The organism is Limimaricola hongkongensis DSM 17492 (genome assembly GCF_000600975.2).
GTDB lineage: Bacteria > Pseudomonadota > Alphaproteobacteria > Rhodobacterales > Rhodobacteraceae > Limimaricola > Limimaricola hongkongensis.
In genome coordinates this window covers 135286-189126 of record NZ_KK088649.1, presented here as the reverse complement: position 1 = coordinate 189126, position 53841 = coordinate 135286, and the positions used below count along the sequence as shown (strand labels likewise).

The window sequence follows — 53841 nt, the reverse complement described above, 5'->3', positions numbered from 1 at the left end:
GTCGCGACAGCACCTCGGGGCCGTTCGGCCCGGTTTCGGACCGCACCCGCGCGCGCGCCTCGAACGAGATCCAGCGCCGCCCGTCGGCGCCGATCGCGAGCCCTTCGCTGTCGGCCAGATGCCCGGTCATGATCCCCTCGCGCCCCGAACGCAGCGGCTCGGAGCGCAGGATCTCGACCCCGGTGATCCGGCCTTGGGCGTCGCGGCTGAAGCGCCCGTCGACGATCCGGGCCCGGTCGCTGATCGCGACAAAGCCGGTGCCGTCGGTCTCGATCGCGGAAAATCCGCCGGAGCCATGCGCGCTTTCGGACCAGACATGGCTGCCGATATAGGCGGCAGGCTGCTGGGACGGCGCCCCGCCAAGAAGCAGGGCCGCCAGGACCATCGCTTTCATCAGTTCACTCGCTGGTCAGGACGGAGGCGCATTGGCCGGGCAGGTCGGCCATGGTGATCTCGCGCTTGGGCGCGGGCTTGGGCGCGTCCGGGTCGGGGGCCGGCGGGTTGAGGATGTTGCGCTGCCATTCGCGCGCCTGATCGCAGCCATCGCCCGGCGGCGGCGGGTCCTGCGGCGTGCAGTTGGTATCGCCCCGCAGACAGTTCAGCCGCACGTGGAAATGCGTGTTGTGCCCGTACCAGGGCCGGATCTTGCCAAGCCAGGACCGATCGCCCGTGGCGCTGTCGCACATCGCGACCTTGGCGCCGGGGAAGATGAAGATCCGCGCCGTGCGCGGGTCCGAGGCCGCGGCCTTGAGCAGCGCCTCATGCGCCGGTGTCCAGTTGCCGTTGGTATAGGCGCCGCCGCGCGCCTGCATGTTGGTGGACGAAATCGACTCGCGCTCGGCCACGCTGAGGGTCAGCCGGTCGGCGGGGCGCAGCCAGATGTCGATGTCGATCCCGGTCTGGTGGCTGGCATGGCCGGTCAGCATCGGCCCGCCGCGCGGCTGGCTCATGTCGCCCACATAGAGACCGTTCCAGCCGGGCAGGGCGGCGGCCTTGCGCGACAGGTCCTGCACGAAGCCGATGGTTTCGGGCTGGGCCCAGTTGCGGTTGCGCGACAGCCGCATCGCCTGCCAAGTCGGACCGGTCTCGGCCAGCTGCGCGCCGCCGGCCTGGCAGCCCTTGGAGTAGAAGCCGATCGATTCGGGACGCTGCGCCGAGCCGGTCGGAACATGGCCGAAGAGCTGTTTGGCGACGCGGGTGTCGCCCGCGTTTTGCGACGAGACCACGGCGCGCGGGGCGGCGGGCTCGCTGTCGCAGGCGGCGAGAAGGCCGAGGCCCAGCAGGGCGGCGGCGAGGGGGCGGATCATGCTGCTCGATCTCCGTTCTTGTCGACCCAGCGTAGCAGGAACAGCGCGATCGCGAACAGCAGGATTACCGGGATCAGCCCGGCGCGCGTGGATCCGCTCATCCATGTGGCGAGCCCGATCGTCATCGGCGCGAGAAAGGCCGTCGCGCGGCCCGACAGGGCGAACAGGCCGAAGGTTTCGGTCGCGCGGGCCGGGTCGGCATGGCGCACCATCAGGCTGCGCGAAGCGGCATAAAGCGCGCCGCCCGCGCCGCCGATCAGCGCGCCGCAGAGATAGAACAGGATGTCGGGCAGCCGCGAGCCGGGCGCCAGCGCCACGCCGAACAGGCTGTCGCGGCTCATCGAGACGACCAGCACCGACACCCCGATCAGCACCCAGACCGAGGCGTGGATCACCGGTTTCGGCCCGAGCCGCGCATCGGCCCGCCCGCCCGCATAGGTCAGCACCGCCGCCGCGATCGCGCCGATGATGCCGAACACCCCGATCTGGACCACCGACCAGCCGAGCACCAGCGTGGCGTAGAGCCCGCCAAAGGCATAGATCGCGGCGAGCGCGTCGCGATAGAGCATCGAGGCGCCAAGGAATGCCGCGAGGCTGGGCCGCCGCGCCACGTCGCGCAGCGTCTCGACCAGCCGCGCCGCGATCACGCCCGGCGTCACCGGCGCCCGCGCGACCGGCCCCGTGTCGCGCACCCATGCGAAGAAGGGGATGATGAACACCGCGTACCACGCCGCGATGATCGGCCCGGTGGCGCGGGTGCCCTCGCGCGCCTCCGGGTCGAGCCCGAAGGCGGGCGGGCGGCCCAGAAGCGTCACCCCCGCCGCGTTCTCGGCGAACAGCAGCAGCACGAGGATCAGCGACACCACCCCGCCCCAATAGCCCAGCGCCGCGCCCGAGCCCGAAATCCGCCCGATCATCGGCCCCGTCGCAAGCGACGGCAGCAGCGCGTTGTTGACGTTGGTCGCAGATTCGGCGGCGACGAAGCCCGCGAAGAACAGCACCAGCGCCGGGATCAGCATCGCCCCGTCGGGCTCCAGCACCCACAGCGCGGCGGCGCAGATCACGGTGATCACCGAAAACCCCGCGATCCACGGCATCCGCCGGCCCGAGGCATCGGCCAGCGCCCCGAGGACCGGCGCGCTGAAGGCGATCACCAGCCCCGCCACCGTCTGCCCCGAAGCCCAGAGCGACTGCGCGCGCGCATCGGCAAGCCCCGGATCGAGCCCTTCGCGGGCAAAGCGCGCGGTGGCGACGGCGGCGAAATAGGGACCGAAGATGAAGGTCAGACCGAGCGTGGCATAGGGCTGCTGGGCCAGGTCGAAGATCATCCAGCCCCAGATCCGTCTTTTCGTCGCCATGCCCGCTCCCCGCCTGCCCGTGGCGCCGGATCAGACAGGGGTGGGGCGCGACTGTCCACACCCGTCTTTCACCGGCCGGCCGGGCAGGGGCCCCGGCCGGGGATTTGCGTATTTGGGGAATGGTGAAAGGAGAGCGCGCGCTGCCCCTTTCACCATTCCGAAAATACGCATGGCGCGACACCGGTCGCGGGCGCGCCGGGGAAGGCGGGCGCGCCTATTCCGCGGCCATCGCCTCGGCCCGGGCATCGGCCATCGGCGGCCAGGGCCGTTCGGCCTCGGCGCGGACCCAGTCGGCGATCCAGTCGGGCATCGGTGGCGAGGCGGTCTCCTGTCCCAGCGCCTCCATCAGCCGCGCCGGGTTCACCACGCCGCCCTTCTTGCGATCGGTGATCGCGAGCCGGACCAGCGCATGGCTGGTGCATTCGCCATCGGCGCGGAACATGCCCTGTTCGGTATAGACATAGCGGTCGTCCCAGCAGACGGCGCGCGAGCGCATCGTCAGGCGCGCAAACCCTTGCACCCGGCGGCGATAGCGCACCGAAACACCCGCCACCGCCATGCCCCAGCCCCGCTTGCGCAGCGCGCCGATCACGCCGATCCGTTGCGACAGCGGCATCCGGCCCAGATCGAACAGCGTCAGCGTCCGGCCATTGTTCAGCTCGTTCCAGAAGTCGAGATCCCATGGCATGACGACATGCCGGCTTTCATGCGTGCCGGTGATCGGCAGCGGCGCATCGCTGCGGTGACGCCAGAACTGCCAGAACATACGGATGAAGGGATACATGCGGGACTCCGGGGACGGGGATCGCCGCGCAAGGTGCGCGAGGGTGACGGACGCGTCAACGGGTGACGCAGGGGCCACAGGGTCGCAGGCCCGGGTGCGCGGGATTGCTCTTGGGGGTTTCGCTCCTTACCTGTCTTGGCGACCCCAAAAGCCCCGGACGGACCGCCCATGACCTCGCTCTACCAGATCCTGATGCTGATCCTCGACATCGCGACCTTCTTCATCTTCGCGCATTTCATCATGAGCTGGCTCATCAGCTTTCAGGTGCTGAACCTGCGCCAGCCGCTGGTGGCGCAGATCTGGGACGGTCTGACCCGGCTTCTGGAGCCGCTCTACGCCCCGGTGCGCCGGATCCTGCCGCAGATGGGCGGGCTCGACCTCGCGCCGCTCGTCGTGCTGGTCGGCATCTATGCCATCGAGATCGTGTTGCGGAACAACGCCGCCGCGTTCCTCTGACGACAGCCCCGGCCCCGGCGCCGGGTCATGCGTATTTTAAGAACAAAGTAACCATGCGCCGCGCTCCATGGGGGCGGCGCCCGCCCCGACCGAGGTGAAGTCACGATGAGCCCCGTCAGCTATCTGCGCGATGTCTTCGGCTTCGACGCCTTCCGCCCCGGTCAGGAGGAGATCGTCGATGCCGTGGCCGCCGGGCGCGACACGCTGGCGATCATGCCCACCGGCGGCGGCAAATCGCTGTGCTACCAGCTTCCCGCCCTGGTGCGCGACGGGGTGACGGTGGTGATCTCGCCGCTGATCGCGCTGATGCGCGATCAGGTGCGCGGCCTGCGCGAGGCCGGGGTCGAGGCGGGCGCGTTGACCTCGGGCAACACGCCCGAGGAAACCGACGCGGTGCTTGAAAGCCTGCGCGAAGGGCGGCTGAAGCTGCTCTACATGGCGCCCGAACGGCTCGCCTCCGGGGCCACGGTGCCGCTTTTGAAACGGGCGGGCGCTTCGCTCATCGCGGTGGACGAGGCGCATTGCGTCAGCCAGTGGGGGCATGATTTCCGGCCCGACTATTTGCGCATCGGCGATCTCAAGCGCGAGCTGGGCGTGCCTCTCGCGGCCTTCACTGCCACCGCCGATGCCGAAACCCGCGAGGAGATCGTCCGCAAGCTGTTCGACGGCCAGCAGCCCGAGACCTTCCTGCGCGGTTTCGACCGGCCCAACATCCACCTCGCCTTTGCCGTGAAGGACGGGCCGCGCCGCCAGATCCTCGATTTCGCGGCGGCGCGGCGGGGCCAGTCCGGCATCGTCTATTGCGGCACCCGCGCCAAGACCGAGGCGCTGGCCGCCGCGCTGCGCGAAGCGGGGCATTCGGCGTTGCACTACCATGGCGGCATGGAGGCCGAAGCGCGGCGCGAGGCCGAGACCCGGTTCCAGCGCGAGGACGGGCTGATCGTCGCCGCCACCATTGCCTTCGGCATGGGCATCGACAAGCCCGACATCCGCTGGGTCGCGCATGCCGACCTGCCGAAAAGCATCGAGGCCTACTATCAGGAGATCGGCCGCGCGGGCCGCGACGGGGCGCCGTCGGAGACGCTGACGCTCTATGGCCCCGATGACATCCGCTACCGCCGCCAGCAGATCGACGAGGGGCTGGCACCGCCCGAACGCCGCGCTGCCGATCATGGCCGGCTCAACGCCCTTCTGGGGCTGGCCGAGGCGCTCGATTGCCGCCGCCGCGTGCTTTTGGGCTATTTCGGCGAGGCGCCGGAGGCGGCCTGCGGCCATTGCGATCTGTGCGACAAGCCGCCCGAGACCTTCGACGCGACCCAGCCGGTGCGCATGGCGCTCTCGGCGGCGCTTCGGACCGATGAGCGGTTCGGCGCGGGGCACCTGATCGACATCGTCATGGGCAATGCCACCGACAAGGTGAAGCAACGCGGCCACGAGGATCTGCCGACCTTCGGCGTCGGCAAGGGGCACTCCAAGGCACAGTGGCAGGCGATCTTCCGGCAGATCATGGGCCGCGACCTGATGCGCCCCGACCCCGAACGGCACGGCGCGCTGCGCATGACCGAGGCCGCCCGCCCGATCCTGCGCGGCGAAGAGAGCATCGTGCTGCGCCGCGACACGATCAAATCCGCCCGCTCCGGTCCCAAGGTGCGCGAGATGGTCTCCGAGGAGGACGCGCCGCTGCTGTCGGCGCTGAAAGCCAAGCGGCGCGCGCTGGCCGAGGCGGCGAACCTGCCCGCCTACATCATCTTCACCGACCGCACCCTGATCGAGATGGCCGAGAAGAAGCCCGGAACGCTCGACGAAATGGCGCGGATCGGCGGGGTGGGGGCCAAGAAGCTCGAAAGCTACGGGCGCGCGTTTCTGGAGGTCATCACCGGCGCATCGGAAGATCTGCACCCGGCGCGGCGCAAGCTCGCCGCGCGCGGCGCGGGCTCGGTCTATGACCGGCTGATGGCGGCGCAGGCGGAATTGCTGCGCGGCGAAGACGGCCATGACAAGCCGATGAGCTGCTCGGCCAAGGAGCTGGCGCGGGTGGCCGGTGCGCGCCCGCGCGACATGGAGGCGATGGAGCGGCTCGTGGGCGCGCGCCACGCCGAACGCTTCGGCGCGGCCTTTCTGCAGGTGCTCGAGGACAGCGCCGGGGAGGCATAGGCGAGGCGGTCGCCGAAGGCAGGCCGCGGAATCGTGGACAGGGTGGCCGGCCCCGTGCCAGCATCATGCGAACGCCTCGGGAGATCCGCGATGACCGGCACCACCGGCACCACCATCGCCAGCGTGATCTGGCACAGGCTCGACCGCGACGGCACCGATCGCTGTCGTCTCGCGCGGCTCGACGCGGGCTGGCTGATCGTCGGCCATGCCCGCTGGGACGAGGCGGGCGAAGAGATGGCGCTCGATTACGCGCTGCGCTGCGATCCGGGCTGGAACTGCCGCTCGGTCGATATCACCGGGCTGCGCGGCGACCGCGCCGTGGCCTACCGGATCGCGCGGCAGGGCGACGGTTTCGCGCTCGAAGGCCAGGCGCCGGTGCCGGGCACCGATCTCGATCTCGGTTTCACCCCGGCCTGGATGCTGGTGCCGCTCAACCGGCTCGATCTGCCGCAGGCGCGCCCCTACGAGATCGGGACGGCCCGTCTGCGCGCCACCGATGGCGGACGGCTGGTGCCGCTCGGGCACAGCTTCTGCCGGGTTCGGAGCGGCATGGATCACGCGATCCCGGCGCTCGGGCGCGATGCGCGCGTCACGCTCGACGAGACCGGTTTCGTCACCGAAGATCCGGGCCTGTGGCACGGGGTAGTGACACCGGGCGGCTGAGCGGGCGGAACCGGGGCCGCCGGCAGCGGTTGGGACCGCATTGCCCGACCGCCCAAGGATGCCCCCATGCAGTTCCAACTCGACATCAACGGCGAGACGCATGCGCTCGACCTCGACACGCGCACCACGCTGCTCGACGCGCTGCGCGAGCATCTCGGCCTGACCGGTTCCAAGAAGGGCTGCGATCACGGCCAGTGCGGCGCCTGCACCGTCATGGTGAACGGGCGGCGCATCAACTCCTGCCTGACGCTGGCCTGCATGCATGAGGGCGACGAGATCACCACGATCGAGGGGCTGGGCACGCCTGACGCGCTGTCACCGCTGCAGCGCGCCTTCGTCGAGCATGACGGCTATCAATGCGGCTACTGCACCTCGGGCCAGATCTGCTCGGCCACCGCGATGCTGGCCGAGATCGAGGCGGGCTGGCCCAGCAACGTCACCGGCGATCTCGAAGCGCGCGTCGAAGCCTCGATCGAGGAAATCTCCGAACGGATGAGCGGCAACCTGTGCCGCTGCTCCTGCTATCCGGGCATCGTCGACGCGATCCGGCAGGTGACGAAAGAGGAGGCAGGGGCATGAGGGCCTTTGATTACGTCCGCGCGGGCGACACCGGGGAGGCGCTGCGCCAAGGGGCGGGCGAAGAGACCCGCTTCATCGCAGGCGGCACCAACCTCCTGGACCTGATGAAGCTCGAGGTGATGGCGCCGGGCAAGCTCGTCGACATCACCCGGCTCGACCTGGGCCGGATCGGGGAGACCGACGAGGGCGGGCTCAGGATCGGCGCGCTGGTCACCAATTCCGATCTCGCCGCCGACGCGCGGGTGCGCCGCGACTGGCCGGTGCTGAGCCGGGCGCTGCTCGCGGGCGCCAGCGGCCAGCTCAGGAACAAGGCGACCACGGGCGGCAACCTGTTGCAGCGCACGCGGTGCTATTACTTCTACGACCGGGGCGAGCCCTGCAACAAGCGCGAGCCCGGCTCGGGCTGCGCCGCGCAGGGCGGCATGAACCGCATCCTCGCGATCCTGGGCACCTCCGACCACTGCATCGCCACGCATCCCTCCGACATGGCGGTCGCCATGCAGGCCCTGGGCGCGCGGGTCGAGATCGAAGGGCAGGATGGCGCCCGCGAGGTGGAGCTGTCCGAATTCTACCGCCTGCCGGGCGATACGCCGCATATCGAGACCGTGCTGGCGCCGGGCGAGCTGATCACCGCCGTGATCCTGCCCCCGCCCGCGGGCGGCAGGCAGGTCTACCGCAAGGTGCGCGACCGCTCCTCCTATGCCTTCGCGCTGGTTTCCGTCGCCGCCGTGGTGACGGTCGAGGAGGGCAGGATCGCCCGCGCGCAATTGGCCTTCGGCGGGCTTGGCCCGATGCCATGGCGCGATGCGAGAGTGGAGCAGGCGCTCATTGGCGAAACACCCACCAAGGCGCTGTTCGACCGCGCCGCCGATATCCTTCTCGCGGATGCGAAGGGCCATGGCGGCAATGATTTCAAGATCCCGCTGGCGCGGCGCACGCTCGCCGCCGTTCTGACGCAGGCGACGGAGGCCGCAGCATGACCCTGGAGACCACGCGCCACCTCAAGCACGACACGCCCGACCGCGACCGCCGTCTCGACGGCATGGCCCAGGGCGTGATCGGCACCGACATGGACCGGCCCGAAGGCGCCCTGAAGGTGTCGGGACAGGCCACCTATGCCGCCGAGGCGCATCCCGAGAGCATGGCCCACGGCTACCTCGTGCGCGCCGCCACCATCGGCCGGATCACCGGGTCGAACGCCGACGCGGTCCGGGCGATGCCCGGCGTGCTCCACGTGCTCGAAGACGAGCGGATGATCCGCAACGCCGCGCAGGGCATGGCCGGTGAATCGCCGGTCCAGAAGCAGGGCCGGTCGTGGTATGTCGGCCAGCCCGTCGCCTGCGTCGTGGCCGAAAGCTTCGAGCAGGCGCGCCACGCCGCGCAGGCGATGATGGTGACGATCGAGCCCGACGGCACCCATGTCTTCGACGCGGAGGCCGAGGGCGCCGAGATCGAGACGCCCGAGAAGAAGCAGGTCTCGCAGGGCGATCTCGACGGTGCCATGGCCTCTGCCGCCTTCTCCGTCGACCACGATTACCGCACGCCGTCGATGTCGAGCGCGGCGATGGAGCCGCACGCCTCGATCGCCCAGTGGGAGGACGGCGCGGTGACGCTGCGCGGCTCCTACCAGCTTTTGCGCTTCAACAAGAACGAGCTGGCCGACGTGCTGGGCGTTTCGCCCGACAAGGTCCGCATCCTGTCGCCCTATGTCGGCGGCGGCTTCGGCTCCAAGCTCGGCCTCGCGCCCGAGGCCGTGGCGGCGGCGCTGGCGGCAAAGGTGCTGGAGCGGCCCGTTCAGGTGGTGATGCACCGCCGTCAGGTGTTCGAGACCGTCACCCGCCGCTCGGAGACGAAGCAGCGCATCCGGCTCGCCTGCGATGCGGATGGCAAGCTGACCGGGATCGGCCACGAGAACCTCGTGAGCCAGCTGCCCGAGGAGACCTTCTCCGAGCCGGTCGCGCAGGGCACGCATTTCCAGTATGCCGCGCCCAACCGGGTCGTCGGGCACCACATCGCCCGCATCCGCCGCCCCGCCGCCGGATCGGTCCGTGCGCCGGGCGAGGCGGTGGGCGTCACCGCCTTCGAGATCGCGGTGGACGAGCTGGCCAAGAAAGCGGGCATCGACCCGCTTGAATTCCGGCTCAGGAACGTGCCGACCGAGGATCCCGAAACCGGCAAGCCGTTTTCGTCGTCGACCATGGAGGCGACGCTGCGCGAGGGGGCCAGGCGGTTCGGCTGGACCCATACTGCGCCGCGCCAGCGCCGCGAGGGCGAATGGTGGATCGGCACCGGCATGGCGGGCGCGGTGCGCGTCAACATGATGATCGAGGCGCGCGCCCGGGTCGTGCTGACCGGCGCGGGCGTCCGGGTCGAGACCGACATGACCGATATCGGCACCGGCTCCTACGCGATCCTGACGCAGGTCGCGGCCGAGATGCTGGGCCACGCGCCCGCGCAGGTGCAGACGATCCTCGGGGACACCGACCTGCCGCCCGCCTCCGGCTCGGGCGGCAGCTTCGGCGCGGCCTCGACCTCCACCGCCGTCTATCTCGCCTGCATGGAGCTGCGCGAGCGGCTGGCGGCCAAGATCGGCGTCAAGGAAGGCGAGCTGACGCTCAAGGACGGTTACGCGATCCACGCCAACCGCCAGACCCCGCTCTCGGAGATCATGGGCGAGGAGGAGTGGCGCGCGCTGGGCCATCTGAAGCCGGGCCGCGCCGGGCAGGACGTGCGGCAGGCGACATGGGGCGCGATCTTCGCCGAGGTGGCGGTCAACGACACCACCGGCGAGACCCGCGTGCGCCGGATGGACGGCACCTATGCCTGTGGCCGGGTGCTCAACCTCAAGACCGCGCGCTCGCAATGCCATGGCGGCATGATCTGGGGCATCGGCCTCGCGCTGACCGAGGCGCTGGAGCACGACCCGCGCGACGGCCACATGGTCAACCGCGATCTCGCGGAATACCACGTGCCGGTCAATCTCGACGTGCCGCAGCTTGGCGTGCATTTCCTCGAGGAGCGCGACGACTGGGCCAATCCCTTGCAGGCCAAGGGCATCGGTGAGCTGGCGATCTGCGGCTCCGGCGCCGCCGTCGTCAACGCCATCGAGAATGCCTGCGGCGTGCGGGTGCGGACCCTGCCCGCGACGCTCGATCAGGTGATGGAGGGGCTGATCGCCCGCGGCTGATCCGCGCACGGGCCCGATTGACCCGATTCGACACGATCACGTGTCGGGTCGGGGATTGGATGCGGACGTGATAGCATATATCTCCGGCTCGACTGGGGCATCAGTCGCTGAGACGATCAAGGAGATCCCGATGAAGTTGCTGTCACGAGGCGCGGCGCTGGCCTTGGCCGGTTTCGGGCTGCTGCAGGCCCCGGCACAGGCGCAGGACATCGCCAATGGCGAAATGCAGTTCGGCCGGCAATGCGTGGCCTGCCACGTGGTGCGCGACCCCGAGGGCCAGGTTCTGGCCGGGCGCACCGCGCGCACCGGGCCCAATCTCCACGGGCTCGAAGGCCGGGTGATCGGCTCGGTCGAGGGATTCCGCTACGGCGATGCGCTGGGCGAGCTGCGCGCGCGCGACGTCACCTGGAACGAAGAACGGTTCCTGGGCTACGTGCAGGATCCGACGGCATGGCTGCGCAGGACGCTCGACGATCGCCGGGCGCGCGGCAAGATGGCCTACAGGGTGCGCGATCCGCAGGACGCGGCGGATATCTACGCCTATCTGCGGTCATTGTCGGGCGCGCGCGCGGCGGCGAACTGAGGCGAACTGTCCGGGATCAGCCCAGCAGGCCGGCCTTCTCCATGTAGATCCTGAGCCACGGGGTATAGCGTTCGGGGCGCCGCGCCAGATCGGCGCGCAACGCCTCGGGCGTGATCCAGGCGGTGTCTTGCACCTCGGCGGGCGCGGGGTGGGGGCGCGGCTCCTCCGTGGGTTCGCTGACGAAGACCTCGACCAGCTCGTGCTCGGTGAGGCCCGCGCCGACATCGGCGCGGTACTCGATCCGCCCGGCCGGGCGCAGCGGCAGCCCTTTGAGGCCCAGCTCCTCGGCCAGCCGCCTTTCGGCGCAGTCGATGGCCGCCTCGCCCCAGTCGGGATGCGTGCAGCAGCTGTTCGCCCAGAGCCCCGGCGTGTGGTACTTGCCCGCCGCCCGTTGCTGCAGCAGCGTTCGGCCCTGCCACATCACGAAGACGCTGACCGCCGGATGACGCAGCCCGCGCGCATGCACCTCGATCTTGTCGACCGGCACCAGCCGTTCTCCGACCCAGGCCGGAATCTCGAAGTTGTCGGTGCCGTCGCGCATGGAACTGTCCTTTCGAAGCCGGTGAAGCGATCAGAAGCCGGGCGCGGGATCCGGCTCCGGGCCGGAGGCGGGCAACGGCGCGGCCCCCGGCAGCGGCGCGGGCGCGGGGCGGGTCTGCACCACCATCTGGTTGCCGATCGCATCGCAGGTCACGGTGACGATCTCCTCCCCGTCCCGAAAGCGCACGATGCGGCTGTCGGAGGTCTCGGCGAGCATGGCGGGGTCCTGACCGATCCGGGCCGCCGTCTCGTCGATCCGCGCAAGGCACTGCTGGAACGCCATCGGCACCGCCTGGTCGGCGGGCGCGCTGGCGGGCAGCGCGCCGCACCCGGCCAGCAGCGCCAGCCCGAGCCCCGCGAGCCCCATGTTCCGTGCCGTGATCCGCGTCATGCCGTCTCTCCCGTTTGAATGCCGGCGCAGACTGCCGCGCGGGGCAGGCGGCGTCCAGTGCCGATCATGTCCCGGCCCCGTTCAGAAGCGCCGCGAAGCCCGCGCGCATGCTGCCCTTCGTATAGGGTTTCTTGAGCGCCGGCGCCTTGGGATAGGCCGCGGCGATGTCGTCGGTGGCGCCGTAGCCCGTGGCGAGCAGGAAGGGCACGCCGCGCGCGCGCAGCGCCTCGGCCACCGGCACCGAGGTCTCGTGCCCGAGATTGACGTCGAGCAGCGCGAGGTCGAAGCTGCCCGTCTCGATCAGCCGCAGCGCCTCGCCCACGCCGCTGGCCGTGACCACGTCGTCGCAACCCAGCTCGGACAGGATGTCGGCGGCGTCCATGGCGATGATCATGTTGTCCTCGACCACCAGCGCCCGGCCCGACAGTCTAACAGCCGTCCCGGCGCGGTCCCGCGCGGTGTCGCTCTTGGCCGGGGCGGGGCGGACCGGATCGGCGCTGACGAAGCGGGCGGGAATGCGGAACCGCGCCTCGAGACCGGTGAGCGCGAAATGCAGGTCGGCTTCGCCGCCCAGCTCGAACGGGATCGAGCGTTCGATCACCGTGGTGCCGAAGCCGCGCCCGGCAGGCGGTCGCACCGGCGCGCCGCCCCGCTCGCGCCAGTCGATCCGCAGCGCGCCGTCGGCGCAGCGGGTCAGCTCCACCTCCACCCACCCGTGCAGCGCGCGCAGCGCGCCGTATTTCGCGGCATTGGTGACCAGCTCGTGCAGCACCAGCGCCAGCGCCGAGAACGCCTCCGGGGCGAGCGCCACGTCCGTGCCGGTGATCTGCACCCGCTGGCGATGGGCGGCGATGAAGGCGTCGATCTCGGTCTCGATCAGCCCGCGGAGCGAAGCCGTCTCGCCCTGCGCGCCGGTGAGCTGGTCATGCGCCCGCGCCAGCGCATCGATGCGCCCGTCGAGGATGCGGCCATAATCGTCCATGCTGGCGGCGCCGGAGCGGCTTTGCGACACGAGGCTGCGGACCAGGTTGAGAATGTTGCGCACCCGGTGGTTCAGCTCGGCGATCATCAATTCCTGACGCTCCTGCGCGCGCTTGCGCTCGGCGATGGAATCATCGGCGATCTTGAGCACCACCTCCAGCAGCGTGATGCGCAGCGTCTCGGCGGCGGCGATGTCGCCATCGCTCCAGGGCGCGCTCTGGTGGCGCACCGTCTGGCTCCAGGCCTCGAAGCTCTTGCGCGGGGTCAGGCGCAGCCCGTTCGGCCCGGGCTGCGCCGGCTTGGCCGGGTCGCCCGCCCAGGTGACCGTCTCGACCTGTTCGCGGCGGAACAGCACGACATAGTCGCGCGGGCCCCGGCTGATCGGCAGCGCCAGGATGCCCGCGACCGGCGCCGCAAAGCCGCCCGAGGCGGGGTAGGCGTCGATCAGCCGGTCGATGGCATGGACCCGGCCCGCATCGACCCCGCCAAGATGCTGCCGCAGCCCGGCGAAGTCCTCGCGCGTGGGGGCAAGCCCGGTCGCGTGGTAGCGGTCGTTGATCCACAGGGCGATGCCGTCGCAGGCGATCACCTCGCCGATCTCGCGGGCGATGCCGTCGAAATTGTCGGCGATCGCGGTGCCGTCGGTCATCCGCGACAGCATCGCGCCGTGCAGCGCCCGCGCCCGCGCGATCTGGCCGCGCTCGGCCCCGGTCTCGACGGCGGCGATCTCGTAGGACAGAAGCTGGGTGAACAGCTCCACCGCCGAGCGTTTCTGGTAATCGACGTAATGCGGGGTGGAATGGTGGCAGGCGATCAGCCCCCACAGCTTGCCATCGCGCAGGATCGACACCGACATCGACGCCGCGACCCCCATGTTGCGCAGGTATTCGAGATGGATCGGCGACACCGCCCGCGTCACCGACAGCGACAGGTCGAGCCTTTGGCCCGCCGCGTCGAGCGCCGGAAGGATCGGCTGCGGGGCGGCGTCGACGTCGCGGATCAGCCGGATCGGGTTGCGCTCGTAGAGCGCGCGCGCCTGCGGGGGGATGTCGCTCGCCGGAAAGCGCAGCCCGAGAAAGGGCGCAAGGCCGGGTGCGGCGGCCTCGGCGATCACCCGGCCGCTGTCGTCGCGCTGGAACTGGTAGATCATCACCCGGTCGAACCCGGTGAGCGCCTTCATCGCGCGCGCCGCCTCGCGCGCCATCGCCACGATCTCGGGGCGGCGGCGCACCCGCGCGATCAACGGCTGGACCAGGGACATCTCGTCGCGCGTGCCGGTGTCGTCCTTCGGTTCGAGCTCGAACAGGTAATGCGCCCCGGACAGGTGCACCGACATGTCGAAGACCCGGCCATCGCCGAGTGGCTCGATCCCGTAGATCCGCGCCGCCCCCGTGCCATGGCCGAGCATCTGCAACCGGCCCCGGATGTCGTGCAGCACGCCGCGCGCGAACAGCCCGGCCAGATCGGTTCCTATCAGGGTTTCGGCCGCGTGGCCGAGCATGTCGCCGGTATTGGCCGAGGCATGGTCGATCACCCAGTCGCGCGACACCGCGAGCAGGCAGCCATAGGGCTGCACATGGCCGAGAAACTGGATCTGTTCGCGGGCGCAATTGTCGAGATCGACGGGCGCATCGCCCGGTGAATCGGTCATTCAGACGGTCCGTTCGCTCTGGGCGGCGGTCGGGGCCGCGAAAGACTGCGTGCCAGCCTGACCGGCAGCCAGGAAAAGATCAAACAACTGACCGGCTTCGTGCACCACCAGGTCCGCTTCCGTACCTTGGTCCGGCAGGGCCCCGGCCCGGTCGCAAAAGGCGCGCCAGTCCTGCGCCATCGGCGGCAGCGACAGATAGGCCCCGGCCGCGAGCAGCACCGGGTCGCGCGCCGCGGCCCAGCGCCGCCGCAGCAGCTGGCTGCCCAGCCGAGAGCCGAGCAGCACGTAGTCCTGCGCCATGCTGCGCGTCAGCCGCAGCGGCGCGGGCCCGGCGTCCGGCGCATGATCCAGCACGCCGAGATCGGCGTCGATCGCCGCGATCATCCGGTCGAGCAGCAGCGCCCCCGTCAGCCCGCCGGGAGCGGGCCGTATCGCGGCAAAGGCGGTGCGGTGGGCGGCGAGAAACCCCGACAGGCCGGGCCGCGTCGTCAGGTCGAACCGCGAAAAGCAGGCGTCGAGCCGTGCGTGCCGCGCGGCGAGATCCCGCCTCAGGCGGCTGCGAAGCGGCGTCTGGCAAACCGTCAATTCCGTCGTTCCTCGTGATCCATCGCTTCGGCTGTCATAGCATGAGATCACCAATAGCCGGAGAGGGTGCAAGGTTCCCGGAAATTCCGATGCCGTTTCGTGTGACGATGCGGCACGGTGTCCCTGTTTCCGGGAGGCGCGATTGCATTAGCTTGGCCTCATGCTGATGCGATTGCGCGATATCCACAAAAGCCATGCCGGGGCCGAGGGGCCGGTGCCGGTGCTGCGCGGCGTCGATCTCGATCTCGACGCGGGCGAGACCATGGCGCTGACCGGTGAGAGCGGCTCCGGCAAATCGACGCTGCTGCACCTTGCGGGCGGTCTCGACCGGCCCGATTCGGGGCGGATCGAGATCGCCGGGACCGAGGTCACGCGGCTCGACGATTCGGGGCGCGCGCGGCTCCGGCGCGGCACGGTCGGCGTGGTGTTCCAGCAGTTCAACCTGATCCCGTCGCTCAGCGTCGGCGACAACATCGCGTTCCAGGCCCGCATCGCCGGGCGGCACGATCCCGCGCGGGCCCGCGATCTCGCCGAGCGGCTGGGTCTCGGGCCGCAGCTGTCGAAATATCCCGAACAGCTTTCGGGCGGCCAGCAGCAGCGCACCGCCATTGCCCGCACCCTCGCGGCGCGGCCCGAGCTGGTGCTGGCCGACGAGCCGACCGGCAATCTCGACGAGACCACCGCCGAAGAAGTGCTGGGCGCGATGCTGGCGCTGGTCGAGGACACCGGCGCGGCGCTCCTGATGGTCACCCATTCCGAACGCCACGCCGCGCGCATGTCGCGCCGGATGCACCTGTCGGGCGGGCGGATCGCTTGACCGGGGCCGTGCTCCGCGCGCTGCTGTCGCACTGGCTGCGCGCGCCGTTGCAGCTTTTCACCCTGATCGCCGGGCTGGCGCTGGCCACGGGGCTGTGGTCGGGGGTGCAGGCGATCAACGCCGAGGCGCGCGCCAGCTACGACGCCGCCGCGGCGACGCTGGGCGAGGGGCGGTTCGACCGGATCGAGCCTGCGGCGGGCGGCGGCATCGCGCTGGCCGATTACGTCGCGCTGCGCCGCGCGGGCTGGCAGGTGAGCCCGGTGGTCGAAGGCCGCCTGAACGGCGTGCGCGTGGTCGGGCTGGAGCCTTTGACCGCGCCCGGCGGGCTCGGGCCGGTGGCGGGCGAGGACGCCGACATCGCGGTCTTCCTGTCGGGCGGCGGGCAGGTCTTCGGCCGGGCCGAGGCGCTCGACGCGCTGCCCGAGGGCGGGGCTGACAAGGTGGTCTCGCCAAAGGTCGCGCCGGGCACCGCCATCACCGACGTCTCGGTCGCGCGGCGGCTGCTGGGGCGCGCGGATCTGAGCTTTCTGATGGTGGCGCCCGAACAGCCCATGGGTCGGCCCGCCCTGGCCGAGATCGCGCCGGATCTCGTGCTGCGCCCAGCGCAGGCCGGATCGGAGGTCGGGCGGCTGACCGACAGCTTTCACCTCAACCTCACCGCCTTTGGCTTCCTGTGCTTTGCGGTGGGCATCTTCATCGTGCATGGCGCGGTCGGGCTCGCTTTCGAGCAGCGCCGCCCGGTGTTGCGGACGCTGCGGGCGCTGGGCGTGTCGCTGCGCCGCCTCGTGCTGCTGATGACGATCGAGCTTCTGGGCTTCGCGCTGATCGCGGGCACGATCGGCGTGGGCCTCGGCTGGCTGCTGGCGGCGAGCCTGCTGCCGGATGTCGCCGCGACGCTGCGCGGGCTTTACGGCGCCGAGGTGGCGGGCGGGCTGCAGCTTCGCCCGGTCTGGTGGCTCTCGGGGCTCGGCATCGCGCTCTTCGGCACCGCCATCGCCGCGGGCGCCGCCTTGTGGCGGCTCGCCACCATGCCGCTGCTGGCGGCGGGCGGGCGGCGGGCCTGGGCGATGGCGGAGGCGCGCTCGGCCCGTTGGCAGGCGCTGGCGGCAGCGGTGCTGCTGGCGCTGGCCGTGGGGCTCGCGATCTGGGGCGAGGGGCTCGCGGCGGGCTTTGCGCTCCTTGGCACCGGGCTCGTCGGGGCGGCGCTGCTGTTGCCGGTGGTCTTGGGCGCGGTGATGCGGATCGGCGCGCGGACGGCGCGCGGCCCGCTGGCGCAGTGGTTCTGGGCCGACACGCGCCAGCAGCTGCCGGGTCTGTCGCTGGCGCTGATGGCGCTGATGCTGGCGATGGCGGCCAATATCGGCGTCTCGACCATGGTGTCGTCCTTCCGCGAGACATTCACCGGTTTTCTCGACCAGCGGCTCGCGCCCGAGCTGTATGTCGAGACCGCCGATGACGCGCAGGCGCGCGAGATCGCGGCTTTTCTCGAACCCCGCCTGCGATCGGTGCTGCCGCTCGCTTCGGTCGAGACCGAGGTGGCGGGGCTGCCGGTCTCGCTCGAACTTGCGCGGCCAGATCCGACCTACCCGGAGAACTGGCGTTTCCTGCAATCGGTCGACCGGCCATGGGAACGGCTCGCCGCCCGCGACGGCGTCCTGATCAACGAACAGCTGTCGCGCCGGGCCGGGCTGGCGCCTGGCGATGGCGTGCGGATCGCGCCGGGGGTCGAGCTGCCGGTGCTCGGCGTCTACGGCGATTACGGCAATCCCAGGGGCGAGGTGATCGTCACCGAGGCGCTGTTCGCCGATCTCTACCCCGAGATCGTGCCGCGTCGTTTCGGCCTGCGCCTCGCGCCCGAAGAGGTACCGGCGCTGCGCGCGGCGTTGATCGAACGGGGGCTCGCGGCCTCGGCGATCACCGATCAGGCGGCGGTAAAGCGGTTTTCGCTGCAGGTGTTCGACCGCACCTTCGCGGTGACGGCGGCGCTCAACGTGCTGACCCTCGCGGTGGCGGGCTTCGCGATGCTGATGTCGCTCTTGACGCTCGCGGCACTTCGGCTGCCGCAGCTCGCGCCGGTCTGGGCGCTGGGGCTGACGCGGCGCCGTCTCGCCGCGCTGGAAATGGCGCGCGCGGTGCTGCTGGCGGCGCTGACCGCGCTCTTCGCGCTGCCGCTGGGCCTCGCGCTGGCCTGGGTGCTGCTGGCGATCGTCAACGTCGCGGCCTTTGGCTGGCGGCTGCCGATGTTCTTGTTTCCGGCCGATTACGCGGTGCTGGGTCTGTTCGCGCTCGGGGCGGCGGGGCTGGCGGCGCTGTGGCCCGCGCTCAGGCTGGCGCGCACGCCGCCCGCGGCACTTCTGGGGGTCTTTGCCAATGAACGCTAGATGGCTCGTCCTCGCCTGCCTGCCCGGTCTCGCGCAGGCGCAGGGTTTCGCCGGGCTGGCGGGCGAGGCCGGGGAATTCGCGCTGCCTGAACGCGGCGTGCCGCCGGTCTTTCCCGAAGATCACGGGCCCCATCCCGAATTCCGCATCGAATGGTGGTACGTCACGGCCAATCTCACCGGCCCGGACGGCACGCCCTATGGCTTGCAATGGACGCTGTTCCGCTCGGCCCTCGCGCCGCGCGAGGCGCCGGGCTTCGACAGCCCGCAGATCTGGCTCGGCCATGCCGCCGTCACCGGGCCGGACACGCATCTTTTCACCCAGCGTCTCGCGCGCGGCGGCATCGGGCAGGCGGGCGTCACCGCCGCGCCCTTCGAGGCCTTCATCGACGACTGGCGTATGGCGGGGCCGGGTTTCGACGCGCTCGCGCTTTCGGCCAGCGGCCCGGATTTCGCCTATGACGTCACGCTCGACGCGCAGGGGCCCCTGGTGTTGCATGGCGAGGACGGATTTTCGGTCAAATCCGCCGAAGGCCAGGCGAGCTATTATTACTCGCAGCCCTTCTTCGCGGTGGAGGGCGTGCTGAGCCTGCCGGGGGGCGAGGTGCCGGTGACCGGGAGCGCGTGGTTCGACCATGAATGGTCCTCGCAACCTTTGTCCGAGCGGCAGACCGGATGGGACTGGTTCTCGCTCTCCTTCGACGGTGGCGAGAAGCTGATGGGCTTCCAGCTTCGCGAGGGCGATGCGGGCGGCTACACTTACGCCAGCTGGATCGAACCGGACGGCGCGCTCACCCCCTATGTCGGGGCATTCGAGGCGGAGCCGCTGGACCGGGCCGACCTCGGTGGGATATCGGTGCCGGTGCGCTGGCGGGTGCGGCTGCCGCAGGAGGGGGTGGACGCCGAGATCGCGGCGCTCAACCCGGCAAGCTGGAACGCGCTCTCGCCGCCCTATTGGGAGGGCCCCGTGACGGTGAGCGGCAGCCATGAGGGGCGGGGCTATCTGGAGATGACGGGTTATGAGTGAACACGATCACACGACATTGACGGGGCTTCTGGCGCTGGTGCGCGACCGGATCGAGGCCGGGCTGCACGACCGCGATGCCGCGGCAAGGCTGCCGGTGCTGGCGACGCGCGACGCGCAGGGCTGGCCCTCGGCCCGGACCATGGTCATGCGCGGCTTCGACGCGCATGACTGGACGCTCGACATCCATTCCGACGCCGACGCCGCCAAGGTGCTGCAGCTCACCGACGGGCCGCGCGCGGCGCTGCATGTCTGGGACGCCGAGGCGCGCCTGCAGATCCGCATGCGCGCCCATGTCGTGCGGCTGCCGCACGAAGAGGAAAAGGCGCTCTGGCAGCAGGTGCCCGAGCCGTCGCGCGCGCAATACGGCGCGGTGCCGCCGCCCGGCACGCCGATCGCCGCCGCCGATGCGTGGCACCCCAACCCGCGCCCGGCGCGCTTCGCGGTGCTGCGGGCGCGGCTGTTGCGGATCGAGGCGCTGCATATCGGCGAGATCCACCGCCGCGCGCGGTACGAGCGCGAGGAAGGCTGGCAGGGCAGCTGGCTGGTGCCGTGAGCGTGAGCCGCTCTGGCGCGAAGCCGCGCGGCGGGATACAGCGCCGCGCATGACGCCCCTCATCCCCCTGACCCGCGACCTCGTCCTGATCGGCGGCGGCCACGCCCATGCGCTGCTGCTCAAACGCTGGGGCATGGATCCGTTGCCCGGCGTGCGGCTGACGCTGATCGATCCCGGTCCGCTCACCGCCTATTCGGGCATGCTGCCGGGCCATGTCGCCGGGCATTACGACGCCCACACGCCGCAGATCGACCTCGTGCGGCTGGCGCGCTTCGCGGGCGCGCGGCTGATCATCGGCCGGGCCGAGGGGGTCGACGCGCAGGCGCGCGAGGTGATCGTCGGGGCGCGGCGCATCGGCTTCGACGCGGCCTCCTTCGATGTCGGCGTGACCAGCGAGATGCCGCAGCTCGAGGGGTTCGCCGAACACGGCGTGCCGGCCAAGCCGCTGGGCCGTCTCGCGCGCGACTGGGGCGTCTTTCGTGCGGGCGACGGTCCGGCGCGGGTGGCGGTGATCGGTGGCGGCGTGGCGGGGGCCGAGCTGGCCATGGCGGCGGCCCACGGGCTGCGCCACCGTGACGCGCGGGTGACGGTGATCGAACAGGGCAGGGCGCTGTCCGAAACCTCTCCCAGCGCCCGCCGCCTCGTGCTGCGGCGGATGGCCGACCTCGGCGTCGAGGTGGTCGAGAACGCCGCCGTCGCGCGGGTCGAGGCCGATCATGTGCGGCTCGGTGACGGGCGCGACATCGCCTCCGACTTCACCATCGGCGCGGCGGGGGCGCGGCCCCAGGCTTGGCTGCAGGCGACCGGGCTGGCGCTGGAAGACGGCTTCATCCGGGTCGGCCCGACGCTTGAGACCAGCGCGCCGCAGGTCTTTGCCGTGGGCGATTGCGCCCACATGGTCGAGACGCCGCGCTCCAAGGCGGGGGTCTTCGCGGTGCGGCAGGCGCCGGTGCTCTTCGACAATCTGCGCGCCGCGCTCTCGGGCGGGGAGATGCGCGACTATGTCCCGCAGAAGGACTACCTCAAGCTCGTCTCGCTCGGCGGCAAGGCCGCGATGGCCGAGAAATGGGGCCGGGCATGGGCGCATCCCGTGCTGTGGCGCTGGAAGGACCGGATCGACCGGAAATTCATGGACAAGCTGTCGGACCTGCCCGACATGGCCGCTCCGAAGCTGCCCGAGCCGGTGGCCGAGGGCGTGATCGAGGCGCTGGGCGACAAGCCGATGTGCGGCGGCTGCGGCGCCAAGGTCGGGCGCGGCGCGCTGCGCGAGGCGCTGGCCGGGCTGCCGGCGCAGCCCCGCGCCGACGTGGTGACGCTGCCCGGCGACGATGCCGGGCTGGTCATCACCGGCGGCGCGAAACAGGTGATCTCCACCGACCACCTGCGCAGCCTCGTCGAGGATCCGCACCTGATGACCCGGATCGCCGCCATCCACGCGCTGGGCGACATCTGGGCCATGGCCGCGCGTCCGCAGGCCGCGACCGTGAACCTGGTCCTGCCGCGCATGAGCGCCGAGATGCAGCGCCGCAGCATGGCCGAGATCATGGCGGCCGCGCGCGAGGTCATGGACGCGGCGGGCGCGGCGATCATCGGCGGGCACAGCTCTCTCGGCTCCGAGCTGACCGTGGGATTCACCGTGACGGGGATCTGCGAGGGCGAGCCCGTCACGCTCGGCGGGGCCCGGCCCGGCGCGGCGCTGATCCTGACCAAGCCCGTGGGCTCCGGCACCATCATGGCCGCCGAGATGGCCCGCGCCGCCCCCGGCCCGGTCGTGGCCAAGGCCTGGGAGATGATGGCGCAGGGGCAGGGGCGCGCCTCGGAGATCCTGCGCGGCGCGCAGGCGATGACCGACGTGACCGGCTTTGGCCTCGCCGGGCACCTGTCGGGCATCTGCGAGGCGAGCGGCTGCGGCGCCGAGCTGGAGGTGGCGAAGGTGCCGCTGATGGAAGGGGCGCTGGAACTGGCCGAGGCGGGGACGCGCTCGACGCTGTTTGCCGACAACATGGCCGGGGCCGGTGCGGTCATCCGGGGCGCGGGCGGGGCGCGCACCGATCTCATGTTCGACCCCCAGACCGCGGGCGGGCTGCTCGCCGCCGTCGCCGCGGAAACGGCCAAGCGGCTGGTCGAGGCGCTGCGCGCGGCGGGCTACCCGGCGGCGATCGTCGGGCGGATGGTCGAGGGGCGGGGGCTGCGGCTTGTCTGATCGGGGGCCGCAAGGCGCCGGATGTCGGAAAGGCGGCAGGGCGGGGAATTGCGTATTTGGGGAACAAAGTTGCCCATGCCGCGCGCCCCGGCTTGCGCAGGCGCCGTCCCCGGCGTAATCCCGCGCGCCATGTTCACCGTTGCCGCCCTCTATCATTTCGCACCGCTGCCGGATGCGCCCGACCGCCGCGAGGCGCTGCTCGAATTCTGCGCCGCGCGCGGCATCATCGGCACGCTGATCCTCGCCGCCGAGGGGATCAACGGCACCGTCGCCGCGCCGGAGCGCGACGCGATCATCGCGCTGATCGCGCATCTGCGCGGCTGGCCGGGATTCGAAGCGCTGGAGTGGAAGGAAAGCGCCGCCGACGCCGCGCCCTTCCGCAGGCTCAAGATCCGGCTCAAGCGCGAGATCGTCACCATGGGCCAGCCCGGCGTCGACCCCACCGGCCATGTCGGCACCCATGTCGAGCCCGCCGACTGGAACGCGCTGATCGCCGCGCCCGATGTCGCCGTGATCGACACGCGCAACGGATACGAGGTCGCGGTGGGCAGCTTCGACGGCGCGGTCGATCCGGGCACCGGCAGCTTTCGCGAATTTCCCGACTGGTGGGAGGCCAACCGCGAGGCGCTGGCGGGCAAGCGCATCGCCATGTTCTGCACCGGCGGCATCCGCTGCGAGAAATCGACCTCCTTTCTCAAGGCCCAAGGGGTCGAGGAGGTCTTTCACCTCAAGGGCGGCGTGCTGAAATACCTCGAAGAGGTGCCCGCCGAGCAGAGCCTGTGGCGCGGCGAATGCTTCGTCTTCGACGAACGGGTGTCGGTCGGTCACGGGCTGGCACAGGGCAGCCACGTGCTGTGCCGCGCCTGCCGGATGCCGGTCTCGCCCGAGGCCACGCGGGACCCGGCCTATGTCGAAGGCATCTCCTGCCCCGGCTGCATCGAGACGCGCTCGGACGAAGATCGCGCCCGCTACGCCGAGCGGCAGCGGCAGATGGGCGGCTGAGCCCCCTACACCTTGCCTTTGCGGCAGGTTAAGCAGGCGATATGGATGATGTCGTCATGTATCTGCGCGGCCTCGTGCCCGGGCGCCGCGCCGTCTTCGCGCTGGCCATCGGGGCGCTGTCGGGCTGGCTCGCCGCCCTTGCCGGAATGCCGTTGCCGTGGATGCTGGGGCCGATGATCGGCAACACGCTGGCGGCGATCCTGTCGCTGCCGGTGCGCGGGCCGGACCGGCTGCGCCCGCTGGTGATCCCGGTGATCGGGGTGATGCTCGGTTCCGCCATGACGCCCGAAATGCTCGACGCCGCGCCGCGCTACATGGCGAGCTTTGCGCTGCTCGTACCGTTTCTCGGGCTGACGGCGCTGGCCTCCTACGCGGTCTATCGCCGGATCGGGCGCTACGATCCCGTGACCGCCTTCTTCTCGGCGATGCCCGGCGGGCTCAACGACATGCTGATCCTCGGCGGCGCTGCGGGCGGCAACGAAAAGCGGATCGCGCTGGCCCATGCCGCGCGGGTGCTTCTGGTGATCCTCTTCGTGGTGCTGTTCTACGGCACCGCGCTCGATGTCAGTTCGGGCGAGGTGGCGCGCGGCACCGCGGCTTCGGCGCTCACCGCGCGCGACTGGGCGCTTTTGGGCGCGGCGGCGGTCGCGGGCGTGCCTTTGGGCAAGATCCTGCGCCTGCCCGCGCCGCAGATCACCGGGCCGATGGCGCTGAGCGGGGCGCTGCATCTGGCCGGGCTCGTCACCGTGGCGCCGCCGGGCTTTCTCATCATCGTGGCGCAGGTGGTGATCGGCACCGTGATCGGCTGCCGCTTCATCGGGGTGAGCGCGGCGCAGATCGGGCGCGACCTGTCACTGGGGGCGGTGTCATCGGTGGCGATGATCGCGGTGGCGGTGGCCTTTGCCGCCGCACTGACCGCGATCACCGGCCTGCCGCTGTCGCTCAGCTTTCTGGGTTATTCGCCGGGCGGGCTCACCGAGATGAGCCTGCTCGCGCTCGCGATGGGGCAGGACGTGGCCTATGTCTCGGTCCTGCACCTGGTGCGGATCATGCTGGTGATCTTTGCCGCGCAGCCGGTGTTCAAGGCGACGCGGCGCAGGGATCAGACCGGGACGAACCCGCCGCGATCGGAATCGTAGCATTCGAGCCCGCCCTCGCCGATATCGGTCCACAGCCCGTGCAGCGTCAGCTTGCCCTGTTCGACCGCGTCCCGGACATAGGGGAAGCTCATCAGGTTATCGAGCGAGACCAGCACCGCCTCTTTCTCCAGCGCCTTGACCCGCTCGGCATCCGTGCCCTCGGGCAGCCGCGCATAGCCGGGGCGCAGAAGATCCATCCAGCGGCCCACGAAGCTCGACTTTTCCTCGAGCCCGGGCGCGTGGCCCTCGCACATGTCGAAGCAGCCGCGCACGCCGCCGCAGCTCGAATGGCCGATCACGATCAGATGCGGCACCTTGAGCGCGGTCACTGCGTATTCGATCGCCGCCGAGGTGCCGTGCTGGTTGCCGTCGGGGGCATAGGGCGGCACGAGGTTGGCGATGTTGCGGTGGATGAAGAACTCGCCCGGATCGGCGCCGAAGATCGAGGTGACATGCACCCGGCTGTCGCAGCACGAGATCACCATGGCGCGCGGGTGCTGCCCGTCATCGGCGAGCTTGCGGTACCAGCTGCTGTTCTCTGAATAGGACGTGGCCTTCCAGCCATGATAGCGCTTCACGAGGTAATCGGGGAGGGGTCTGGCGATGGTCATGTCGGTCTCCATGCGTCGTCCCGACGCGAATAGGCGGAATTGGCCAAGGATTCGAGATATATCTTGCTTGGCCCGCAACGGTTTTCAAACCCGCCGCGTCCAAGGTTGCCGTCATGATGTGCCCACAGACAAGCCCCGCCCCGCATGCGCTTGCCCTGCGGCTGCCCGTGCCGGTGCCGTCGCCCGAGGCGCTTTTGCGGGTGCGGCTGCTTTGCGTGCTCGGCGACGCACGCGGCCCCGGGGGCGCGCCACCGGCGGAGCTTTCGGTCCGGCTTTCGCGGCTGGAGGCGCATCTTCGCGCCTGCGCCTTCGGGCGGCTGCGCGCCGATGCGCGCGGGCTGCGGCGGCTCGCATCGCGGGTCGGCCTGTCGGAGATGGCGCGGGTCGCGGCCAGCGTCGAGGCCTGCGCCGTCTCCGGCGACGCGGCGGCGCTTGGCGCGACGGTGGCGCGGCTGGGGCGCTGCGGCACGGGCGCGCTGCAGGCGCTGCGCCGCTCGGGCTGAAAAGGCTGACGCGCGATCCCGGTTGCGGCGGCGGCGAAGGGGGCTAGTCTCGCCTCCGACCGCCACCGCCACCCGAGGAGCCCCGCCATGCCGACCCCCGATTTCGCCGCCCCCCGCGCCGATGCGCTGACGCTGCGCCTCGTGGCGCCGAACGATCTCGACGCGGTGCTGTCCGACCTGCCCGATGCGGCGCGGGCCTGGGCGCGGGCGCAGGGATTCAGCGCGGCGGCGGGCGCGGTGCTGACCCTGCCGGATGCGCAGGGCGGGCTGACCGGCGCGCTGATCGGCCTTGGCGACGACATGGCGCGCGCGCGCGGCCGCTTCATCGCCGCGGGCGCCGCGTCGAAGCTGCCCGAGGGCACCTATGCGCTCGACCCGGCCACCGATCCCGACCTTGCCCGCGAAACGGCGCTGGGCTGGCTGATGGAGAGCTACCGCTTCGACCGCTACGCCAGCCAGGGCGCGGCGCGGGCCGCGCTGGTCGCGCCCGACGGCGTCGATGCCGACCGGCTGCGCGCCATCGCGGCGGGCGAGGCGCTGACCCGCGACCTGATCAACACCCCCGCTTCGGACATGGGCCCCGCCGATCTCGAAGCCGCCGCCGCCGAGCTGGCCGCGCAATTCGGCGCGCGCATGGCGGTCACGGCGGGCGAACATCTGCTCGAAGGCAACCTGCCGCTGATCCATGCCGTGGGCCGCGCGGCGACCGCCGCCCGCGCGCCGCGGCTGATCGACATGCGCTGGGGCGATGCGGGCCCGACCCTGACGCTCGTCGGCAAGGGCGTGTGCTTCGACACCGGCGGGCTCAACCTCAAGCCCGGCAGCTCCATGGGGCTGATGAAGAAGGACATGGGCGGCGCGGCCACCGTGCTCGGTCTTGCCCAGATGATCATGGCGCTGGGGCTGAAGCTGCGGCTTCGGGTGCTGATCCCGGCGGTGGAGAACGCGGTCTCGGCCGACGCCTTCCGCCCCGGCGACATCCTCGCCTCGCGCAAGGGGCTGTCGGTGGAGGTCAACAACACCGATGCCGAGGGGCGGCTCGTGCTCGCCGACGCGCTGGCGATGGGGGCCGAGGAAAGCCCCGACCTGATGATCTCCATGGCGACGCTCACCGGGGCGGCGCGGGTCGCGGTCGGCCCCGATCTCGCGCCGTTCTACACCGATGCCGATGACGACGCGGCGGCGATTTCGCGGGCGGCGGCGCGGGTGGCCGACCCGGTCTGGCGGATGCCGTTCCACGCCCCCTACGAGCCGATGATCGAACCGGGCATCGCCGATCTCGACAATGCGCCCTCGGGCGGCATGGCGGGGTCGATCACCGCCGCGCTGTTCCTGCGCCGCTTTGCCGGAGAGACGCGCTACGCGCATTTCGACATCTATGGCTGGAACCCCAAGCCCGCCCCGGCGCGGCCCAAGGGCGGCGTCGGCATGGGCGCGCGGGCGCTGCTCGACGCGATGCCCAATCTTCTGGGGCTGGAATGACCGCGATGGACCGCCGCCTGACCCCCGCCAATGGCCGCGTCGCGGCGCTGGACCTGGCCGGGCAGGTCCGGGCCGAGCGTTACGTGCCGGGCGAAGAGGTGCGGGTGGTGCGGCCCGTGCTGGACCTGCTGGCGGCGCCGGGCGGCGCGCGCGAGCGGCAGCTTCTGATGGGCGAGGCGGTCGACCGCTTCGAGACGCGGGAGGGCTGGGCCTTCGTCCGCGCCGCGCGCGACGGCTATTGCGGCTATGTCGAGGCCGCGGCGCTGGGCGAGGCGCGCGCCGCGACCCATATCGTCGCCACGCCGGCCACGCATCTCTATGCCGAGGACGACATCAAGTCGCCCGACCGCGCGCATCTGTCCTTCGGCAGCCGGGTCACCGTGCTGCACGAGCTGAAGACCACCTTCGAGACGCCCGAGGGCTTCATCCCGAAAAAGCACCTGCGCGAGATCGACCGGCCTTTCACCGACCCGGTGACGGTGGCGCAGATGTTCTTCGGCACGCCCTATCTGTGGGGCGGCAATTCGCGGCTCGGCATCGATTGCTCGGGGCTGGTGCAGGCGGCGCTCCTGGCCTGCGGCATGCCCTGTCCGGGCGACAGCGACCTGCAGGAGAGCCTGGGCCGCGACGTGGCGGATGAGGCCCCGCAGCGCGGTGATCTGTGGTTCTGGAAGGGGCACGTGGCGCTGCTGGTCGATGCGGAGACGATCATCCACGCCAATGGCCACGCCATGGCCGTGACCTACGAGGATGCGCGAAAGGCCGCGCTCAGGATCGAGGCGCAGGGCGGCGGGCCGGTGACGCACAGGCGCAGGCTGTAAGGGGTTACTCGATCACCCGGAACCGGCGCGCCTCGAACACCTTGAGCACCTGTTTCAGCTCGTCGCCGCGCCGCAGCACCTGTCCTTCGGGACCGATCACCGCGAACTGCCCCTGCCGGTGGCGCAGCTTGGGGCGTTTCTCGATGCGGTAGAGCGGCGTTTCCGCGGTGCGGCGAAAGACCGAGAAGACGGCCATCTCGCGCAGGCTCGCGATCGCGTAGTCGCGCCATTCCCCGGCGGCGACCATGCGGCCATAGACCGACAGGATCGGCCCCAGCTCGGTCCGGTGAAAGGCGACCTGCTCCGGCAGGCGGCCCGGAAACGGCGTGGGGGGCTGAAGCGTCATGAATACAAAGTTACGCGGGCGATGCGGTAATTCAAGTGCGGCGGCCTCATCCCGGGCCGCGTCACGCGAATGCCGCGAAATCACCGCCCCTTCGTCCCCGGTCCACCGCAGCAAAGCCGCGAGTCGCTGGCACAAGGAGGTCAGCGGCAGGCAGCCCGCCCCATCATGGCGATAATAGCCCCCACCTGACCCATGGCGGGGCGGGGCCTGTCCGCAGACCCGGCCCGGTCATGCATCGTTCAGCCGCAATAGACGCGCGCGATCTGCTCCATGGCGTCGATCTCGAAATTGATCCGCGTGGGGCTGAAATCCATCGTCACCGCATCGCCCGGCCGGATCACCCGCACCTGTCCGAGAATCAGCTCGCGCTCCAGCGCGGTGGCGGGCGCGCCGACGAGGCGCTGCCGCTCGGCCGCGCCGCACGCCCCCGGATCGGCGGGGGCAGGCGTCGGAGTGGGAATGTGCGGCGCGGAGGCGCAGGCGGCGAGCAGGAGGGGCAGGATCAGGTATCGCATGGCACGAGCCTGACCCGCCGCGCGCCCCCGCACAAGACCCGCCGCGCGACCCCGCGCGAGACCCGCCGCGCACACCCATGTGAGCGGCCCGGGCCATTGATCTCGCCCGCGCTTTCCGCGACCCTGCCCGCCAATGCGCGCCAGCCCCCGGCGCGCGCCCATCACGGAGGTCATCCCATGCGCACACGTGCCGCCGTCGCCGTTCAGGCGGGCAAGCCGCTCGAAATCATGGACGTCAATCTCGACGGCCCCAAAGCCGGTGAGGTCATGGTCGAGATCAAGGCCACCGGTATCTGTCACACCGACGAATTCACCCTGTCGGGGGCCGACCCCGAAGGGCTGTTCCCGGCCATTCTCGGCCATGAGGGCGCGGGCGTCGTGGTCGAGGTGGGCGAGGGCGTGACCTCGCTCAAGAAGGGCGATCACGTGATCCCGCTCTACACGCCCGAATGCCGGCAATGCCCGTCCTGCCTGAGCCAGAAGACCAACCTGTGCACCTCGATCCGGGCCACGCAGGGGCAGGGTCTGATGCCCGACGGCTCGTCGCGCTTCTCGACGCTCGATGGCGATCCGATCCTGCACTACATGGGCTGCTCGACCTTCGCCAATCACACCGTGCTGCCCGAGATCGCGCTGGCCAAGGTGCGCGAGGACGCCCCCTTCGACAAGATCTGCTATATCGGCTGCGGCGTCACCACCGGCGTCGGCGCCGTCATCAACACCGCGCAGGTCGAGGTGGGATCGACGGCGGTGGTGTTCGGCTTGGGCGGCATCGGGCTCAACGTGATCCAGGGGCTGCGGCTGGCGGGCGCGGACATGATCATCGGCGTCGATCTCAACGACGACAAGAAGGAATGGGGTGAACGCTTCGGCATGACCCATTTCGTCAACCCCAAGGAGATCGACGGCGACATCGTGGCCCACCTGGTCAACATGACCAAGCGGCGCGGCGACCTGATCGGCGGGGCGGATTACACCTTCGACTGCACCGGCAACGTCACGGTGATGCGGCAGGCGCTGGAGAGCGCGCATCGCGGCTGGGGCGTGTCGGTGGTGATCGGCGTGGCGCCGGCCGGGGCCGAGATCGCGACCCGGCCGTTCCAGCTCGTCACCGGGCGAACGTGGAAGGGCACCGCCTTCGGCGGCGCGCGCGGGCGCACGGATGTGCCCAAGATCGTGGACTGGTACATGGAGGGGAAGATCGAGATCGACCCGATGATCACCCACAAGCTCAAGCTCGACGAGATCAACAAGGGCTTCGACCTGATGCATGCGGGCGAAAGCATCCGTTCGGTCGTGGAGTTCTGATCCCTTTGCGATCCCTGCCCGGTGGCCGGTTCCGACCGGCCACCGGGATGTTTCAAGCCGCGAAGACCGGCTCGAAACCGCCGAAGATCATCCGCTTGCCGTCGAACGGCACCTTGTCGGGGCCGAACGCCTCCCAGCGCGGGTCGCTCTCCATGCTGGCCATGCAGGCATCGCGCGCCGATTTGTCGGGCCATTCGATCCACGAAAAGACCACCGTTTCCTCCGGCGATTTCCTGACCGCCATCGGGAACGAGGTGATCTCGCCATCGGGCACGTCCACGCCCCAGCATTCGCGCATCGAAACCGCGCCGAACTCCTGAAAAAGGGGCCAGCACGCGCGCGAGAACGCGATGTAGTCATCCTTGCGGGCGTTTGGCACCGCGATGACGAATCCGTCGATGAAGCTCATGGGTCCGCTCCTCCTTGCCGGTCCGAACAGGACCGTGCCGCCATGCTACGCCCGGTCGCCCGAGTCCCGCAAACGAAATGTTCATGTTTCGTTCATATCCTTCGGGCGGCTTCGGCTTGACGCGGGGCTGTCGGGGGGCGATGGCCGATGCAGCCAATGATGGAGGCCCGAGATGCCCGAGACCCGTCCGCTCTACGCCGTGCTGATCGATGCCGACAACATCCCGGCGCGCTTTGCCAAGCCGATCCTCAAGGAGATCACCTCCTTCGGAGAACCGGCGCTGCGCCGGGTCTATGGCGACTGGTCGGCCGACCGGCTCAAGGGCTGGGCCGACAACGTGCGCGCGCTCGGCCTCGTGGCGCATCAGGAAACGGCCAACACCAAGGGCAAGAACGCCTCCGACATCGGTCTCGTGATCGACGCGATGGACATCCTGCACACGGGCCGGTTCGACGGCTTCGTGCTGGTGTCGTCGGATTCGGATTTCACCGCGCTGGCCAACCGCATCCGCGAGCAGGGGCTCGACGTGATCGGCATCGGCGAGGCCAAGGCGCCCGAGAGCCTGCGCAAGGTCTGCAACCGCTTCGTGCTGATCGAGAACCTGATCGACGAACCCGCGCCGCAAAAGACCGGCGAGCCCATGGGCGAAGCGCCCGCCCCCGCCGGCAAGAAGCCGCCTCTCGAGGCGGTGCCGCTGATCCTGCGCGCGATGGACAAGATCGAGCAGGACGACGACGAATGGTACCCGCTCGGGCCGATCGGCCAGTACATCACCGCCGACAACCCCGATTTCGACGTGCGCAGCTACGGCAAGCGCAAGCTGTCGGACCTGGTGCTCGATCTCAAGCGCTTCGAAACCCGCAAGCAGGGCAACCAGCTTCAGGTGCGGCGCAAGGACTAGGTGCCGTAGCGGGCGAGGAAGGTGGCGACCGCGCCATCGGCCACGCGGTCGCATTCCTCGGGCGTGAACTCCTGCGTGACGTTGAAGATCGCGCGATAGAACAGGTCGGCGCGGCACAGCTCGTGGAACTGGTCGGCAGCCAGCGCGAGATCGGCGATCTCCAGCTCGCCGCGCTCCACCGCCTGGCGCAGATAGTCCATCAGGTGGGCGCGGCCCATCTCGGGGCCGCTTTTGTAGAAGGCGCGGCCGATATCGGGAAACCGCGCGCTTTCGGCGACGAAGACCCGGAACATCCGCAGCCCGAAATCCGAGGTATAAAAGGCGATCTTGCGCCGCGCGGTGCGGCCCAGCACCTCGGCGGGCGGGCCGGAGGTGCGAATCTCGGCCATGGCGCTGTCGGCGTGACGCCGGCATTCGCTGCGCGCCACTTCGAGAAACAGCAGGCGCTTGTCGGGAAAATAGCTGTAAAGCGTGGCCTTCGACACGCCCGCCGCACGGGCGATGTCATCGACGCTGGCACCTTCGAAACCTTCTCCGAGAAACACCTCGCGGGCCCCGTGCAGCACCTGGTCGTATTTGCGACCCTTGCGGATCTCCTGCGGCTCGGCTGTCATCTTGTCTCCTGTGGAACGGCGCCACGATAGCCGCCCGGCCCGGCGGCGGCCAGCCATGACCCGGCGAAGGGTTGCGGGACGGGTGGGAACCGATAGATTGGAATCATTCTAAAGAAGGCCGCCGCCATGATTCCCGGTTTTTCCTCCCGTCGCAGGTTCAACGATCTCAGCGAGCAGGAGATCCTCGCGCTCGCCATCTCCTCGGAGGAGGACGACGCCCGGATCTACCGGCTTTATGCCGCGCGGCTGCGCGAGGGCTACCCCGCCTCGGCCGCGGTGTTCGACGGCATGGCCGCCGAGGAGGACGGGCATCGCCGCCAGCTGATCGCGCTGCACCGCGACCGCTTCGGCGAGGTGATCCCGCTCTTGCGGCGCGAGCACGTGGCGGGGTTCCATGCCCGCCGCCCGGTCTGGTTGATGGAGAATCTCGGTCTCGAGACGATCCGCGCGCAGGCCGCGCAGATGGAGCACGAGGCGGGGGCCTTCTATGCCCGCGCCGCCGCCCGCGCCCGCGATGCGGCGACCCGGACCCTGCTGGGCGATCTCGCCGCCGCCGAGGCCGGGCACCAAGACACCGCGCGGGCATTGGAGGAGGAGCACCTGACCGACGGCGCCCGCGCCGACGAGGATCACGCCGCGCGGCGGCAGTTCGTGCTGACCTATGTGCAACCCGGCCTCGCGGGGCTGATGGACGGCTCGGTCTCGACGCTGGCGCCGATCTTCGCCACCGCCTTTGCCACGCAGGACACGCACACCACGTTTCTCGTCGGGCTGGCCGCGAGCGTCGGGGCGGGCATCTCCATGGGCTTTACCGAGGCGGCTTCGGATGATGGGCAGCTGTCGGGGCGCGGCTCGCCGGTGAAACGCGGGCTGGCCACGGGCATCATGACCACGGTGGGGGGGGGCCTGGCCCGCGCTGCCCTATCTCATCCCGCATTTCTGGACCGCGACCATCACCGCCATCGTCATCGTCTTCGTCGAGCTGTGGGCCATCGCGTGGATCCAGAGCCGCTACATGGACACGCCGTTCTTTCGCGCCGCGTTTCAGGTGGTGCTGGGCGGCGCGCTGGTCTTTGCCGCCGGGGTGCTGATCGGCGGCGGCTGAGGCGGGTTGCGCCCGGCGCAGGCTTTGGCGAGACTGCCGCTTCGCAAGGGGAGGGCGCGATGACGAACGAGACCAAGGCATACAGGCCCGCACCGCTGCCCCGCAGGCCCGAGATGGACGACGCGGCGATGCAGACGGCCGCGCGGGCGCATTTCGACGCCATGGTGACGCGCCATTCGGTGCGCGATTTTTCCGACCGGCCGGTGCCGCGCGCGGTGATCGAAACCGCCATCGCCACCGCCGGCCGGGCGCCGTCGGGCGCCAACCAGCAGCCATGGCATTTCGTGGCGATCTCGGACCCGGCCATGAAGGCGAAGATCCGCGCCGCCGCCGAGGAGGAGGAGCGCGCCTTCTACGATGGCGGCGCGCCGGATGAATGGATCGCCGCGCTGGAGCCGATCGGCACCGGCGCCTCCAAGCCGCATCTCGACATCGCGCCGTGGCTGATCGTGGTCTTCGCGCAGCGCTGGGGCGTGCGCGAAGACGGGTCACGCTACAAGCATTACTACGTACCCGAAAGCGTCGGCCTCGCCACCGGTTTCCTGATCGGGGCGCTGCACCTGTCGGGGCTGTCGGCGCTGACCCACACGCCGAGCCCGATGAAGTTCCTCAACGATCTTTGCGACCGCCCGGTGGCCGAGAAACCGGTGATGATCCTTGCGGTGGGCCACCCCGCCTGGGACGCGACCGTCCCTGCGGCGGCGAAGATCAAGAAACCGCTCGACGAAATCCTCACGGTGATCGGGGCGCAGACGGAGACCACATGAAGACGATCAGCGAGAACACCTGTTTCGGCGGCGTGCAGGGGGTCTTTTCCCATGCCAGCGAAGCGACCGGCACCGAGATGACCTTTGGCCTGTTTTTGCCGATGGAGGCGCAGGAGGGCCCGGTGCCGGTGCTGTGGGTGCTGTCGGGCCTCACCTGCACCCACGAGAACGCGATGACCAAGGCGGGCGCGCAGCGCTGGGCCGCCGAGCAGGGCATCGCGCTGGTGTTCCCCGACACCTCGCCGCGGGGCGAGGGCGTGGCCGATGACGAAAGCTTCGACATGGGGCAGGGGGCGGGGTTCTATCTCAACGCCACCAAGGACCCGTGGGGGCACTACCAGATGTGGGATTACGTGGCCGAGGAGCTGCCCGCGCTGCTCGAAGGGCAGTTCGCCATCGACGAGGCGCGCCAGTCGATCACCGGCCATTCCATGGGCGGGCATGGCGCGCTGACCATGGCGATGCGGCTGCCGGGGCGGTATCGCTCGGTCTCCGCCTTTGCCCCGATCTGCCACCCGACCCAGAGCGAATGGGGCCGCCGCCAGTTCACCGCCTATCTCGGCGAGGACGAGGCCGCGTGGGCGCGCCATGACGCGACGCTCCTGATGACCAAGACCGGCTTCGACGGCCCGCTTCTGATCGACACCGGCACCGCCGACCAGTTCGGCGACAAGCTCGGCACCGAAGCCTTTGCCCGCGCCATGGCCGAACGGCGCCAGCCCGGCACGCTGCGGCTGCAAAAGGGCTATGACCACAGCTATTTCTTCGTGTCCTCCTTCATGGAGGATCACGTCGATTTCCACGCGCAGGCGCTCTGGTCATGATCTATGTCGACGCCGATGCCTGCCCGGTGAAGGCCGAATGCGAAACGGTCGGCACGCGCCACAAGGTGAAGGTGGCGATCGTGTCGAATGGCGGGCTGCGCCCGTCGCAGAACCCCTATGTCGAGACGGTGATCGTCCCCGAAGGGCCGGACGTGGCCGACATGTGGATCGCGGATCGCGCCAAGCCGGGCGACGTGGTGATCACAAACGACATCCCGCTTGCGGCGAAATGCGTGGAGGCGGGGGCGCAGGTGCTGCGCCACAACGGCGAGCCTCTGACGCGGGCCAATATCGGCAACGTGCTGGCGACCCGCGACCTGATGGCCGACATCCGCGCCGCCGACCCGTTCCGGCAGGGCGGCGGCAAGGGCTTTACCAAGTCCGACCGCTCGCGCTTTCTCGACGCGCTGGAGCGGGCGCTGCGCAAGGCGAGGACCGAAGGGGCGGGCTCATGACCATCGAGGCGGTGGTCTTCGACATCGGCAACGTGCTGATCGAGTGGAACCCGGAGCGGCTCTACGACGCCGAGATCGGACCGGAGCGCCGCGCCGCGCTGTTCGCGAGCGTCGACCTGCACGGCATGAACGAACGCGTCGACCTAGGCGAGGATTTTCACGCGCAGGTTTCGGCCCTGGCCGCGGCGCATCCCGGCTGGGGCGCCGAGATCATGCTCTGGCACGACCGCTGGATCGAGATGGCAAGCCCGGAGATCCCGCGCTCGGGGCGGCTCTTGCGGGCGCTCAAGGCGCGCGGGGTGCCGGTCTTCGCGCTGTCGAATTTCGGGGTGGAGACCTTCGAGATCGCGCGCGCCCGTTACCCGGTCCTCGCCGAGTTCGATGCGCTGTTCGTTTCGGGCCACCTGCGCATGGCGAAACCCGATGCACCGATCTACGACGCATTGGAGCGCGAGACCGGCGTGGCGCCGGGGCGGCTCTTGTTCACCGACGACCGCGCCGACAACATCGCCGCCGCCCATGCGCGCGGCTGGCGGACGCATCATTTCACGGGCCCCGACGGGCTGGCCGACAGGCTGGTCGCCGAGGGGCTGCTCACCGACAAGGACGCCGCATGACCGAAATCGTTCCCTTCGAGGCCGAGGCGAAGCTCGACTGGATCTCCATGGCCCGCGCGATCGAGGCCGGGCACGACCTGCCGCCCGCGCAGGTCACCGACACCTTCCTCTATCGCGGCGAGGACACGCTGCTGAACCGCTCCGCCTGGATCGAGGGGCTTGGCATCGCGGTCAAGGTCGCGTCGATCTTTCCGGGCAATGAGGGGCCGAGCGTCAATGGCGCGGTGACGCTGCTGTCGGACACCGACGGCACGCTCGAAGCGGTGGTGGATTTCCACCTCGTGACCAAGTGGAAGACCGCCGCCGACAGCCTGCTCGGCGCGATGAAGCTGGCGCGCCCCGACAGCCGCGAGATCCTGATCGTCGGGGCGGGCAACGTCGCCTCCTCGCTGCGCGAGGCTTACGGCGCGGCCTTTCCCGAGGCGCGCTTCACCGTCTGGAACCGCTCGCGCGGGGGCGCGGAACGACTTTGCGCGCAGCACCCGGATATCGAGATCGCCGAGGATCTGGAGCAGGCCGTGCGCCGCGCCGACATCGTCACCTGCGCGACCATGGCGAAGGCGCCTGTGGTGCGGGGCGACTGGCTCAAACCCGGCGCGCATCTCGACCTGATCGGAGCGTTCACGCCGCAGATGCGCGAGGCCGACGACCGGGCCCTGCAGCGGGCGCGGATCTTCGTGGACAGCCGGGCGACGACGCTCGACCACATCGGCGAGCTGAAGATCCCGCTGGAGGCGGGGGCGATTTCGCGCGCGGACGTGGTGGCGGAGTTTTCGGAGCCGGAGGCGTTCCGGCGCGAAAGCGACGAGGAGATCACCCTGTTCAAGAATGGCGGCGGCGCGCATCTCGACCTGATGGTGGCCCGGCATATCCTCGACCGCTGGCGGTCGGCCTGAAAAATGCTCCGCTGGCGGTCGGCCTGACCCCCCTCGCGCTGGCGGATCAGTCCGCCAGCCCCGGCTCGTCGAGCAGCGTTCGGCCCGCCCGGTCCTCGACCTCGATCACCCACAGATCGGGGTCGAAGCGTTTCTGCCGCTCGATCGTGGCGTCGACCTCGGCCTCGTCCCCCTCGGCCAGCACGATCCAGACCCGCGCGCCGGTCATCAGGTCGAGGCTGCGCTGGAAACATCGCGCCTGCCCGTCGAGCGTGTTGAGCTTGACCAGCACCGCCCCCGCCGTCTCGTCGCCCTTCGCGGTGACGAAGACGGGGATGTCGGCGAGCCGCAGCCGCGTCAGGTAGGCCGAGACCCAGATCCCGGCGGCCAGTCGGCTCAAGAATTGCCGTCCTTGAAATCGAGCCCCATCTCGGAATAGCGCTCGCGCTCCTCGAGCCAGTTGGGGCGCACCTTCACCTGCAAGAACAGGTGCACCTTGCGGCCCAGAAACTCGGTCAGCTCCTCGCGCGCGGCCTTGGAGACGGCCTTGATCGTCTCGCCGGCGCGGCCCAGCACGATGCCCTTGTGGCCCTCGCGGGCGACATAGATCATCTGGTCGACCCGGGCCGATCCGTCCTCGCGCTCCTGCCAGCTTTCGGTTTCGACCGTCAGCTCGTAGGGCAGCTCCTGGTGCAGCCGGAGCGTCAGCTTCTCGCGCGTCATCTCGGCGGCGATCATCCTGAGCGGCAGGTCGGCGAGCTGGTCCTCGGGGTAGAGCCACGGGCTTTGCGGCATCTGGCTGGCAAGCCACGCCTTGAGATCGGCGGCGCCATGGCCGCGCTCGGCCGAGATCATGAAGGTTTTCACGAAGGGATGCGCGTCGTTGAGATCCTGCGTCAGCTTCAGCAGATGCTCGGATTTCACCTTGTCGATCTTGTTGATCGCGAGCGCGACGGGCTTGGCGCCCAGCCGTTCGGGCAGGGCCTCGAGGATCGCCTTCACGCCATCGGTGATGCCGCGATGCGCCTCGACCAGAAGCACCACCATGTCGGCATCGGCCACGCCGCTCCACGCGGCGGCGACCATGGCGCGGTCGAGCCTGCGGCGCGGGCGAAAGAGGCCGGGCGTGTCGACGAAGACGATCTGCGCGCGGTCTTCCATCGCGACGCCGCGGATGCGGGCGCGGGTGGTCTGCACCTTGTGGGTGACGATCGACACCTTGGCGCCGACCATGCGGTTCAGCAGGGTCGATTTGCCGGCATTCGGCTCGCCGATCAGCGCGACGTAACCGGCGCTGGTCGGGCCGTCCGCGTCGTCGCCGCCCACCGGCGCGCCGGGCAGGCCGTCCTCGTGCAGCGTCCGGGGCGTTTCGCCCTGAGCGGCGTTCTGGCTCTCGTCGCCCTTCGGCGTCTCGTCGTGCTCGCTCATTCGCTCACCCGTTTGAGTAGCGCGGCTGCCGCCGCCTGTTCCGCCTGCCGTTTCGATCCGGCGGTGGCATTCTCCGATGGCCCGGAGGCCAGCTTCACCTCGATCGTGAAGACCGGCGCGTGGTCCGGTCCCTCCCGCCCGGTCTCGGCATAGACGGGCGGCGGCTCGCCGCGCGCCTGCGCCCATTCCTGAAGCGCGGTCTTGGGGTCGCGCGCGTCTTCCTCGACCCGCATCACCCGGTCGCCCCAGAGCCCGCGCACCACCCGCTTGGCGGCCTCGAAGCCCGCATCGAGATAGACGGCGGCGATCACCGCCTCCATCGCGTCGGCCAGAAGCGCCTCCTTGCGGCGCCCGCCCGATTTCATCTCCGACCGGCCCAGCCGCAGCACGGTGCCGATCTCGATCTCGCGCGCCACCTCGGCGCAGGTCTCGCGGCGCACCAGCGCGTTGAAGCGCGGCGCGATCTGGCCCTCGGTCGCAGAGCGGTCGGCGTCGAGCAGCGCCTCGGCCATCACGAGGCCGAGCACCCGGTCGCCGAGAAACTCAAGCCGCTGGTTGTCGTCGCGCATCGGCCCGGAGATCGAACCATGCGTGACGGCGCGCGACAGCAGCTCGGGGCGCTCGAACTCGTGACCCAGACGGGCCGCGAAGGCGCGCAATTCGGCGGATACCTTCACTCGACCGCCTTGAAGAAACGGTCCGACCGCCAGGTCCAGAAGGCCAGCATCGAACGCCCGGCGGAGGAGAACATGATCCGGTCGGCCCGGCCCACCAGATCCTCGAACGGCACGAAGCCGACGCCGCGCGCGCTTTGCGGCACCCGGCTGTCGGTCGAATTGTCGCGGTTGTCGCCCATGAAGAACAGATGCCCCTCGGGAACGGTGTAGACGCCGGTATTGTCCGACGATTGCGGGCCGATGTCGAGAATCGAGTGGCTGACGCCATTCGGCAGCGTCTGGGTGTAGCGGGTCTTTTCGCAGGTGGCGCCCATGCCGACCGCGCCGCCGCGGCAGCGCGGCAAAAGCCCCTGCGGCCCCTGGCGCTCCATCACCTCGGTGAAGGTGCCGGCGGGCTCGTGGCCGACCGCCTCGTCATTGATGAAGAGCCGCCCCTCGCGGACCTGCAGCCGGTCGCCCGGCAGGCCGATGGCGCGCTTGATGAAATCCTCGCCGGTCACGGGGTGGCGGAACACCACCACGTCGCCGCGCTCGGGGTATTCGCCCCAGAGCCGGTCATTGTCGCCCTTGGCCCAGCCGCAGACATCCTCGGCCGAGATGTCGACGCCGAGCGAGGCCAGCCGCACCGAGGGGCAGGAGGCGTAGGAATAGCCATAGGCCATCTTGTTGACGAAGAGGAAATCGCCGATCAGCAGCGTGTCCTTCATCGAGCCCGAGGGAATCCAGAAGGGCTGGAAGAACAGCGTGCGAAAGACGCCCGCGATCAGCAGCGCCCAGAACACCGTCTTGATGGTTTCCCAGACGCTGTGGGCGAAGCCGTGCTTCTCTGTATCGGATCTGCTGGCCATGCGGAGGGTTCCTCGGGATTTCGGCGCTACATGCGGGGGGCGGTGCGACAAGTCAAGGAAACCGCCAAGGGCCCCGTCTAGCCTGCCCTATGGCGCAAGGCCAGACCCAGCGCCGTCCCCGCGATCACGAGCGTGACCGTCCCGCCCGCCACGAAGGCCGCGCCGACCGAAACCGCCTCGGCCAGCGCCGCGCCCAGAAACGGCGCGACCAGAAGCGCGGCGGCGTTCGCGCCCTCCGACAGCGCCGAGACCCGGCCGACCCCGCCCGGCCCGGCGCCCGACTGGATCAGCGCCCGGTAGGGCACCAGCGACAGGGCCGACACCACGCCCGCAAGCCCGAACAGCGCCAGCAAGAGCCACAGCGGCGCGATCCAGCCCAGCATCTCGGCCAGCCCGAGACCGCCGAGGATCAACGCCGCGGCGGTGTTGCCCGCCGCGATCGTGGCAAAGGCGCCGCCGGTGCCGCGCGCCCCGCCGATCAACAGCCCGCCCAGCACGCCGCCCGCCCCCACCGCGGCAAGGCACAGCCCAAGCGCGGTCTCGTCCTGGCCGAGCGCCTTGACCAGCGGCGCGATCAGCGTGTCGTAAAAGAACATCGCGAAGAACCCGAGCGCCATCAGCGAGATCGCCGCGCGCAGCACCGGGCTGCGGCGCACCAGCCGCAGCCCTTCGGCGACGTCGTGCAGGATCGGGCGCGGCGGGCGGGCCGGGCCCTCGCGCTCGAACGGATCGAGCCGCGACAGCACCAGCCCCGCCAGCATCGACACGACGGCGTTGATGGCAAACACCCCCTGGGGGTCCAGAAACGCCAGCATCGCGCCGCCGAGCGCGGGCGCGACGATCTTGCTCGACTGGTTGATCGAATGGCTCAGCCCGTTGGCGAAGATGAGATCCGCCTCCATGGTCCGGGCCTGCAGCGCCGCCTGTTTGGCCGGCGTGAAGAAGGCGTCGGCGCAGCCGCGCGCGAAGATGATCGCCACCAGCACCGGCCAGTCCGGCGCGAGGATCAGCGCCGCGGTCGCCACCGCGCGGCCGATATTGGACCAGACCAGCACCCGGTTGAGGTCGAGCCGGTCGACCAGCGCCCCCGCGACGAGACCGACGGTGAGATAGGGCAGGCCGAGCCCGACCGCGAGCCACGCGAAGGCCTGCGTCGGTGCCGACCATGTGAAGGCCAGAAGCGCGGTCACGGCGACGAAGTCGAGCCAGTCGGCGAAATCGGCGGGCACCTGCGCCAGCAGCAGCGGCCCGAGACCGCGATTGCCACCGAGGCGCGCCCGCGTCGCCGCGAACATCAGCGCCCCGGGATCGGCCGCGCCTCGATCACCACGAAGGCCTGCGCCCAAGGGTGATCGTCGGTGAGCGTGACGTGGATGATCGCCTCGTGTCCCGCGGGGGTCATCGCATCGAGACGATCCTTGGCCCAGCCCGTGACCTCCATCACCGGCTGCCCGGTCGCGAGGTTCGACACCGCCATGTCCTTCCACGCGATGCCCATGCGCAGCCCGGTGCCGAGCGCCTTGGAACAGGCCTCCTTGGCGGCCCAGCGCTTGGCATAGGTGCCCGCCACGTCGCGGCGGCGCTCGGCCTTGTGCTGTTCGGTGTCGGTGAAGACGCGGTTGCGGAAGCGGTCGCCATGGCGCTCCAGCACGCCGGCGATGCGGTCGATATTCGCGAGGTCGGTGCCGATGCCGAGGATCATGGAGATATCGGTAGCTTCTGCGCAAGCGGCGCGCAACCTGCGTCCATGCCACGACAAGGCGCCGCCCCCGGGGGGACGGCGCGGATGGACCCGAAAGAGGCGCGGGCGTCAGGCGGCGTGGCGCTGTTTCTCCGAACGGGCTTCGGCGAGCGCCTTTTCCACGTCGGCGCGCTGGGTGCCGAGAAAGCTCCATTCCGGCTTGCCCGCCGTGGCCGCGATGGCCTCGTCATAGAGCTTCAGAAGCTGCTCCTCGCCGGTGATGATCTCGTCATAGACGGCCTCGTCATCGCCGGTCAGCGAATCCTTGAGCGCCAGCCAGCCGCGATGCGCGGCAGCCGCGGTGGAGCCGCTTTCGTTCACCTCGACGCCCTCGGCGCCGAGCTGGCGGTGGATCACGGTGTGGAACTGCTCGCGCTCGGCGATGCGGCGGTCGAAGAAACCGACGAAACCGCGCTCGTCCTTCACCTCTTCGCGCGACCGCTTGTAGCCGTCGCGGCTGTCGATGACGCGGGTATGAAGTTTCTTGAGGGTATCGATATGGTCGGCCATGTCGTGCCTCCGTCTTGTGTGGGTGCCCGCTCGGGGCGCTTGCACATACAACGCAAAGCTGCGCGGATCGGTCCTTTGAAAGCGCGAATTTTTCGGCTGCTCCCCCTGTGAAAAAAGGCTGTTCGCGTGGCAGGCCCGGTTGGGGACGAGCGGAGCCGTGCGGCATCAAGGCATGGCCTGATGCCGTCCGGGTTGCGCATGGCGGCATGGGCGGGGACGGCGCGATCCGGCATCGTGCATGACCGACCGGGCAAAGGGGGGTGAGTGGAGGCCCGGCCGGTCACGCGGACAGAACGGCTGGCGGCGGGTCGCGTTCCCGGGGCATCGGGCGGTCTGCGCGGGATCCTGCCGCCGTGCCGGCCTCCGGGCCGGGGCGGCGCGTTCGCGGCCCCTAGCGCAGCACCCGCCGTGCCGCTTCCATCCGGCGGCGCATCTCGGCGATGGCCGGTGACAGGCCGCGGAAGATCGCCTCGCCGATCAGGAAATGGCCGATGTTCAGCTCGCGGATTTCCGGCAGGCCCGCGATCGGCCCCACCGTGTCATAGGTCAGCCCGTGCCCGGCATGGACCTCGAGCCCGAGCGCATGGGCATGGGTGGCCATTTCGGTGATCTTCGCCAGCTCCGCGTCGCGCGTGGCGCTGTCGCCCGCGGCGTGGGCGTCGCAATAGGCGCCGGTGTGCAGCTCCACCACCTGCGCGCCGATCCGGGCCGCGGCGTCGATCTGGGGGCGGTCGGCGGCGATGAAGATCGACACCCGGCAGCCCGCATCGCGCAAGGGCGCGATGAAATGCGCCAGCCGGTTTTCGTCCTTCGCGACCTCCAGCCCGCCCTCGGTGGTGCGCTCCTCGCGCTTTTCGGGGACGATGCAGACCGCGTGCGGCGTGTGGCGCAGCGCGATCGCCTGCATTTCCTCGGTCGCGGCCATCTCGAAGTTGAGCGGCACCCTGAGCGCCGCCACCAGCGCCTCGATATCGGCGTCCGAGATGTGGCGGCGGTCCTCGCGCAGATGCGCGGTGATGCCGTCGGCGCCCGCCTCCTCGGCCAGCTTGGCGGCCCGCACGGGTGAGGGGGTGTCGCCGCCGCGCGCGTTGCGCACCGTGGCCACGTGGTCGATGTTCACGCCGAGTCTGAGGTCCGTCATGGGCTTGGGTCTCCTTTGCGGCGGCAGCCTAGCCCGGACCCGTGCCGTCGTCAGCCGGGATTTCGGGGTTTTTTCCCAAGGCCTGAAGCTTGGCGCGCAGCTTGCGGCGGCGGCGGTTCTGGTAGGCGGTGATCACCGGCACGAACAGCCAGTAGCAGGCGAAGGCCGAGATCAGCCCGGGCAGCAGCCCGCCGACGAGATAGGGCAGGAACACCTCGTGATAGAACAGCCCCAGCCCGTGCCAGTCGGCGCGTTCGGGGCCGAACAGCGCGCCGAGATTGCGCCACAGATCCTGACCCGCGGCGCCGAACTTGTCCATGAGCGAGGTTTCGATCCCCCGCCCGGGCGGACGGCCGAGGATGAAATACCCGGTCTGCAGGGCGACCACGCCGATCGGCACATAGGTGAGCGGGTTGCCGAAGAAGGTGCCGAGCAGCGAGGCCAGCATGTTGCCCCGGCCGATCTTGGCAAAGATCACCGCGATCACGAAATGCAGCCCGTAGAACGGCGTCCAGCTCGCCAGCACGCCGGCAAAGATGCCGCGGCCGATCTTCTCGGGCGTGTCGGGCAGGCGCTGCAGCCGGTGCTTGACGTAACCGAAGGCCCGGCGCCAGCCGCCGCGCGGATAGAGCGCCTCGGCCACCGCGCGGCCCACCGACCGCCTGTCGCGCCGCTTGAAGACCACCGCGCCGCCGATCAGGCCCCGGCCGCGGCGGCGGCCGATGGCGTGCCCGCGCGCGCCGGATCGCGGTGCCGTTCGATCGATGAGACGTGGGTTTCGGCCTCCAGCGCCGTCATCACCCTGTGCAGATGCTCGGCATCGCGCAGGTCCACGTCGACGAGAATGCGGTAGAAGTCGGGCTTGCGGTCGATGAAGGTCATGTCGGAGATATTGGCCGATTGTTCGCCGATCAGCGTGCAGATCCGCCCCAGCACGCCCGCGTCATTGGTCAGGGTCAGGTCGAGCCCGACCGTGTTGACCGCGGCGTGCGTGCCTTCCTGCCAGCGCAGGTCGACCCAGCGTTCGGGCTGTTCCTCGTAATGCGCCAGCGCCGGGCAGTCGATCGCGTGGACCACCACGCCCTGGCCGCGAAAGGTGATGCCGACGATGCGCTCGCCCGGCACCGGCTGGCAGCAGGGCGCGCGGCGAAAGCTCTGCCCGGCGGCGAGACCGGCGACGGCGCGTTCCTGCGCGATCTCCTGGGCGTCGCCGCGCGCGGCCAGCTCGGGGTAGAGCGCCTCGACCACCTCGCGGGTGGTGAGATCGGCGGAGCCGAGCCGCGCCAGAAGCTCGGTCGATCCGTCGAGCCCGAGCGTCTTGGCCGCCGTCCTGAGCGCCTTGTCGGTGGCCCGCCTGCCGACATTCTCGAAGGCCACGCGCACCAGCTCGGAGCCGAGCTTGACGAAGCGCTCGCGGTCCTCCTCGCGCAAACTCCGGCGGATCGCGGCCTTGGCCCGGCCCGTCACCGCGATCTCGATCCAGCTCGATTGCGGGCGCTGGCCGTCGGCGGTGATGATCTCGACCGACTGGCCGTTCTTCAGCCGGGTCCAGAGCGGCACGCGCAGCCCGTCCACCTTGGCGCCGACGCAGGCGGAGCCGATGCGGGTGTGGATCGCGAAGGCGAAGTCGATCGGCGTGGCGCCCCTGGGGAGCTTGATCACCTCGCCCTTGGGCGTGAAGCAGAACACCTGGTCCTGGTACATCTCGAGCTTCACGGCCTCGAGGAAATCCTCGTCGTCATGGCCGGTCTCGAGCCGCTCGGTCAGCTGCGCGATCCAGCGCGCGGGATCGACGGCAAAGCGGTTCTCGACCCGAAGACCGTCGCGGTAGGACCAGTGCGCGGCCACGCCGGTTTCGGCCACCTCGTGCATCTCGCGGGTGCGGATCTGCACCTCCACCCGCTTGCCGTCGCGGCCCGAGACGGTGGTGTGGATGCTTCGGTAGCCGTTGGATTTCGGCTGGCTGATGTAATCCTTGAACCGGCCCGGCACGGCGCGCCAGCGCTGGTGGATCACGCCGAGCACGCGGTAGGCGTCGGCCTCGCTGTCGGTGATGACGCGAAAGCCGTAGATGTCGGAGAGCCGCGAGAAGCCCTGGTCCTTTTCCTGCATCTTGCGCCAGATCGAGTAGGGCTTCTTGGCGCGGCCGAACAGGTCGGCCTCGATGCCCGCGCGGTCGAGCTCGGTGCGCATGTCCGAGGTGATCCGCTCGACCACGTCGCCGGCTTCTTTCTGAAGCATGATGAAGCGGCGGATGATCGAGTTGCGCGCCTCGGGGTTGAGCACCTGGAACGACAGGTCCTCGAGCTCCTCGCGCATCCACTGCATGCCCATCCGGCCCGCCAGCGGCGCGTAGATCTCCATCGTCTCGCGCGCCTTCTGGGCCTGCTTCTCGGGCCGCATGGAGCGGATCGTGCGCATGTTGTGGAGACGGTCGGCGAGTTTCACCAGCGTCACGCGCAGGTCGCGCGAGGTCGCCATGAACAGCTTGCGGAAATTCTCGGCCTGCTTGGTGCGGGTCGAGGAAAGCTGCAGGTTGGTCAGCTTGGTGACGCCGTCGACCAGCTCGGCGATCTCGCGGCTGAAGCGCGCCTCGACCATCGCAAACGAGGCACGGGTGTCCTCGATCGTGTCGTGCAAAAGCGCGGTGACGATCGTGGCGTCGTCCATCTGCTGGCGCGCGAGGATCTCCGCCACGGCGATGGGATGCATGAAGTAGGGCTCGCCCGACTTGCGGAACTGCCCCGCATGCATCTCTTCGCCAAAAGCGTAGGCGTCGCGGATCAGGGCGTCGCGGGTGGCCGGGTTATAGCTGCGGACCAGAGCGATCAGCTCGTCTGCGGATATCATCTGGGTCGTCCTACCCCCGGCCAAATGCGGGCTGCGATCAGCCCTCTTTCTGGACCTGCATCAGCTCACGCAGCAGGCGCTCTTCGCTCATGTCGTCCTCGGCCGGCTTGTCGGCTTCCTGGCTCATCAGCAGCGACATCGAATCGGCTTCGGGCTCGTCGACCTCGATCTGGGTCTGGTGCGCCTCGATCATCCGCTCGCGCAGATCGTCGGCCTGCTGGGTCTCGTCGGCGATCTCGCGCAGCGCGACGACGGGGTTCTTGTCGTTGTCGCGGGCCACCGTGAGCGGCGCGCCGGAGGTGATTTCGCGGGCGCGATGCGCGGCGAGCATCACCAGCTCGAACCGGTTCGGAACCTTGTCAACGCAATCTTCGACTGTCACGCGGGCCATCGGGCGACTCCCATCTGAAGTAGGGCAAAGGACCGCCGCACGCGGAATCGCGCGGCACGGCCTCGAAAGCGCACGCATACAGCGCGGCGGGGCGGAACACAAGGCGCGCGGCCAACGCGCCGGGGGCGGTCAGCCGAGCGGCGCCAGCTCCGCGCGCGCCTGCGCGGGCAGCGCGTCGCGCATCGCCATGACGTCGAGCCCGGTGACCGGGTGCCGCCAGCCCGGCGCCACCTCGGCCAGGGGCACCAGCACGAAGCCGCGATCCTGCAGCCGGGGATGCGGCAGAATCAGCCGGTCGGGCGCCTCGCGGCTCTGCCGCTCGAGCGGCAGGTCGCGCCAGAGCGTCCATCCGGCAAGGTCCGGCGCGATCTGCGCGCCGAGCGCCAGAAGGTCGAGATCGAGGCTGCGCGGCCCCCAGCGGGCCTGGCGTTCGCGGCCGAACCGGGCCTCGATCGCGTGCAGCGCGGCGAGCAGTTCCGCCGCCGGGCGATCGGTCTCGATCGCCATGGCGGCGTTGACGAAATCGGGGCCGCTGCCGGCCGGGAAGGCCGGGCTGCGCCACAACCGGCTCCGGCGGGCGCCGCGCCCGAGCCGCGCCACGGCCGCCATCGCGGCGCGCAGCGTCGCGGCGGGTGGGCCTTCGGGAGAGGCGGCGTTGGCGCCGAGCGCGATCAGGGCGCGGGCGGGGAAAGCGTCGCTTTGTTCGCTATGCGGCATTCTCTTGATTTCCCGGAATAAAAGGGGGCAGGTCTGGTGGGCGGCGCCGCGCCGTCCCGACCGGCCTCGGCGATACTCCAGCAAAGGGTTGTTAACAATGTTCTATCGCGACGAGAGGCTTGGGCTGTTCATCGACGGGGCCAACCTGCACGCCACCGGCAAGGCTCTCGGTTTCGATATCGACTACAGGCTGCTGCGCCAGGAATTTCTGCGCCGGGGGCGGCTGATCCGGGCCTATTACTACACCGCGCTGCTCGATGGCGACGAATATTCGCCGATCCGGCCGCTGGTGGATTGGCTGCAATACAACGGCTTCACCATGCGCACCAAGCCCGCGCGCGAATTCACCGACGCGCAGGGGCGGCGCAAGATCAAGGGCAACATGGATGTCGAGCTGACGGTCGACGCGCTCGATATCGCCGACCGGATCGATCACGCGGTGCTGTTTTCGGGCGATGGCGATTTCCGGCCCCTGGTCGAGGCGCTGCAGCGCCGCGGGGTGCGGGTGTCGGTGGTCTCCTCGATCCGCGCCACGCCGTCGATGATCGCCGATGAGCTGCGTCGGCAGGCCGACGATTTCATCGAGCTGGAGGAGCTGCGCGACGTGATCGGCCGCACGGCGCGCCAGCCCGGACCGGCGGCCGGGCGCGAGGACTGAACCGTCGCGGCGGCGTGGCTGGACCTCGCGGCCCGGAATGCTTAGCTGTGGCGGCATCGCAATCCACCGGCCCGTGCGCCCCGGAGGCCCTCCCGATGACCGACACCGCCCTGCCGCCCCTGACGCTCCACCTCGCCGCGCCGCGCGGCTTTTGCGCGGGCGTCGACCGCGCCATCAAGATCGTCGAGCTGGCGCTCGAGAAATGGGGCGCGCCGGTCTATGTGCGCCACGAGATCGTGCACAATCGCTACGTCGTGGACGACCTGCGCGCCAAGGGCGCGGTGTTCGTCGAGGAGCTCGACGAGGCGCCTGACGACCGGCCGGTGATCTTCTCGGCGCATGGCGTGGCCAAGTCGGTCCCGGCCGAGGCGGCCCGGCGCGAGATGATCCAGGTCGACGCGACCTGCCCGCTGGTAACCAAGGTCCATAACGAGGCGGCGCGGCATTCGGTCGAAGGGCTGCAGATGGTCATGATCGGCCATGCCGGCCACCCCGAGACGGTGGGCACGATGGGCCAGCTGCCCGAGGGCGAGGTGCTGCTCGTGGAGACCGAGGCCGATGTCGCCACGGTCGAGGTGCGCGATCCCGAGCGGCTTGCCTATGTCACGCAGACGACGCTGTCGGTCGACGACACGGCGGGCATCGTGGCGGCGCTCAAGGCGCGATTCCCGGCGATCAAGGGGCCGGGCCGCGAAGACATCTGCTACGCCACCACCAACCGCCAGGAGGCGGTGAAGGCGATGGCGCCCGATTGCGACGCGCTGCTCGTCGTGGGCGCGCCCAACTCCTCGAACTCCAAGCGCCTCGTCGAGGTCGGCGCCAAGGCGGGCTGCGGCTATGCGCAGCTGGTGCAGCGCGCCGCCGAGATCGACTGGCGCGCGCTCGACGGCATCCGCTCGCTCGGGCTCACCGCCGGGGCCAGCGCGCCCGAGGTGCTGGTGCAGGAGGTCGTGGACGCTTTCCGCGCCCGCTACGACGTCACCGTGAAGCTGGTCGAGACGGCGCAGGAAAACGTCGAGTTCAAGGTGCCGCGCATCCTGCGCGAGCCCGCATGATCCCGCCCGCGGCGCTGCTGCTCGGCCTGGCGGGCGTTCTGCCCTTTGCCTGGGGCGCGCTGAGCACGTGGTTTCCCGGCCTCGCGCCGGGCTGGCTGCCGCAGCGGCTCGCGGGGCCATACGTGCAGGTGTTCTACGGCAGCGTTATCCTGAGCTTCATGTCCGGCGTGCTGTGGGGCTTTGCCACCCGGGCCAAGGGCCGCGCGGCGGCGATCGGCTATGCCGTCTCGGTGATCCCGGCGCTTTGGGTGGCCTTTCTCGTCGGCGGCGGCTGGGAGCGGTCGAGCCTCGTGCTGATCGCGGGATTCATCGGCCTGCTGGCGCTCGATGCGGGCTTTGCCAAGCGCGGCCTCGCGCCCGGCTGGTGGCTGCGCCTGCGGCTGCTGCTCACCGGTCTCGTCGTGGTCTGCCTCGCGCTGCCGCTGGCCTGAGCGCGCGCGCCTTTTCACCATTCTCCAAATACGCATGGCCCGCGGCTGGCGGCGCGCGCCGCGCCGGGCCTCTCGCGCGGGGGCAGGCCGCGCGATTTGCGTATTTTCGGAATGGTGAAAGGGCAGGGGCCGGACGTTGCCGGATCGCGGCGCTTGGCCTAAAGGGAACGCCCCGACCCTTCAGACACCGGAGCCTGCCATGGCCAAGATCTTCGCCTTCACCGACGGTGCCTGTTCCGGCAATCCCGGCCCCGGCGGCTGGGGGGCGCTCTTGCAGGCCAAGGAGGGCGAGGCTGTCACCAAGGAGCGCGCGCTCAAGGGCGGCGAAGCGATGACCACCAACAACCGCATGGAGCTGATGGCCGCGATCTCGGCGCTGGAGGCGCTGGCCAAGCCGACCAAGCTTACCGTCGTGACCGACAGCGCCTATGTGAAGGGGGGCATCACCGAATGGATGGCGGGATGGAAGCGCAAGGGCTGGAAGACCTCGGCCGGCAAGCCGGTCAAGAACGAGGATCTGTGGCGCCGTCTCGACGCGGCGGCGGCGCGCCACACGGTCGTCTGGGAATGGGTCAAGGGCCATGCCGGCCACCCCGAGAACGAGCGCGCCGACGAGCTGGCCCGCGCCGGCATGGCGCCGTTCAAGCCGGGCCGCGCCCGCGCCTGAACCTTTCGAGGCAGCCATGATCGAATGGCGCGAAGAGGGCGCGCTGCTCAGGGTGCGGCGCCATGGCGAAGGCTCGGCCATCGTGGAGGTGTTCACCCGCGGCCACGGGCTGCATGCGGGCGTGGTGCGCGGCGGCGGTTCGCGCCGGATCGCGCCGCTGCTGCAGCCCGGCGCGCAGCTCGACCTGACATGGAAGGCGCGGCTGGGCGAGCATCTGGGCAGCTTCACCTTCGAGCCGGTGCGCTCGCGCGCGGCGCAGGTGATGGAGGACCGGCTGGCGCTGGCCGGGCTCAACGCCGTCGCGGCCCTTCTCGTCACCGTGCTGCCCGAGCGCGACCCGCATGCGCCGCTTTACGACCGGACCATGGCGCTGCTGGACCTTCTGGGCGAAAGCGAGGTCTGGCCGCTGGCCTATCTGCACTGGGAACTGGCGCTCCTGGAGGAGATGGGCTTCGCGCTCGATCTCGACCGCTGCGCCGTGACCGGCGCGACCGAGGGGCTGGAACTGGTCAGCCCGAAATCGGGCCGCGCGGTGAGCCGCGCGGGCGCCGGGGACTGGGCGTCCAAGCTGCTGCCGCTGCCGCCGGTCCTGCGCGGCGAGGGAGAGGCGGGGGCGCCCGACATCGTCGCGGCGTTGCAGACCACCGGATGGTTCATCGAGCACCGGCTGGTGCCGGGCTCCGGCGACCGGCCCTTGCCCCCGGCGCGCGGGCGATTGATCGAGGCGATCGCGCGGATCGGTTGACGGTTCTTCGCCGACGGCGCGCGGAAAGCCCGGATGCGACGCGCCGAGGTCGTCTTCGTCGCAGCCCGCGGCGCGCGGCAGGGGCCAAGCAGGGGTATCCCCTTTCGCCGATGCGAGTCGTCTCATGGTTACCCCGCGCGCGCCGATCTATCTCACCCATTCGCCGACGCCGCGCATTTCGGATTTCGCGCGGCTCGCGGCGATCGAGGCCGGGGTGCGGGGCATCCTGCTGTCGGTGATGCCGCTGGCGCTCTACCGCGCCTTCGGCGATGCCGCGCTGGTGAGCGCGATCTACTTCGCGGTCGGCGTCTCGTCGCTCTGCGCCGGCCTGATGCTGCCTTGGGTGAACCGGCGGCTGCCGCGCCGCTGGCTCTTCACCGGGGTCGGGCTGTTCTATGTCTTGGGCGCGCTGCTGGCGCTCACCGGGCGGCCGGGGCTTCTGGCGCTGGGGCTGGCGTCGAACGCGCTGGCCACGGTGCTGTGGATGGTCTGTTTCAATGCCTATGTGCTCGATCACATCGCGCGGCGCGAGCTGGGCCGCACCGAATCGACGCGGCTGGTCTATTCGGCGGCGTCGTGGATGGTCGGCCCGGCGCTGGGGGTGATCCTGCTCGACTGGTGGTATCCCGCGCCGTTCCTGCTGGCGGGGGGCCTCGCGATGGCCGTCGTCGCGGTGTTCTGGCGGATGCGGCTCGGCAATGGCCGCCAGATCACCCGCGCCCATGGGCCTGCGCCGAACCCGCTCGCCTTTCTGGCCCGGTTCCGCGCGCAGCCGCGGCTGGTGGCGGGCTGGCTGTTCGCGGTGATCCGGTCCTGCGGCTGGTGGGTCTATATCGTCTACCTGCCGATCTTCTGCATCGAGCAGGGGCTCGGCGATCGTCTGGGCGGCGTCATGCTGTCGGTCTCGAACGCGCTGTTGTTCACCACCCCCTTGATGCTGCGGCTGGTGCAGCGCACCAGCGTGCGCTTCGCGGTGCGGGCGAGCTTCGGGCTGGCCGCCGCCCTGTTCGTGGCGGCGGCGCTCTTGTCGGGCGCGCCATGGGCGGCGCTGGCGGCGCTGATGGCGGGGTCGGTCTGCCTGATCATGCTCGACGTCTGCGCGGGCCTGCCCTTCCTGATGGCGGTGAAGCCGTCGGAGCGCACCGAGATGGCGGCGGTCTATGCGAGCTTTCGCGACGTGTCGGGCATCGTCACCCCGGCGGTGGCGGGGCTGGTGCTGATGGTGGCGCCGGTGGCGGGGGTCTTCGCGGCCTGCGGCGCGGGGCTGGCCGCGGCTTCGGCCATTGCGGCAAAGCTGCACCCGCGGCTTGGCGCGCCGCGCCCCCTTGCCGCCTGAGGCCGGGCGCGCGACACCTGCGCCACCGCAACCCCGGAGCGCCCATGATCCCCTTCGCCGAGCTGATGTCGCCGCAGCTGTTGCTGCTCTCCGTGGTCGTGGGCATCGGCGCCGGGATCGTGAAGGGCATGGTGGGTTTCGCCATGCCGATGATCATGATCTCGTCGCTGTCGCTGTTCTTGCCGCCCGAGCTGGCGCTGGCGGCGCTGATCGCGCCGACGCTCGTGACCAACGGCATGCAGGCGCTGCGCCAAGGCGGGCGTGCGGCGCTCTCCACCGTGAAGCGGTTCCGGGTCTACCTGATCGTGGGCGGGCTGATGCTGGTGCTCAGCGCGCAGCTGGTGCGGGTGCTCTCCGCCGAGGCGCTGTTTCTGCTGATCGGCGCGCCGGTCTCGGCCTTCGCGATCCTGCAGCTGTCGGGCTGGAAGCCGAAGATCCCCGAGAAGACCGGGGGCATCGAGGCGGCGATCGGCGGGTTTTCGGGCTTTGTCGGCGGGATGTCGGGCGTCTGGGGGCCGCCGACGGTGGCCTATCTCACCGCGATCGACACGCCCAAGGGCGATTCGATCCGGGCGCAGGGGGTGATCTACGGGCTCGGTGCGCTGGCGCTGTCGGGCGCGCATCTGCAGTCGGGGGTGCTGAACGACACGACGCTGCCGTTCTCGCTGTTCATGATCCTGCCGGCCATGGCGGGCATGTGGCTCGGCGGTCTGGCGCATGACCGGATCGACCAGAAGGCGTTCAGGCACGTCACGCTGATCGTGCTGCTGGTCGCCGGTCTGAACCTCGTGCGGCGCGCGATCTTCTGAACCGCGCGCCGCGCGCGATCAGCTCACGAAGACCCGGCTGGGGTGCAGCTCCGGTCCCATGACCCGGCCCACCGCCACGGCCCGGCCCTCATGCGCGGCCCAGGCCTCTTCGCCGTAATCGAGCCCGGAGGCGATCACCGGCGCCGGGTTGCCATTGCGCAGCCGCGTCGCGGCCTCGGCCGAGCAGGTCACGCAAGGCAGGTCGGCGAGCCCGTCCTCGAGCGGCCGCAGGAAGCGGTCGAGCGCCTCGGATTTCGCCTCGGCCTCGATCTGCGCCAGCGTCACGCCCTCCTGGGCGGTGAACGGCCCCGACCAGACCCGGCGCAGCTCGCGCACATGGCCCAGACAGCCGAGCGCGTCGCCCAGGTCGCGCGCGATGGAGCGCACGTAGCCGCCCTTGCCGCAGACCATTTCGAGCGTGGCGTGATCGGCGTCGGGCCGCTCCAAGAGGATCAGGCTCTCGACCCAGAGCGGGCGGGCGGCAAGCTCGACCTCCTCGCCCGCGCGCGCCTTGGCATAGGCGCGCTGGCCGTCGATCTTCACCGCCGAGAAGGCGGGTGGCACCTGGTCGATATCGCCGACGAAGCGGTTGAGCGCCTCCTTGATCTCGGCATCCGTGGGGCGGGCGTCCGAACGCGCGATCACCTCGCCCTCGGCGTCGTCGGTGTTGGTGGCCGCGCCGAAGGTCACGGTGAATTCGTAGGCTTTCAGCGCATCGGTGACGAAGGGCACGGTCTTGGTCGCTTCGCCCAGCGCCACGGCGAGCACGCCGGTGGCGTCGGGATCGAGCGTGCCCGCATGGCCCGCCTTCTTGGCGTCGAAGGCCCATTTGACCTTGTTGACCACCGCCGTGGAGGTCATGCCCGCGGGCTTGTCCACCACCAGCCAGCCCGAGATGTCGCGGCCCTTGCGCTTGCGTGCCATGCGGCCCTCCTGATGCCTGCGTGCGAGGCGCGCGGCCTAGCCGCCGGGGCGTGTCTCGTCAACGGGCGACAGCACGCCGACGATCGGACCCATGGCAAAGCCGAAATCCGACCGGCCGAGCCCCGGCGCGTGCAACCGGCTGACATTGCCGTCGAAATAGAGCGCCTGCGGCAGGTCGAGCGCATCGCGGAAGACCGAGCCGAATTCGTGGAAGGTCACCGGCTGGTTGGCGATGACGAACACCGCCCGGTCGCCCGCCTCGGTCGTGCCGACGCCGTTGCGGATGTGGCGCGAGGTGCTGTCGGGCAAAAAGCGCGGATGCAGATCGCCGTCGATCACCAGCATCGGGCCCGATTGCGTGGCATAGCGGCATTCGGGCGCCTCGGCCTCGTAGCGCAGCGTTTCGATCACGCGGGCGCTGG

At 70.3% G+C, this 53841-nt stretch carries 58 protein-coding genes and 1 pseudogene (2 of these 59 cut by a window edge); 32 read left to right on the top strand and 27 right to left on the bottom strand.

Going from position 1 to position 53841, the window contains the following annotated elements:
* The 4 genes from LOKHON_RS02945 to LOKHON_RS02930 form a co-directional block, all read right to left on the bottom strand.
* A protein-coding gene (locus LOKHON_RS02945) for an esterase-like activity of phytase family protein (RefSeq protein WP_110549202.1) crosses the window boundary here: on the bottom strand, positions 1-394 show its 5' portion. It extends 455 nt beyond the left edge of the window; the window shows 394 of its 849 coding nt (coding positions 1-394); the start codon lies at positions 392-394; its stop codon lies beyond the left edge, outside the window.
* A 4-nt stretch (positions 395-398) separates the two neighbouring features.
* Complete coding sequence (gene mepA / locus LOKHON_RS02940) at positions 399-1307, bottom strand: penicillin-insensitive murein endopeptidase (RefSeq protein WP_017927898.1); 909 nt, start codon at positions 1305-1307, stop codon at positions 399-401.
* Positions 1304-2665: an MFS transporter gene (locus LOKHON_RS02935; protein ID WP_026147406.1), complete on the bottom strand. Its 1362-nt coding sequence runs from the start codon at positions 2663-2665 to the stop codon at positions 1304-1306. Before LOKHON_RS02935 ends, mepA begins: the two co-directional genes overlap by 4 nt.
* A gap of 214 nt (positions 2666-2879) precedes the next feature.
* Positions 2880-3449: an acyl-CoA thioesterase gene (locus tag LOKHON_RS02930; protein WP_017927900.1), complete on the bottom strand. Its 570-nt coding sequence runs from the start codon at positions 3447-3449 to the stop codon at positions 2880-2882.
* Positions 3450-3617: 168 nt separating this feature from the next.
* Here LOKHON_RS02930 and LOKHON_RS02925 point away from each other — a divergent pair, with 168 nt between their 5' ends.
* The 7 genes from LOKHON_RS02925 (at position 3618) to LOKHON_RS02895 (ending at position 11071) form a co-directional block, all read left to right on the top strand.
* On the top strand, positions 3618-3905 hold the full coding sequence (locus LOKHON_RS02925; RefSeq protein WP_017927901.1) for a YggT family protein: 288 nt from the start codon (positions 3618-3620) through the stop codon (positions 3903-3905).
* Positions 3906-4010: 105 nt separating this feature from the next.
* Positions 4011-6059 (top strand): DNA helicase RecQ, encoded by a 2049-nt coding sequence (recQ, locus tag LOKHON_RS02920; RefSeq protein ID WP_017927902.1) that lies wholly within the window; start codon positions 4011-4013, stop codon positions 6057-6059.
* A 90-nt stretch (positions 6060-6149) separates the two neighbouring features.
* Positions 6150-6722: a putative glycolipid-binding domain-containing protein gene (locus tag LOKHON_RS02915; RefSeq protein ID WP_017927903.1), complete on the top strand. Its 573-nt coding sequence runs from the start codon at positions 6150-6152 to the stop codon at positions 6720-6722.
* 66 nt (positions 6723-6788) lie between these two features.
* Entirely contained in the window at positions 6789-7301 is a 513-nt protein-coding gene (locus tag LOKHON_RS02910) for a 2Fe-2S iron-sulfur cluster-binding protein (protein ID WP_017927904.1), read from the top strand.
* Positions 7298-8281: an FAD binding domain-containing protein gene (locus LOKHON_RS02905; RefSeq protein ID WP_017927905.1), complete on the top strand. Its 984-nt coding sequence runs from the start codon at positions 7298-7300 to the stop codon at positions 8279-8281. The genes LOKHON_RS02910 and LOKHON_RS02905 overlap by 4 nt, the downstream gene beginning before the upstream one ends.
* Entirely contained in the window at positions 8278-10488 is a 2211-nt protein-coding gene (locus LOKHON_RS02900) for a xanthine dehydrogenase family protein molybdopterin-binding subunit (protein WP_017927906.1), read from the top strand. Before LOKHON_RS02905 ends, LOKHON_RS02900 begins: the two co-directional genes overlap by 4 nt.
* Positions 10489-10618: 130 nt before the next feature.
* Positions 10619-11071, top strand: a complete 453-nt coding sequence (locus LOKHON_RS02895) for a c-type cytochrome (protein ID WP_017927907.1) — start codon at positions 10619-10621, stop codon at positions 11069-11071.
* A gap of 16 nt (positions 11072-11087) precedes the next feature.
* On the opposite strand, the gene LOKHON_RS02890 is transcribed toward LOKHON_RS02895, so the two are convergent.
* The 4 genes from LOKHON_RS02890 to LOKHON_RS02875 form a co-directional block, all read right to left on the bottom strand.
* Positions 11088-11612 carry an isopentenyl-diphosphate Delta-isomerase gene (locus LOKHON_RS02890; protein WP_017927908.1) on the bottom strand — a complete coding sequence of 175 codons (525 nt, stop codon included), beginning with the start codon at positions 11610-11612 and terminating at the stop codon, positions 11088-11090.
* A 30-nt stretch (positions 11613-11642) separates the two neighbouring features.
* Positions 11643-12002 carry a hypothetical protein gene (locus LOKHON_RS02885; protein ID WP_017927909.1) on the bottom strand — a complete coding sequence of 120 codons (360 nt, stop codon included), beginning with the start codon at positions 12000-12002 and terminating at the stop codon, positions 11643-11645.
* 64 nt (positions 12003-12066) lie between these two features.
* Positions 12067-14634, bottom strand: coding sequence for an HWE histidine kinase domain-containing protein (locus LOKHON_RS02880; protein ID WP_017927910.1), 2568 nt, complete (start codon positions 14632-14634; stop codon positions 12067-12069).
* The gene (locus LOKHON_RS02875) at positions 14635-15219 is read right to left on the bottom strand and encodes a heme oxygenase-like domain-containing protein (protein ID WP_017927911.1); all 585 of its coding nucleotides are present in this window, start codon (positions 15217-15219) and stop codon (positions 14635-14637) included. It abuts the gene before it with no gap.
* Positions 15220-15379: 160 nt separating this feature from the next.
* Between LOKHON_RS02875 and LOKHON_RS02870 the strand changes: the two genes are divergently transcribed.
* The 7 genes from LOKHON_RS02870 (at position 15380) to LOKHON_RS02840 (ending at position 24338) form a co-directional block, all read left to right on the top strand.
* On the top strand, positions 15380-16036 hold the full coding sequence (locus LOKHON_RS02870; RefSeq protein ID WP_017927912.1) for an ABC transporter ATP-binding protein: 657 nt from the start codon (positions 15380-15382) through the stop codon (positions 16034-16036).
* Positions 16033-18417, top strand: coding sequence for an FtsX-like permease family protein (locus LOKHON_RS02865; protein ID WP_017927913.1), 2385 nt, complete (start codon positions 16033-16035; stop codon positions 18415-18417). Before LOKHON_RS02870 ends, LOKHON_RS02865 begins: the two co-directional genes overlap by 4 nt.
* Positions 18407-19441 (top strand): lipocalin-like domain-containing protein, encoded by a 1035-nt coding sequence (locus LOKHON_RS02860; RefSeq protein ID WP_017927914.1) that lies wholly within the window; start codon positions 18407-18409, stop codon positions 19439-19441. Before LOKHON_RS02865 ends, LOKHON_RS02860 begins: the two co-directional genes overlap by 11 nt.
* Complete coding sequence (locus tag LOKHON_RS02855; protein ID WP_026147408.1) at positions 19434-19994, top strand: pyridoxamine 5'-phosphate oxidase family protein; 561 nt, start codon at positions 19434-19436, stop codon at positions 19992-19994. Before LOKHON_RS02860 ends, LOKHON_RS02855 begins: the two co-directional genes overlap by 8 nt.
* Positions 19995-20043: 49 nt before the next feature.
* Entirely contained in the window at positions 20044-22197 is a 2154-nt protein-coding gene (gene selD / locus LOKHON_RS02850; protein WP_017927916.1) for a selenide, water dikinase SelD, read from the top strand.
* 129 nt (positions 22198-22326) lie between these two features.
* Entirely contained in the window at positions 22327-23199 is an 873-nt protein-coding gene (gene trhO / locus LOKHON_RS02845) for an oxygen-dependent tRNA uridine(34) hydroxylase TrhO (RefSeq protein ID WP_017927917.1), read from the top strand.
* Between the two features lie 41 nt (positions 23200-23240).
* Entirely contained in the window at positions 23241-24338 is a 1098-nt protein-coding gene (locus tag LOKHON_RS02840; protein ID WP_245631420.1) for an AbrB family transcriptional regulator, read from the top strand.
* On the opposite strand, the gene LOKHON_RS02835 is transcribed toward LOKHON_RS02840, so the two are convergent.
* Positions 24302-24949, bottom strand: a complete 648-nt coding sequence (locus tag LOKHON_RS02835) for a carbonic anhydrase (RefSeq protein WP_026147409.1) — start codon at positions 24947-24949, stop codon at positions 24302-24304. The genes LOKHON_RS02840 and LOKHON_RS02835 overlap by 37 nt on opposite strands.
* A gap of 116 nt (positions 24950-25065) precedes the next feature.
* On the opposite strand from LOKHON_RS02835, the gene LOKHON_RS02830 reads away from it, so the two are divergent.
* The 3 genes from LOKHON_RS02830 (at position 25066) to LOKHON_RS02820 (ending at position 27755) form a co-directional block, all read left to right on the top strand.
* Positions 25066-25452, top strand: coding sequence for a hypothetical protein (locus tag LOKHON_RS02830; RefSeq protein WP_162561750.1), 387 nt, complete (start codon positions 25066-25068; stop codon positions 25450-25452).
* Between the two features lie 87 nt (positions 25453-25539).
* Positions 25540-26934, top strand: a complete 1395-nt coding sequence (locus LOKHON_RS02825; RefSeq protein WP_017927921.1) for a leucyl aminopeptidase family protein — start codon at positions 25540-25542, stop codon at positions 26932-26934.
* A gap of 5 nt (positions 26935-26939) precedes the next feature.
* Entirely contained in the window at positions 26940-27755 is an 816-nt protein-coding gene (locus LOKHON_RS02820; protein ID WP_017927922.1) for a C40 family peptidase, read from the top strand.
* A gap of 4 nt (positions 27756-27759) precedes the next feature.
* On the opposite strand, the gene LOKHON_RS02815 is transcribed toward LOKHON_RS02820, so the two are convergent.
* Positions 27760-28101, bottom strand: coding sequence for a DUF2794 domain-containing protein (locus LOKHON_RS02815; RefSeq protein WP_017927923.1), 342 nt, complete (start codon positions 28099-28101; stop codon positions 27760-27762).
* Between the two features lie 239 nt (positions 28102-28340).
* Positions 28341-28616, bottom strand: coding sequence for an I78 family peptidase inhibitor (locus LOKHON_RS02810; RefSeq protein ID WP_017927924.1), 276 nt, complete (start codon positions 28614-28616; stop codon positions 28341-28343).
* A gap of 177 nt (positions 28617-28793) precedes the next feature.
* Between LOKHON_RS02810 and LOKHON_RS02805 the strand changes: the two genes are divergently transcribed.
* Positions 28794-29924 carry an S-(hydroxymethyl)glutathione dehydrogenase/class III alcohol dehydrogenase gene (locus LOKHON_RS02805; protein ID WP_017927925.1) on the top strand — a complete coding sequence of 377 codons (1131 nt, stop codon included), beginning with the start codon at positions 28794-28796 and terminating at the stop codon, positions 29922-29924.
* A 52-nt stretch (positions 29925-29976) separates the two neighbouring features.
* Here the strand turns inward: LOKHON_RS02805 and LOKHON_RS02800 are convergent, their stop codons facing one another.
* Positions 29977-30333, bottom strand: a complete 357-nt coding sequence (locus tag LOKHON_RS02800; RefSeq protein ID WP_017927926.1) for a DUF1428 domain-containing protein — start codon at positions 30331-30333, stop codon at positions 29977-29979.
* 172 nt (positions 30334-30505) lie between these two features.
* Here LOKHON_RS02800 and LOKHON_RS02795 point away from each other — a divergent pair, with 172 nt between their 5' ends.
* Complete coding sequence (locus LOKHON_RS02795; RefSeq protein WP_017927927.1) at positions 30506-31234, top strand: NYN domain-containing protein; 729 nt, start codon at positions 30506-30508, stop codon at positions 31232-31234.
* Here LOKHON_RS02795 and LOKHON_RS02790 read toward each other — a convergent pair.
* Positions 31231-31848: a TetR/AcrR family transcriptional regulator gene (locus LOKHON_RS02790; RefSeq protein ID WP_017927928.1), complete on the bottom strand. Its 618-nt coding sequence runs from the start codon at positions 31846-31848 to the stop codon at positions 31231-31233. The two genes, LOKHON_RS02795 and LOKHON_RS02790, sit on opposite strands and share 4 nt — an antisense overlap.
* A gap of 126 nt (positions 31849-31974) precedes the next feature.
* Between LOKHON_RS02790 and mbfA the strand changes: the two are divergent.
* The 6 genes and pseudogenes from mbfA (at position 31975) to LOKHON_RS02760 (ending at position 36512) form a co-directional block, all read left to right on the top strand.
* A pseudogene (mbfA, locus tag LOKHON_RS02785) lies at positions 31975-32953 on the top strand (iron exporter MbfA).
* A 59-nt stretch (positions 32954-33012) separates the two neighbouring features.
* Positions 33013-33720 (top strand): nitroreductase family protein, encoded by a 708-nt coding sequence (locus LOKHON_RS02780; RefSeq protein WP_017927930.1) that lies wholly within the window; start codon positions 33013-33015, stop codon positions 33718-33720.
* Positions 33717-34544 (top strand): S-formylglutathione hydrolase, encoded by an 828-nt coding sequence (fghA, locus tag LOKHON_RS02775; protein WP_017927931.1) that lies wholly within the window; start codon positions 33717-33719, stop codon positions 34542-34544. The genes LOKHON_RS02780 and fghA overlap by 4 nt, the downstream gene beginning before the upstream one ends.
* Positions 34541-34999 (top strand): YaiI/YqxD family protein, encoded by a 459-nt coding sequence (locus LOKHON_RS02770; RefSeq protein WP_017927932.1) that lies wholly within the window; start codon positions 34541-34543, stop codon positions 34997-34999. Before fghA ends, LOKHON_RS02770 begins: the two co-directional genes overlap by 4 nt.
* Positions 34996-35616, top strand: coding sequence for an HAD family hydrolase (locus tag LOKHON_RS02765; RefSeq protein ID WP_017927933.1), 621 nt, complete (start codon positions 34996-34998; stop codon positions 35614-35616). Before LOKHON_RS02770 ends, LOKHON_RS02765 begins: the two co-directional genes overlap by 4 nt.
* Complete coding sequence (locus LOKHON_RS02760) at positions 35613-36512, top strand: ornithine cyclodeaminase family protein (RefSeq protein ID WP_017927934.1); 900 nt, start codon at positions 35613-35615, stop codon at positions 36510-36512. Before LOKHON_RS02765 ends, LOKHON_RS02760 begins: the two co-directional genes overlap by 4 nt.
* Before the next feature lie 46 nt (positions 36513-36558).
* Here LOKHON_RS02760 and LOKHON_RS02755 read toward each other — a convergent pair whose 3' ends face one another.
* The 12 genes from LOKHON_RS02755 to folK form a co-directional block, all read right to left on the bottom strand.
* A complete protein-coding gene (locus tag LOKHON_RS02755) occupies positions 36559-36891 on the bottom strand; it encodes a DUF1491 family protein (protein WP_017927935.1) in 333 nt (110 codons plus the stop codon).
* On the bottom strand, positions 36888-37919 hold the full coding sequence (era, locus tag LOKHON_RS02750) for a GTPase Era (protein ID WP_017927936.1): 1032 nt from the start codon (positions 37917-37919) through the stop codon (positions 36888-36890). The genes LOKHON_RS02755 and era overlap by 4 nt, the downstream gene beginning before the upstream one ends.
* Positions 37916-38596, bottom strand: coding sequence for a ribonuclease III (gene rnc, locus LOKHON_RS02745; RefSeq protein ID WP_017927937.1), 681 nt, complete (start codon positions 38594-38596; stop codon positions 37916-37918). Before rnc ends, era begins: the two co-directional genes overlap by 4 nt.
* Positions 38593-39444: a signal peptidase I gene (gene lepB / locus LOKHON_RS02740; RefSeq protein ID WP_017927938.1), complete on the bottom strand. Its 852-nt coding sequence runs from the start codon at positions 39442-39444 to the stop codon at positions 38593-38595. The genes rnc and lepB overlap by 4 nt, the downstream gene beginning before the upstream one ends.
* 77 nt (positions 39445-39521) lie before the next feature.
* Positions 39522-40739, bottom strand: a complete 1218-nt coding sequence (locus LOKHON_RS02735; protein WP_017927939.1) for an MFS transporter — start codon at positions 40737-40739, stop codon at positions 39522-39524.
* Positions 40739-41146: a holo-ACP synthase gene (gene acpS, locus LOKHON_RS02730; RefSeq protein ID WP_017927940.1), complete on the bottom strand. Its 408-nt coding sequence runs from the start codon at positions 41144-41146 to the stop codon at positions 40739-40741. The genes LOKHON_RS02735 and acpS overlap by 1 nt, the downstream gene beginning before the upstream one ends.
* 108 nt (positions 41147-41254) lie before the next feature.
* Positions 41255-41695 carry a PA2169 family four-helix-bundle protein gene (locus LOKHON_RS02725; RefSeq protein ID WP_017927941.1) on the bottom strand — a complete coding sequence of 147 codons (441 nt, stop codon included), beginning with the start codon at positions 41693-41695 and terminating at the stop codon, positions 41255-41257.
* Positions 41696-42086: 391 nt separating this feature from the next.
* The gene (locus LOKHON_RS02720; protein ID WP_017927942.1) at positions 42087-42836 is read right to left on the bottom strand and encodes a pyridoxine 5'-phosphate synthase; all 750 of its coding nucleotides are present in this window, start codon (positions 42834-42836) and stop codon (positions 42087-42089) included.
* Between the two features lie 28 nt (positions 42837-42864).
* Positions 42865-43521 carry a DUF2062 domain-containing protein gene (locus tag LOKHON_RS02715; protein WP_017927943.1) on the bottom strand — a complete coding sequence of 219 codons (657 nt, stop codon included), beginning with the start codon at positions 43519-43521 and terminating at the stop codon, positions 42865-42867.
* 11 nt (positions 43522-43532) lie between these two features.
* The gene (locus tag LOKHON_RS02710) at positions 43533-45686 is read right to left on the bottom strand and encodes a RelA/SpoT family protein (protein ID WP_017927944.1); all 2154 of its coding nucleotides are present in this window, start codon (positions 45684-45686) and stop codon (positions 43533-43535) included.
* A gap of 37 nt (positions 45687-45723) precedes the next feature.
* The gene (rpoZ, locus tag LOKHON_RS02705; RefSeq protein WP_017927945.1) at positions 45724-46077 is read right to left on the bottom strand and encodes a DNA-directed RNA polymerase subunit omega; all 354 of its coding nucleotides are present in this window, start codon (positions 46075-46077) and stop codon (positions 45724-45726) included.
* Between the two features lie 129 nt (positions 46078-46206).
* Positions 46207-46794 carry a 2-amino-4-hydroxy-6-hydroxymethyldihydropteridine diphosphokinase gene (gene folK / locus LOKHON_RS02700; RefSeq protein WP_017927946.1) on the bottom strand — a complete coding sequence of 196 codons (588 nt, stop codon included), beginning with the start codon at positions 46792-46794 and terminating at the stop codon, positions 46207-46209.
* Positions 46795-46891: 97 nt separating this feature from the next.
* On the opposite strand from folK, the gene LOKHON_RS02695 reads away from it, so the two are divergent.
* The 7 genes from LOKHON_RS02695 to LOKHON_RS02665 all read left to right on the top strand — a co-directional run bounded on the left by LOKHON_RS02695 (position 46892) and on the right by LOKHON_RS02665 (position 52495).
* Complete coding sequence (locus LOKHON_RS02695; protein WP_017927947.1) at positions 46892-47452, top strand: LabA-like NYN domain-containing protein; 561 nt, start codon at positions 46892-46894, stop codon at positions 47450-47452.
* A 95-nt stretch (positions 47453-47547) separates the two neighbouring features.
* Positions 47548-48507 (top strand): 4-hydroxy-3-methylbut-2-enyl diphosphate reductase, encoded by a 960-nt coding sequence (gene ispH / locus LOKHON_RS02690; RefSeq protein ID WP_017927948.1) that lies wholly within the window; start codon positions 47548-47550, stop codon positions 48505-48507.
* Positions 48504-48938 (top strand): DUF3429 domain-containing protein, encoded by a 435-nt coding sequence (locus LOKHON_RS02685; protein WP_017927949.1) that lies wholly within the window; start codon positions 48504-48506, stop codon positions 48936-48938. The genes ispH and LOKHON_RS02685 overlap by 4 nt, the downstream gene beginning before the upstream one ends.
* Before the next feature lie 199 nt (positions 48939-49137).
* Positions 49138-49605, top strand: a complete 468-nt coding sequence (gene rnhA, locus LOKHON_RS02680) for a ribonuclease HI (protein WP_017927950.1) — start codon at positions 49138-49140, stop codon at positions 49603-49605.
* Between the two features lie 16 nt (positions 49606-49621).
* Positions 49622-50350, top strand: coding sequence for a DNA repair protein RecO (gene recO, locus LOKHON_RS02675; protein ID WP_017927951.1), 729 nt, complete (start codon positions 49622-49624; stop codon positions 50348-50350).
* 124 nt (positions 50351-50474) lie between these two features.
* Positions 50475-51686 carry an MFS transporter gene (locus LOKHON_RS02670; protein ID WP_017927952.1) on the top strand — a complete coding sequence of 404 codons (1212 nt, stop codon included), beginning with the start codon at positions 50475-50477 and terminating at the stop codon, positions 51684-51686.
* A 44-nt stretch (positions 51687-51730) separates the two neighbouring features.
* Positions 51731-52495 (top strand): sulfite exporter TauE/SafE family protein, encoded by a 765-nt coding sequence (locus LOKHON_RS02665; protein WP_017927953.1) that lies wholly within the window; start codon positions 51731-51733, stop codon positions 52493-52495.
* Between the two features lie 18 nt (positions 52496-52513).
* Here the strand turns inward: LOKHON_RS02665 and truB are convergent, their stop codons facing one another.
* Together truB and LOKHON_RS02655 are read right to left on the bottom strand one after the other, a co-directional pair.
* Positions 52514-53419: a tRNA pseudouridine(55) synthase TruB gene (truB, locus tag LOKHON_RS02660; protein ID WP_017927954.1), complete on the bottom strand. Its 906-nt coding sequence runs from the start codon at positions 53417-53419 to the stop codon at positions 52514-52516.
* Between the two features lie 36 nt (positions 53420-53455).
* Positions 53456-53841, bottom strand: the 3' portion of a protein-coding gene (locus LOKHON_RS02655; protein ID WP_017927955.1) for a phosphodiester glycosidase family protein. It continues 379 nt past the right edge of the window; only the last 386 of its 765 coding nucleotides appear in the window; the start codon falls outside the window, past its right edge; the stop codon is at positions 53456-53458.

Excerpts from the sequence above, each read along its gene's own strand:
- mepA (WP_017927898.1), bottom strand. The coding sequence starts at position 1,307 with ATGATCCGCCCCCTCGCCGCCGCCCTGCTGGGCCTCGGCCTTCTCGCC.
- LOKHON_RS02935 (WP_026147406.1), bottom strand. The coding sequence starts at position 2,665 with ATGGCGACGAAAAGACGGATCTGGGGCTGGATGATCTTCGACCTGGCC.
- LOKHON_RS02930 (WP_017927900.1), bottom strand. The coding sequence starts at position 3,449 with ATGTATCCCTTCATCCGTATGTTCTGGCAGTTCTGGCGTCACCGCAGC.
- LOKHON_RS02925 (WP_017927901.1), top strand. The coding sequence starts at position 3,618 with ATGACCTCGCTCTACCAGATCCTGATGCTGATCCTCGACATCGCGACC.
- recQ (WP_017927902.1), top strand. The coding sequence starts at position 4,011 with ATGAGCCCCGTCAGCTATCTGCGCGATGTCTTCGGCTTCGACGCCTTC.
- LOKHON_RS02915 (WP_017927903.1), top strand. The coding sequence starts at position 6,150 with ATGACCGGCACCACCGGCACCACCATCGCCAGCGTGATCTGGCACAGG.
- LOKHON_RS02910 (WP_017927904.1), top strand. The coding sequence starts at position 6,789 with ATGCAGTTCCAACTCGACATCAACGGCGAGACGCATGCGCTCGACCTC.
- LOKHON_RS02905 (WP_017927905.1), top strand. The coding sequence starts at position 7,298 with ATGAGGGCCTTTGATTACGTCCGCGCGGGCGACACCGGGGAGGCGCTG.
- LOKHON_RS02900 (WP_017927906.1), top strand. The coding sequence starts at position 8,278 with ATGACCCTGGAGACCACGCGCCACCTCAAGCACGACACGCCCGACCGC.
- LOKHON_RS02895 (WP_017927907.1), top strand. The coding sequence starts at position 10,619 with ATGAAGTTGCTGTCACGAGGCGCGGCGCTGGCCTTGGCCGGTTTCGGG.
- LOKHON_RS02890 (WP_017927908.1), bottom strand. The coding sequence starts at position 11,612 with ATGCGCGACGGCACCGACAACTTCGAGATTCCGGCCTGGGTCGGAGAA.
- LOKHON_RS02885 (WP_017927909.1), bottom strand. The coding sequence starts at position 12,002 with ATGACGCGGATCACGGCACGGAACATGGGGCTCGCGGGGCTCGGGCTG.
- LOKHON_RS02880 (WP_017927910.1), bottom strand. The coding sequence starts at position 14,634 with ATGACCGATTCACCGGGCGATGCGCCCGTCGATCTCGACAATTGCGCC.
- LOKHON_RS02870 (WP_017927912.1), top strand. The coding sequence starts at position 15,380 with ATGCTGATGCGATTGCGCGATATCCACAAAAGCCATGCCGGGGCCGAG.
- LOKHON_RS02860 (WP_017927914.1), top strand. The coding sequence starts at position 18,407 with ATGAACGCTAGATGGCTCGTCCTCGCCTGCCTGCCCGGTCTCGCGCAG.
- LOKHON_RS02855 (WP_026147408.1), top strand. The coding sequence starts at position 19,434 with ATGAGTGAACACGATCACACGACATTGACGGGGCTTCTGGCGCTGGTG.
- selD (WP_017927916.1), top strand. The coding sequence starts at position 20,044 with ATGACGCCCCTCATCCCCCTGACCCGCGACCTCGTCCTGATCGGCGGC.
- trhO (WP_017927917.1), top strand. The coding sequence starts at position 22,327 with ATGTTCACCGTTGCCGCCCTCTATCATTTCGCACCGCTGCCGGATGCG.
- LOKHON_RS02840 (WP_245631420.1), top strand. The coding sequence starts at position 23,241 with ATGGATGATGTCGTCATGTATCTGCGCGGCCTCGTGCCCGGGCGCCGC.
- LOKHON_RS02835 (WP_026147409.1), bottom strand. The coding sequence starts at position 24,949 with ATGACCATCGCCAGACCCCTCCCCGATTACCTCGTGAAGCGCTATCAT.
- LOKHON_RS02830 (WP_162561750.1), top strand. The coding sequence starts at position 25,066 with ATGTGCCCACAGACAAGCCCCGCCCCGCATGCGCTTGCCCTGCGGCTG.
- LOKHON_RS02825 (WP_017927921.1), top strand. The coding sequence starts at position 25,540 with ATGCCGACCCCCGATTTCGCCGCCCCCCGCGCCGATGCGCTGACGCTG.
- LOKHON_RS02820 (WP_017927922.1), top strand. The coding sequence starts at position 26,940 with ATGGACCGCCGCCTGACCCCCGCCAATGGCCGCGTCGCGGCGCTGGAC.
- LOKHON_RS02815 (WP_017927923.1), bottom strand. The coding sequence starts at position 28,101 with ATGACGCTTCAGCCCCCCACGCCGTTTCCGGGCCGCCTGCCGGAGCAG.
- LOKHON_RS02810 (WP_017927924.1), bottom strand. The coding sequence starts at position 28,616 with ATGCGATACCTGATCCTGCCCCTCCTGCTCGCCGCCTGCGCCTCCGCG.
- LOKHON_RS02805 (WP_017927925.1), top strand. The coding sequence starts at position 28,794 with ATGCGCACACGTGCCGCCGTCGCCGTTCAGGCGGGCAAGCCGCTCGAA.
- LOKHON_RS02800 (WP_017927926.1), bottom strand. The coding sequence starts at position 30,333 with ATGAGCTTCATCGACGGATTCGTCATCGCGGTGCCAAACGCCCGCAAG.
- LOKHON_RS02795 (WP_017927927.1), top strand. The coding sequence starts at position 30,506 with ATGCCCGAGACCCGTCCGCTCTACGCCGTGCTGATCGATGCCGACAAC.
- LOKHON_RS02790 (WP_017927928.1), bottom strand. The coding sequence starts at position 31,848 with ATGACAGCCGAGCCGCAGGAGATCCGCAAGGGTCGCAAATACGACCAG.
- LOKHON_RS02780 (WP_017927930.1), top strand. The coding sequence starts at position 33,013 with ATGACGAACGAGACCAAGGCATACAGGCCCGCACCGCTGCCCCGCAGG.
- fghA (WP_017927931.1), top strand. The coding sequence starts at position 33,717 with ATGAAGACGATCAGCGAGAACACCTGTTTCGGCGGCGTGCAGGGGGTC.
- LOKHON_RS02770 (WP_017927932.1), top strand. The coding sequence starts at position 34,541 with ATGATCTATGTCGACGCCGATGCCTGCCCGGTGAAGGCCGAATGCGAA.
- LOKHON_RS02765 (WP_017927933.1), top strand. The coding sequence starts at position 34,996 with ATGACCATCGAGGCGGTGGTCTTCGACATCGGCAACGTGCTGATCGAG.
- LOKHON_RS02760 (WP_017927934.1), top strand. The coding sequence starts at position 35,613 with ATGACCGAAATCGTTCCCTTCGAGGCCGAGGCGAAGCTCGACTGGATC.
- era (WP_017927936.1), bottom strand. The coding sequence starts at position 37,919 with ATGAGCGAGCACGACGAGACGCCGAAGGGCGACGAGAGCCAGAACGCC.
- lepB (WP_017927938.1), bottom strand. The coding sequence starts at position 39,444 with ATGGCCAGCAGATCCGATACAGAGAAGCACGGCTTCGCCCACAGCGTC.
- LOKHON_RS02735 (WP_017927939.1), bottom strand. The coding sequence starts at position 40,739 with ATGTTCGCGGCGACGCGGGCGCGCCTCGGTGGCAATCGCGGTCTCGGG.
- acpS (WP_017927940.1), bottom strand. The coding sequence starts at position 41,146 with ATGATCCTCGGCATCGGCACCGACCTCGCGAATATCGACCGCATCGCC.
- LOKHON_RS02725 (WP_017927941.1), bottom strand. The coding sequence starts at position 41,695 with ATGGCCGACCATATCGATACCCTCAAGAAACTTCATACCCGCGTCATC.
- LOKHON_RS02720 (WP_017927942.1), bottom strand. The coding sequence starts at position 42,836 with ATGACGGACCTCAGACTCGGCGTGAACATCGACCACGTGGCCACGGTG.
- LOKHON_RS02710 (WP_017927944.1), bottom strand. The coding sequence starts at position 45,686 with ATGATATCCGCAGACGAGCTGATCGCTCTGGTCCGCAGCTATAACCCG.
- rpoZ (WP_017927945.1), bottom strand. The coding sequence starts at position 46,077 with ATGGCCCGCGTGACAGTCGAAGATTGCGTTGACAAGGTTCCGAACCGG.
- folK (WP_017927946.1), bottom strand. The coding sequence starts at position 46,794 with ATGCCGCATAGCGAACAAAGCGACGCTTTCCCCGCCCGCGCCCTGATC.
- LOKHON_RS02695 (WP_017927947.1), top strand. The coding sequence starts at position 46,892 with ATGTTCTATCGCGACGAGAGGCTTGGGCTGTTCATCGACGGGGCCAAC.
- ispH (WP_017927948.1), top strand. The coding sequence starts at position 47,548 with ATGACCGACACCGCCCTGCCGCCCCTGACGCTCCACCTCGCCGCGCCG.
- LOKHON_RS02685 (WP_017927949.1), top strand. The coding sequence starts at position 48,504 with ATGATCCCGCCCGCGGCGCTGCTGCTCGGCCTGGCGGGCGTTCTGCCC.
- rnhA (WP_017927950.1), top strand. The coding sequence starts at position 49,138 with ATGGCCAAGATCTTCGCCTTCACCGACGGTGCCTGTTCCGGCAATCCC.
- recO (WP_017927951.1), top strand. The coding sequence starts at position 49,622 with ATGATCGAATGGCGCGAAGAGGGCGCGCTGCTCAGGGTGCGGCGCCAT.
- LOKHON_RS02670 (WP_017927952.1), top strand. The coding sequence starts at position 50,475 with ATGGTTACCCCGCGCGCGCCGATCTATCTCACCCATTCGCCGACGCCG.
- LOKHON_RS02665 (WP_017927953.1), top strand. The coding sequence starts at position 51,731 with ATGATCCCCTTCGCCGAGCTGATGTCGCCGCAGCTGTTGCTGCTCTCC.
- truB (WP_017927954.1), bottom strand. The coding sequence starts at position 53,419 with ATGGCACGCAAGCGCAAGGGCCGCGACATCTCGGGCTGGCTGGTGGTG.